49 protein-coding genes, 3 tRNA genes and 1 pseudogene (1 of these 53 only partly in view) are annotated in these 56,973 nt (G+C 66.4%); 15 read left to right on the forward strand and 38 right to left on the reverse strand.

Annotated elements, in window-relative coordinates; all coding sequences use genetic code 11:
• The 3 genes and pseudogenes from AC5RWX_RS14390 to AC5RWX_RS14400 all read right to left on the reverse strand — a co-directional run.
• Positions 1 to 664: pseudogene (locus AC5RWX_RS14390) on the reverse strand (hypothetical protein); the annotation flags it as partial.
• 377 nt (positions 665 to 1,041) lie between these two features.
• Positions 1,042 to 1,380: a P-II family nitrogen regulator gene (locus AC5RWX_RS14395; RefSeq protein WP_414961419.1), complete on the reverse strand. Its 339-nt coding sequence runs from the start codon at positions 1,378 to 1,380 to the stop codon at positions 1,042 to 1,044.
• Complete coding sequence (locus AC5RWX_RS14400) at positions 1,377 to 2,696, reverse strand: ammonium transporter (RefSeq protein ID WP_493956902.1); 1,320 nt, start codon at positions 2,694 to 2,696, stop codon at positions 1,377 to 1,379. The genes AC5RWX_RS14395 and AC5RWX_RS14400 overlap by 4 nt, the downstream gene beginning before the upstream one ends.
• Before the next feature lie 322 nt (positions 2,697 to 3,018).
• Between AC5RWX_RS14400 and AC5RWX_RS14405 the strand changes: the two genes are divergently transcribed.
• Positions 3,019 to 4,284, forward strand: coding sequence for an MFS transporter (locus tag AC5RWX_RS14405; RefSeq protein WP_493943350.1), 1,266 nt, complete (start codon positions 3,019 to 3,021; stop codon positions 4,282 to 4,284).
• Between the two features lie 95 nt (positions 4,285 to 4,379).
• Positions 4,380 to 5,204, forward strand: coding sequence for a hypothetical protein (locus AC5RWX_RS14410; protein ID WP_493943351.1), 825 nt, complete (start codon positions 4,380 to 4,382; stop codon positions 5,202 to 5,204).
• 116 nt (positions 5,205 to 5,320) lie between these two features.
• On the opposite strand, the gene ftsY is transcribed toward AC5RWX_RS14410, so the two are convergent.
• Positions 5,321 to 6,538 carry a signal recognition particle-docking protein FtsY gene (ftsY, locus tag AC5RWX_RS14415; RefSeq protein ID WP_493941249.1) on the reverse strand — a complete coding sequence of 406 codons (1,218 nt, stop codon included), beginning with the start codon at positions 6,536 to 6,538 and terminating at the stop codon, positions 5,321 to 5,323.
• Positions 6,539 to 6,618: 80 nt separating this feature from the next.
• On the opposite strand from ftsY, the gene AC5RWX_RS14420 reads away from it, so the two are divergent.
• The 3 genes from AC5RWX_RS14420 (at position 6,619) to AC5RWX_RS14430 (ending at position 9,129) form a co-directional block, all read left to right on the forward strand.
• On the forward strand, positions 6,619 to 7,722 hold the full coding sequence (locus AC5RWX_RS14420; RefSeq protein WP_493943352.1) for a CHAD domain-containing protein: 1,104 nt from the start codon (positions 6,619 to 6,621) through the stop codon (positions 7,720 to 7,722).
• Between the two features lie 149 nt (positions 7,723 to 7,871).
• Positions 7,872 to 8,606: a glutamine amidotransferase gene (locus AC5RWX_RS14425; RefSeq protein WP_493943353.1), complete on the forward strand. Its 735-nt coding sequence runs from the start codon at positions 7,872 to 7,874 to the stop codon at positions 8,604 to 8,606.
• A gap of 55 nt (positions 8,607 to 8,661) precedes the next feature.
• Positions 8,662 to 9,129 (forward strand): GatB/YqeY domain-containing protein, encoded by a 468-nt coding sequence (locus tag AC5RWX_RS14430; protein ID WP_493943354.1) that lies wholly within the window; start codon positions 8,662 to 8,664, stop codon positions 9,127 to 9,129.
• Positions 9,130 to 9,202: 73 nt separating this feature from the next.
• On the opposite strand, the gene AC5RWX_RS14435 is transcribed toward AC5RWX_RS14430, so the two are convergent.
• The 8 genes from AC5RWX_RS14435 to AC5RWX_RS14470 all read right to left on the reverse strand — a co-directional run bounded on the left by AC5RWX_RS14435 (position 9,203) and on the right by AC5RWX_RS14470 (position 20,135).
• Positions 9,203 to 9,808 carry a flavin reductase family protein gene (locus AC5RWX_RS14435; RefSeq protein WP_493943355.1) on the reverse strand — a complete coding sequence of 202 codons (606 nt, stop codon included), beginning with the start codon at positions 9,806 to 9,808 and terminating at the stop codon, positions 9,203 to 9,205.
• Between the two features lie 129 nt (positions 9,809 to 9,937).
• A complete protein-coding gene (locus tag AC5RWX_RS14440) occupies positions 9,938 to 10,420 on the reverse strand; it encodes a hypothetical protein (RefSeq protein WP_493941243.1) in 483 nt (160 codons plus the stop codon).
• The gene (locus AC5RWX_RS14445) at positions 10,417 to 12,882 is read right to left on the reverse strand and encodes a molybdopterin oxidoreductase family protein (protein WP_493943356.1); all 2,466 of its coding nucleotides are present in this window, start codon (positions 12,880 to 12,882) and stop codon (positions 10,417 to 10,419) included. Before AC5RWX_RS14445 ends, AC5RWX_RS14440 begins: the two co-directional genes overlap by 4 nt.
• Positions 12,883 to 12,922: 40 nt before the next feature.
• Positions 12,923 to 13,705 carry a 5'/3'-nucleotidase SurE gene (gene surE, locus AC5RWX_RS14450; protein ID WP_493943357.1) on the reverse strand — a complete coding sequence of 261 codons (783 nt, stop codon included), beginning with the start codon at positions 13,703 to 13,705 and terminating at the stop codon, positions 12,923 to 12,925.
• Positions 13,702 to 14,685 carry a 1-phosphofructokinase family hexose kinase gene (locus AC5RWX_RS14455; protein WP_493941240.1) on the reverse strand — a complete coding sequence of 328 codons (984 nt, stop codon included), beginning with the start codon at positions 14,683 to 14,685 and terminating at the stop codon, positions 13,702 to 13,704. Before AC5RWX_RS14455 ends, surE begins: the two co-directional genes overlap by 4 nt.
• 206 nt (positions 14,686 to 14,891) lie before the next feature.
• Positions 14,892 to 15,593, reverse strand: coding sequence for an esterase/lipase family protein (locus tag AC5RWX_RS14460; RefSeq protein WP_494097562.1), 702 nt, complete (start codon positions 15,591 to 15,593; stop codon positions 14,892 to 14,894).
• Positions 15,590 to 16,369, reverse strand: a complete 780-nt coding sequence (locus tag AC5RWX_RS14465; protein ID WP_494097563.1) for an alpha/beta fold hydrolase — start codon at positions 16,367 to 16,369, stop codon at positions 15,590 to 15,592. The genes AC5RWX_RS14460 and AC5RWX_RS14465 overlap by 4 nt, the downstream gene beginning before the upstream one ends.
• Before the next feature lie 16 nt (positions 16,370 to 16,385).
• Positions 16,386 to 20,135, reverse strand: a complete 3,750-nt coding sequence (locus AC5RWX_RS14470; RefSeq protein ID WP_494097564.1) for an AAA family ATPase — start codon at positions 20,133 to 20,135, stop codon at positions 16,386 to 16,388.
• Positions 20,136 to 20,562: 427 nt separating this feature from the next.
• Between AC5RWX_RS14470 and AC5RWX_RS14475 the strand changes: the two genes are divergently transcribed.
• From AC5RWX_RS14475 to AC5RWX_RS14490, 4 genes are read left to right on the forward strand one after another with little or no spacing between them, the layout of a single operon-like run.
• A complete protein-coding gene (locus tag AC5RWX_RS14475) occupies positions 20,563 to 21,588 on the forward strand; it encodes a 3-oxoacyl-ACP synthase III (RefSeq protein ID WP_493943362.1) in 1,026 nt (341 codons plus the stop codon).
• The gene (locus AC5RWX_RS14480) at positions 21,582 to 24,362 is read left to right on the forward strand and encodes an alpha/beta fold hydrolase (protein WP_494097565.1); all 2,781 of its coding nucleotides are present in this window, start codon (positions 21,582 to 21,584) and stop codon (positions 24,360 to 24,362) included. The genes AC5RWX_RS14475 and AC5RWX_RS14480 overlap by 7 nt, the downstream gene beginning before the upstream one ends.
• On the forward strand, positions 24,359 to 25,531 hold the full coding sequence (locus AC5RWX_RS14485; protein WP_493956319.1) for an NAD-dependent epimerase/dehydratase family protein: 1,173 nt from the start codon (positions 24,359 to 24,361) through the stop codon (positions 25,529 to 25,531). Before AC5RWX_RS14480 ends, AC5RWX_RS14485 begins: the two co-directional genes overlap by 4 nt.
• Before the next feature lie 8 nt (positions 25,532 to 25,539).
• On the forward strand, positions 25,540 to 26,355 hold the full coding sequence (locus AC5RWX_RS14490) for a serine hydrolase domain-containing protein (RefSeq protein WP_493943365.1): 816 nt from the start codon (positions 25,540 to 25,542) through the stop codon (positions 26,353 to 26,355).
• 24 nt (positions 26,356 to 26,379) lie between these two features.
• Here the strand turns inward: AC5RWX_RS14490 and AC5RWX_RS14495 are convergent, their stop codons facing one another.
• From AC5RWX_RS14495 to coaD, 7 genes are all read right to left on the reverse strand, one after another.
• Positions 26,380 to 27,843 carry an Rv1352/Rv1906c domain-containing protein gene (locus tag AC5RWX_RS14495; protein WP_493942516.1) on the reverse strand — a complete coding sequence of 488 codons (1,464 nt, stop codon included), beginning with the start codon at positions 27,841 to 27,843 and terminating at the stop codon, positions 26,380 to 26,382.
• 289 nt (positions 27,844 to 28,132) lie between these two features.
• Positions 28,133 to 29,125 (reverse strand): bifunctional DNA-formamidopyrimidine glycosylase/DNA-(apurinic or apyrimidinic site) lyase, encoded by a 993-nt coding sequence (mutM, locus tag AC5RWX_RS14500; RefSeq protein ID WP_493956320.1) that lies wholly within the window; start codon positions 29,123 to 29,125, stop codon positions 28,133 to 28,135.
• Positions 29,118 to 29,837, reverse strand: a complete 720-nt coding sequence (gene rnc / locus AC5RWX_RS14505) for a ribonuclease III (protein ID WP_493941584.1) — start codon at positions 29,835 to 29,837, stop codon at positions 29,118 to 29,120. The genes mutM and rnc overlap by 8 nt, the downstream gene beginning before the upstream one ends.
• 11 nt (positions 29,838 to 29,848) lie before the next feature.
• Positions 29,849 to 30,052, reverse strand: a complete 204-nt coding sequence (rpmF, locus tag AC5RWX_RS14510) for a 50S ribosomal protein L32 (RefSeq protein ID WP_127511582.1) — start codon at positions 30,050 to 30,052, stop codon at positions 29,849 to 29,851.
• A gap of 2 nt (positions 30,053 to 30,054) precedes the next feature.
• Positions 30,055 to 30,618 (reverse strand): YceD family protein, encoded by a 564-nt coding sequence (locus tag AC5RWX_RS14515; RefSeq protein ID WP_493941585.1) that lies wholly within the window; start codon positions 30,616 to 30,618, stop codon positions 30,055 to 30,057.
• Between the two features lie 120 nt (positions 30,619 to 30,738).
• Positions 30,739 to 31,671 (reverse strand): UTP--glucose-1-phosphate uridylyltransferase GalU, encoded by a 933-nt coding sequence (gene galU / locus AC5RWX_RS14520; protein ID WP_493941586.1) that lies wholly within the window; start codon positions 31,669 to 31,671, stop codon positions 30,739 to 30,741.
• Between the two features lie 45 nt (positions 31,672 to 31,716).
• Positions 31,717 to 32,217 carry a pantetheine-phosphate adenylyltransferase gene (gene coaD, locus AC5RWX_RS14525; protein ID WP_493956321.1) on the reverse strand — a complete coding sequence of 167 codons (501 nt, stop codon included), beginning with the start codon at positions 32,215 to 32,217 and terminating at the stop codon, positions 31,717 to 31,719.
• Between the two features lie 62 nt (positions 32,218 to 32,279).
• Between coaD and AC5RWX_RS14530 the strand changes: the two genes are divergently transcribed.
• The gene (locus AC5RWX_RS14530; protein WP_493941588.1) at positions 32,280 to 33,521 is read left to right on the forward strand and encodes an aminotransferase class I/II-fold pyridoxal phosphate-dependent enzyme; all 1,242 of its coding nucleotides are present in this window, start codon (positions 32,280 to 32,282) and stop codon (positions 33,519 to 33,521) included.
• Between the two features lie 3 nt (positions 33,522 to 33,524).
• Positions 33,525 to 34,295 carry a spermidine synthase gene (locus tag AC5RWX_RS14535; protein ID WP_493941589.1) on the forward strand — a complete coding sequence of 257 codons (771 nt, stop codon included), beginning with the start codon at positions 33,525 to 33,527 and terminating at the stop codon, positions 34,293 to 34,295.
• Here the strand turns inward: AC5RWX_RS14535 and rsmD are convergent.
• The 4 genes from rsmD to AC5RWX_RS14555 all read right to left on the reverse strand — a co-directional run bounded on the left by rsmD (position 34,278) and on the right by AC5RWX_RS14555 (position 39,176).
• On the reverse strand, positions 34,278 to 34,868 hold the full coding sequence (gene rsmD, locus AC5RWX_RS14540) for a 16S rRNA (guanine(966)-N(2))-methyltransferase RsmD (RefSeq protein WP_493956322.1): 591 nt from the start codon (positions 34,866 to 34,868) through the stop codon (positions 34,278 to 34,280). The two genes, AC5RWX_RS14535 and rsmD, sit on opposite strands and share 18 nt — an antisense overlap.
• A 3-nt stretch (positions 34,869 to 34,871) precedes the next feature.
• Entirely contained in the window at positions 34,872 to 37,061 is a 2,190-nt protein-coding gene (locus AC5RWX_RS14545) for an ATP-dependent DNA helicase RecG (RefSeq protein WP_493956323.1), read from the reverse strand.
• Positions 37,051 to 37,989 carry a DAK2 domain-containing protein gene (locus tag AC5RWX_RS14550; RefSeq protein WP_493941600.1) on the reverse strand — a complete coding sequence of 313 codons (939 nt, stop codon included), beginning with the start codon at positions 37,987 to 37,989 and terminating at the stop codon, positions 37,051 to 37,053. The genes AC5RWX_RS14545 and AC5RWX_RS14550 overlap by 11 nt, the downstream gene beginning before the upstream one ends.
• A 152-nt stretch (positions 37,990 to 38,141) precedes the next feature.
• Positions 38,142 to 39,176: an LCP family protein gene (locus tag AC5RWX_RS14555; RefSeq protein WP_493941592.1), complete on the reverse strand. Its 1,035-nt coding sequence runs from the start codon at positions 39,174 to 39,176 to the stop codon at positions 38,142 to 38,144.
• A 135-nt stretch (positions 39,177 to 39,311) separates the two neighbouring features.
• Here AC5RWX_RS14555 and AC5RWX_RS14560 point away from each other — a divergent pair, with 135 nt between their 5' ends.
• Positions 39,312 to 39,788: a DUF3515 domain-containing protein gene (locus tag AC5RWX_RS14560; protein WP_493941593.1), complete on the forward strand. Its 477-nt coding sequence runs from the start codon at positions 39,312 to 39,314 to the stop codon at positions 39,786 to 39,788.
• A gap of 138 nt (positions 39,789 to 39,926) precedes the next feature.
• Here AC5RWX_RS14560 and AC5RWX_RS14565 read toward each other — a convergent pair whose 3' ends face one another.
• From AC5RWX_RS14565 to leuC, 6 genes are all read right to left on the reverse strand, one after another.
• Entirely contained in the window at positions 39,927 to 41,048 is a 1,122-nt protein-coding gene (locus AC5RWX_RS14565; RefSeq protein ID WP_493956903.1) for a D-alanine--D-alanine ligase family protein, read from the reverse strand.
• Positions 41,049 to 41,074: 26 nt separating this feature from the next.
• Entirely contained in the window at positions 41,075 to 42,109 is a 1,035-nt protein-coding gene (locus AC5RWX_RS14570) for an NAD(P)H-dependent glycerol-3-phosphate dehydrogenase (protein ID WP_493956324.1), read from the reverse strand.
• Positions 42,106 to 42,891, reverse strand: a complete 786-nt coding sequence (locus tag AC5RWX_RS14575) for a lysophospholipid acyltransferase family protein (RefSeq protein ID WP_493941595.1) — start codon at positions 42,889 to 42,891, stop codon at positions 42,106 to 42,108. The genes AC5RWX_RS14570 and AC5RWX_RS14575 overlap by 4 nt, the downstream gene beginning before the upstream one ends.
• A gap of 5 nt (positions 42,892 to 42,896) precedes the next feature.
• Positions 42,897 to 44,213 (reverse strand): UDP-N-acetylglucosamine 1-carboxyvinyltransferase, encoded by a 1,317-nt coding sequence (gene murA / locus AC5RWX_RS14580; RefSeq protein ID WP_493941596.1) that lies wholly within the window; start codon positions 44,211 to 44,213, stop codon positions 42,897 to 42,899.
• 226 nt (positions 44,214 to 44,439) lie between these two features.
• Positions 44,440 to 45,039 carry a 3-isopropylmalate dehydratase small subunit gene (leuD, locus tag AC5RWX_RS14585; RefSeq protein WP_493956325.1) on the reverse strand — a complete coding sequence of 200 codons (600 nt, stop codon included), beginning with the start codon at positions 45,037 to 45,039 and terminating at the stop codon, positions 44,440 to 44,442.
• A 15-nt stretch (positions 45,040 to 45,054) separates the two neighbouring features.
• Positions 45,055 to 46,521, reverse strand: coding sequence for a 3-isopropylmalate dehydratase large subunit (gene leuC, locus AC5RWX_RS14590; RefSeq protein WP_494097566.1), 1,467 nt, complete (start codon positions 46,519 to 46,521; stop codon positions 45,055 to 45,057).
• 147 nt (positions 46,522 to 46,668) lie between these two features.
• On the opposite strand from leuC, the gene AC5RWX_RS14595 reads away from it, so the two are divergent.
• The gene (locus AC5RWX_RS14595; protein ID WP_493941599.1) at positions 46,669 to 47,388 is read left to right on the forward strand and encodes an IclR family transcriptional regulator; all 720 of its coding nucleotides are present in this window, start codon (positions 46,669 to 46,671) and stop codon (positions 47,386 to 47,388) included.
• A 7-nt stretch (positions 47,389 to 47,395) separates the two neighbouring features.
• Here AC5RWX_RS14595 and AC5RWX_RS14600 read toward each other — a convergent pair whose 3' ends face one another.
• From AC5RWX_RS14600 to AC5RWX_RS14640, 9 genes are all read right to left on the reverse strand, one after another.
• Positions 47,396 to 48,403 carry a thiamine-phosphate kinase gene (locus AC5RWX_RS14600; protein ID WP_493956327.1) on the reverse strand — a complete coding sequence of 336 codons (1,008 nt, stop codon included), beginning with the start codon at positions 48,401 to 48,403 and terminating at the stop codon, positions 47,396 to 47,398.
• Between the two features lie 61 nt (positions 48,404 to 48,464).
• Positions 48,465 to 50,075: a GTPase gene (locus tag AC5RWX_RS14605; protein ID WP_493956328.1), complete on the reverse strand. Its 1,611-nt coding sequence runs from the start codon at positions 50,073 to 50,075 to the stop codon at positions 48,465 to 48,467.
• Complete coding sequence (locus AC5RWX_RS14610) at positions 50,072 to 51,844, reverse strand: dynamin family protein (protein ID WP_493956904.1); 1,773 nt, start codon at positions 51,842 to 51,844, stop codon at positions 50,072 to 50,074. The genes AC5RWX_RS14605 and AC5RWX_RS14610 overlap by 4 nt, the downstream gene beginning before the upstream one ends.
• A gap of 123 nt (positions 51,845 to 51,967) precedes the next feature.
• A tRNA-Glu gene (locus AC5RWX_RS14615) sits at positions 51,968 to 52,043 on the reverse strand.
• Positions 52,044 to 52,093: 50 nt separating this feature from the next.
• A tRNA-Glu gene (locus tag AC5RWX_RS14620) sits at positions 52,094 to 52,166 on the reverse strand.
• 62 nt (positions 52,167 to 52,228) lie between these two features.
• Positions 52,229 to 52,300, reverse strand: a tRNA-Gln gene (locus AC5RWX_RS14625).
• Between the two features lie 141 nt (positions 52,301 to 52,441).
• Positions 52,442 to 53,941, reverse strand: coding sequence for a glutamate--tRNA ligase (gltX, locus tag AC5RWX_RS14630; RefSeq protein WP_493942150.1), 1,500 nt, complete (start codon positions 53,939 to 53,941; stop codon positions 52,442 to 52,444).
• Positions 53,942 to 54,201: 260 nt separating this feature from the next.
• Positions 54,202 to 54,975, reverse strand: coding sequence for a fumarylacetoacetate hydrolase family protein (locus tag AC5RWX_RS14635; protein ID WP_493943379.1), 774 nt, complete (start codon positions 54,973 to 54,975; stop codon positions 54,202 to 54,204).
• A gap of 51 nt (positions 54,976 to 55,026) precedes the next feature.
• On the reverse strand, positions 55,027 to 55,809 hold the full coding sequence (locus AC5RWX_RS14640; protein WP_493942542.1) for an MBL fold metallo-hydrolase: 783 nt from the start codon (positions 55,807 to 55,809) through the stop codon (positions 55,027 to 55,029).
• Between the two features lie 220 nt (positions 55,810 to 56,029).
• Here AC5RWX_RS14640 and AC5RWX_RS14645 point away from each other — a divergent pair, with 220 nt between their 5' ends.
• Together AC5RWX_RS14645 and AC5RWX_RS14650 are read left to right on the forward strand one after the other, a co-directional pair.
• A complete protein-coding gene (locus tag AC5RWX_RS14645; protein WP_494097567.1) occupies positions 56,030 to 56,437 on the forward strand; it encodes a DUF7793 family protein in 408 nt (135 codons plus the stop codon).
• A gap of 108 nt (positions 56,438 to 56,545) precedes the next feature.
• A protein-coding gene (locus AC5RWX_RS14650) for a hypothetical protein (protein ID WP_493956329.1) crosses the window boundary here: on the forward strand, positions 56,546 to 56,973 show its 5' portion. Its footprint extends 193 nt past the window's final position; the window shows 428 of its 621 coding nt (coding positions 1–428); its start codon is at positions 56,546 to 56,548; the stop codon falls past the right edge of the window.

A 56,973-nucleotide genomic window follows, 5' to 3' on the forward strand; every position in this document is an offset into this window, starting at 1 on the left:
GGGCGATCGCGGCGGCGCGGGGCAGGTCGATCGCGCCGTCGTCGAGGGCGGCGAGGGTGGCGGGCAGGTGGGTGCCGATCTGGTGCGCGTCGGCCAGGTCCGCGGCCGCCTGCTTGCCGGGCACCGCGAGGACGGGGGCGAGTTCCTGCGCGGCGTGCCGGCTGATCCCGTCCGGTGCGCCGGCATCGGTGCCGGTGGCGGGCCGGAGCACGGCCATCCGGTGGAGGGCGCGGGTGCGGCGGGACTGGGTCCAGGCCTCGTGCTTGCGCACCGCCTTGAGGTATTCGAGCACCGACCAGTCATCCAGGCTGCCGGGGTCGGTGCCGGCGAGCAACCCGGCCAGCTCCGCCGGTTCCAGCTCCCGCCAATCCTCCTCCCACAACTCCCGCGCCGTCGGCGTTTCACTCCCAGCAACATCTTCCTGGCCGGTGGCATTGGCTCCAGCATCAAGTGAAGGCGTCTCCTTTGAGCTGGTGGTGGCGTCGGAGGCGGCAAGCCCGTCAGTGGCGCCATCACTGTGACCGGAAACGCCGGCGGACGACTGCCGGGAGGGCGGTGCACCGGTACCAGGGGCGGCCGGCGTTGCGGAGTCCGGGGACGAGACGTCACTGGCGCCGGAGATGTCCTCCGGCTCCTGTGCCTCGTCCAACGGTTCCGTTGCCATACTTCAACGCTACGCAGCGCAAGTTCGGGGTAGAACGGGTGTTCGGTGAATGTGCATAAACGTCTGCGGCCACGTTCCTGTGGAGGACAAACGACGGTAGGGATGACAAGCCGCGTCCCCTTTGGTGGACAAGCTGATGCGGTGGAGGACGGGTCAGCCTCTGTGTAGGACAAGACCCGCCTGTGTAGGTCGAGTCCTACAGCGAGTCGTCGCGTGTTCTGGCTGGCAACCCCAGCAAGGGGTCCGCCTGGCAGCCTCAAAATGTGTTCTGGCTGGCGACTTCAACAAGCGGGCTGCACACAGCAGAACCCGGCTGCCCGGCCGCCACAGGGGCGGCCAAAGCAACCGGGCTTTGGACCTGGCGGAGAACATGCAGCCTAGAGGGCCGCCTCGCCACGTTCGCCGGTGCGCACCCGCACGGCTTCTTGGACATCGACGAGCCAGACCTTGCCGTCGCCGGCGTGGCCGGTATTGGCCGTGGCAACGAGGACATCAACGATGTCGTCTGCCTGTTCGTCGGAGACCAGGACTTCGATGCGGATCTTGGGCAGCAGGTCCACGGTGTATTCCGCGCCGCGGTAAACCTCAGTGTGGCCGCGCTGCCGGCCGTATCCGCTTGCCTGGCTGATGGTCAGTCCCTGGACGCCATAGCTTTCCAAGCTGTTGCGGATGGCGTCGAGCTTTTGCGGTCGAATGATCGCGGTGACCAGTTTCATGCGTTGACCTCTTCCTTGATGGCGGATCCGATGCCCGCGTTATGGGCGCTGCGGTCGGTCGCCGGGTGCGGGATGAACGTGCCGCCGGTCCCCAGACCGCCGAACTCGTAGGCGGATTCCGCGTGCTGGGTGAGGTCCACGCCGGTGACCTCTTGCTCTTCGGTCACCCGGAAGCCGATGGTCTTGTGGATCGCCAGGCCGATCAAAACGGTGAGCGCCGCGCAGAACACCACGGACACCGCCGCCGCCACGGTCTGTGCCCACAACTGGGCGACGCCGCCGCCGTAGAAGAGGCCGCCGCCCACACCCTCGACCGGCAAGGCAATGAAGCCCAGCGCCAGGGTGCCGACCAGGCCCGCCACCAGGTGGACTCCCACCACATCCAGCGAGTCGTCGTAGCCGAACCGGTACTTCAGCCCGACCGCCAGCGCGGCCAGCACGCCCGCCACCAGGCCCAGCCCGATGGCGCCCAGCGGGGAAACATTGGCGCAGGCGGGAGTGATGGCCACCAAACCTGCAACCACGCCGGATGCTGCGCCCAGGGAAGTGGGGCGGCCGTCGCGGACTCGTTCGATCAGCAGCCAGCCCAGCATCGCGGCGGCCGGAGCGGCCATCGTGTTGATCCAGATCAGGCCGGCTTCCTCGGTCGTTGCAGCCGCACCGCCGTTGAAGCCGAACCAGCCAAACCACAGCAAAGCAGCACCAAGCATCACCAGCGGGATGTTGTGCGGGCGCTGGGCCGGGTCCTTGCCGAAGCCCTTGCGCTTGCCCAGGACCAGGGCAAGGATCAGGCCGGCCATGCCCGCGTTGATGTGCACCACGGTGCCGCCGGCGAAGTCGATCGCCTCTCCGGCCCAGGCTCCAATGGCGCCGTCAGCGCCCAGCAGTCCCCCGCCCCAGACCATGAAGGCCAGCGGGCAGTAAACCAGCGTGACCCAGATCGGTACGAAGACTACCCACGCGCCGAACTTTGCCCGGTCGGCGATGGCCCCGGAGATAAGCGCCACAGTGATAATCGCGAACGTCGCGCCATAACCTGCACGAATCAGGTCTTCGGAGTTGAGCACCGACTCGAGGCCGAAGGCAGCGAACGGATTGCCGAAGAGCTGGGCCACTCCCTCGCCACTGCTCATGGAGTAACCCCACAGCACCCAGACCACAGCCACCAGCGCGATGGCGGAAAAACTCATCATCATCATGTTCAGGGCAGACTTGGCCCGCGTCATGCCGCCATAGAAGAACGCCAGTCCCGGCGTCATGAGCAGCACCAGGGCTGCCGAAATCATTACCCAGACGTGACCTGCTGACAGATCCATCTTCACGTCCTCTCGTCCTTCGGCAGGTAGCTTCCCGCCGCTGGCTCCAGCCTGCCGACGGCGTGTTTCGGCAAGCCGGAAGCTTCATTACTGCCGCGTTACAAGAGACCCGCCCAGGTAAAACCGGCTTGTCGGGCGTGTTTCGGCAGTGTTACGGGGCAGGCAGCGCCCGACGGCGGTGCCCAGTTCCAGCGGCGGCCTGAAGTTAGGGCGCGGCGCCAGCAGCGCCCGACGGCGGTGCCCACCCTCCCGCGCGGGCGTTTGCCCATGTATCCCAGCAACTCCACAAGGACACCGATCACGCCGGGCTAGGCTTAATGACATGCCAGTTTCCCGCCACACGGAGCGCCGTATTCGCCTGCCCGGCCTGCAACGTCAGGACAAGGAGGCGCAGATTCCGCTGCCGCGGGACATCAAGGTCCTGGTTGCGGCGGCTTTCGTGATCGCGCTCGGGTACGGTTTGGTGGCGCCGGTGCTGCCGCAGTTCGCCGCAAGTTTCGACGTCGGTGTGGCGGCTTCCAGCGTGATCGTGAGTGTGTTTGCGCTGGCCCGGTTGGTGTTCGCGCCGGCCGGTGGCGCGCTGGTGGGCCGCTGGGGCGAACGCCGGGTCTACCTCACCGGGCTGCTGATTGTGGCCGCTTCAACCGGCGCGTGCGCGATGGCGCAGGACTACTGGCAGCTGTTGATTTTCCGCGGCCTGGGCGGCTTGGGCTCCACCATGTTCACCGTTTCGGCCATGGCGCTGATCCTGCGGCTGGCCCCGCCGAACGGACGCGGCCGGGTCTCCAGTCTCTACGCGGGCACCTTCCTGATGGGCGGCATCCTGGGACCGGTGGTCGGCGGCCTGCTGGCCGGATTCGGGCTCCGGATGCCCTTCGTGGTCTATGCGCTGGCCCTGCTGGTGGCGGCCGCCGTCGTCGCCGCCTTGCTAAAAAAGCCTGCGCCCAAGACCGCCGACGACGCGCCGGTGCCGGAGGCGATGGACCTGCGCGAGGCGCTGTCGGATCCGGGCTACCGCGCCGCCGTCGTCTCCGCATTCGCCAATGGCTGGGCCACCTTCGGGGTGCGAATGGCGCTGATTCCGCTCTTTGCCGCCGCCGTGCTGGGGGCGGGCGCCGCGACCGCCGGCCTGGCGTTGGCCGTCTTCGCGGTCGGCAACGCGCTGGCGCTGACCTTTTCCGGCCGGCTGGCGGACACCGCCGGCCGCCGCCCCCTAGTAGTCGCCGGACTCACCATTGCCGGACTTGCCATCGCAGCCATCGGCTTCACCGATTCCGTGCCGGTCTTCGTGGCGGCCTCGGTTGTTGCCGGCTTCGGATCCGGGCTGCTGGGCCCGGCACAACAGGCCGCCGTCGGGGACGTCATCGGCAGTGACCGCAGCGGCGGCAAGGTGCTGGCCGTCTTCCAAATGGGCACCGACGCAGGCGCCATCGTCGGCCCGGTCCTTGCCGGCATGCTGGCCGACCGGCTCAACTACGCCTGGGCCTTCGGCGCCACCGGTGCGGTCATGCTAGCCGCCGCGCTGCTCTGGCTGGTGTTCGGCCGCGAAACGCTGACGAAGCCGGTCAAGGAACCCGCGGCGGACTGACCCGTGGAACCGGCGGCGGACTAACCCGCGTAAACTGCGGACTGGCCCGCGCAGCACCGTAGCCAAGGACCATGTCCGCCGCTATTCTCTGAGCCATGACGGTTGGGGGACGTATTTTCGCGGTGCTGGCCGTGCCGTTCTGGGCCGTGCTGCCCGGCTTCGGGCTGATCGATTTGTCCACCATGTTCGTGGAGGATTCCTACTTCGCCGAGGTTCAGGCGATGCAGACCAGCTGGGGCGTCCTCATCACGTTCGCGGTGGCCTTGCCGTTCGGTTGGGCGGCGTTGCGGCCGCAAGACATCCGGCCGGTCCTCGCCCTGCTCTGGCTGACGACGGCGGCGCTCCTCTTGGCAGCCTTGTTCGGCTTGAGCTTCGGGCCGGTGGTGATGGCGGCGGTGCTCGGCATCATGTCCGTGGGCCTGTGGTGGAGCGCCCGGCGCGCCGGCCCGCGGTTCGACGGCCGGCGTGCCGGCACCCGGTGGGAGAGGCCCCGGCTATCAGTGGACTGGCCGTTGCTGGTGCTAGCCGTGCTGGCGCTGCCGTTCTGGGCGGCCTATGCCTGGTACGCCCTCGCTGTCTCCCGCGCCACCGGATCTGCGCCGGAGCACTGGACCATGGGCATCGACCACTGGCCGGTCCAAGGCGCCCTCGGCCTGACGCTGGCAGCGGCGAGTACGCTGCATGCCCTCTGGCCCGAGGCACGTCAACTGCTGCGCACCGTGTTGAGCTTCAGCTATGTTTCGCTCGGCATCAGTTGGCTGCTCGGTCCGGAGACCGACGGCAGCGTCGACGTCCAGTGGCTGGCGATCGCCGCGTTGGTCTGGGGTTTGCTGGTGGCCCTGCGCGCTCCGGACCTGCCGTCCGAACCCGGCGCGCAGTCGATGAAGCGTCGGCCCGATCTGCGCTCCACCGCGGCTTAAACGCTCCCACGGCTTAAACAGGAATCCCTCCTGCCGGATGTCCGGTAGGAGGGATCGCCGTCGTGCAGCGTGCTGTGACTCTAAAAGTGCGGTGCCCTTGGTGGCGCCGCGGCTTATCAGTTCAGCAGCGCGTCCACGAAGTCTTCGGTTTCGAACGGAGCCAGGTCGTCGGCGCCTTCGCCCAGGCCCACCAGCTTCACCGGCACGCCCAGGCTGCGCTGGATCGCGACGACGATGCCGCCCTTGGCGGTGCCGTCAAGCTTGGTCAGCACGATGCCGGTGATGTTCACGACCTCGGCGAAGACCTTGGCCTGGTTCAGCCCGTTCTGGCCGGTGGTGGCGTCCAGCACCAGCAAGACTTCATCGACCGTGGCCTGCTTCTCGATCACGCGCTTGACCTTGCCGAGCTCGTCCATCAGGCCCACCTTGTTCTGCAGGCGGCCGGCGGTGTCCACCATGACCACGTCGACTTCCTGCTCGATGCCGGCCTTGACCGCTTCAAAGGCGACCGAGGCTGGGTCCGCACCATCGACGTCGGACTTCACCGTGGGAACGCCCACGCGCGAGCCCCAGGTGGCCAACTGTTCGGCCGCGGCCGCGCGGAAGGTGTCCGCGGCGCCCAGGATCACGTCCTTGTCCTCGGCCACCAGCACGCGGGCCAGCTTGCCTACCGTGGTGGTCTTGCCGACGCCGTTGACGCCCACCACCATCATCACGGCGGGGCGGTCGGCGTGGCGCATCACGGCCAGTGACCGGTCCATCGACGGATCCACCAGCTTGACCAGCTCCTCGCGCAGCATGGCCTTGACCTGCTCCGGATTCCGGCTGCCCTCCACCTTCACCCGCTCCTTGAGCGCATCCACCAGCTCCAGCGTCGGCTCCGTGCCGAGGTCGGCCAGCAGCAGGGTTTCTTCGATTTCGTCCCAGACGTCGTCGTCGATCTTGTCGCTCGCGAGCAGGGCCAGCAGCCCCTTGCCCAGCGCGTTGTTGGACTTGACCAGCCGGGCGCGCAACCGGGCCAGACGGCCCTGGACCGGCGCCGGCGTCTCCACCGGAATGGTCTCCAGCGCTGCGGCATCCTCGGGGATTTCGACGCCGGCCGGCAGCGGTTCTTCTTCGGTCGGCACGCCGATCGGTGGTGCCGTGGCTGTCGGTTGGGGCGCTTCCAGTGTGTCGGTACCGCCCCCGGCCGGCGGTGTCGCCGGGTCATTGGCGTCCCGGGTGGTGGTGTAGGTGCCCGGCGGAGTCTTGCGCCCGCGCAGCAACAGCGTTGCCACCAGGCCGATCACGGCGATGGCGATGACTACGTAAAGAATGATCAGGGTTGCGTCCACGGGGTCTAGCCTACCGGCCGCCGCCACGCGCCGTGCAGCTGCGCCGGAGGCCCGATTGCGCTCGGCGGTACACTGCGGGCATGCCCACCAACGGCGGCGAGGAACGCGGCCCGACGACCGCGCCGGCCGGTCCGAAGTCTGCAGCGTCCGGTCCGAAGTCCGCAGCGTCCGCTCCCCAGTCCGCGCCGTCCAATCACGAGCGCGGCGCATCGCCTCTGCCGCCGGGCGCGGAGCCTGACCTTAAAGGCCCGGCCGCCGACATGCTGCTGCACGCGGTCCGCGGACATTTTCGCCAGCTCACCGAACTGGCTGAACCCGCACGGCGCAACGCCCCGGATGCTGTGCACCAGATGCGCACCGCGACCCGCCGGATGCGCTCCGTTTTGCAGGCCTACCGCAAACTCCTGGATCCGCCGCCGGACCGGTTGCAGGCCGAGCTGAAGTGGCTCGCCGGCGAGCTGGCTTTCGCCAGGGATGCCGAGGTGCAGACCGAACGCCTGGGGCGGCTGCTGGCTGTTGCCTTAAAGGACCAGCCCCACAGCGAGGCCCAGGGCCGCCTGCTGCCGGGCGCTCCCGGCACTGCTCCGGCCGCCCGCCGCCTGAGCACCGAGCTAGTGGAATGGCTGGACGCTGGACACCGGCAAGTGGTGCTGGCCCTCACCGGCGAGCGCTACCGGCGGCTGGTGGCCGACATCGAGACCTGGCTGGACCACCCGCAGCTGACACCACTCGCCGCAGAACCCGCCCGCCAGGCGGTGCCCCGGCTGGTGGGCCGGCAATTCAAGCGTTTGCGAGCAGCAGCCAACTCCGCCCTCGCCGCCCCGGAAGGCACGGAAGTGGCCGAAGAAGCGCTGCATGAGGCTCGGAAACGGGCCAAACGGCTGCGCTACGCCGCCGAAGCGGCCGCCGTGCTCTCCCCCGTCGACGCCGCTGCCTTGGCCCAGGCGGCGCACGAGATCCAAAGTGTGTTGGGTGAACACCAGGACGCCGTGGTGGCCCGGCAACTGCTGCGCCGGGTGGCGGCCAAGGCGGCCTACGACGGAGTAGATACCTTCCTTTACGGCCGACTTGATGCCCTCGAACAGGCCGCGGCCCAGGAGGCAGTGGCACGCTTCCGCACGCTCTGGCCACATTTTCCCTCGGCCAAACCGAAGAGCTGGGGCAAACCGTGGAAGCCGGCCTGACGGGCAAGCCGATCTGACGGCAGGGGCGGATGCGGGCGGCGGCAGCTACCGCCTGCGGCACAGGGATCCCTGCACCAAGCGCTCCACATCAGGCGTCCCGGGGAAGACCGACGTACCGGCGGGCGGCGCGGCGACTGTACGATCAACGCATGAAGCCGTTCCTGCTGCTGGCCACGCGTGCCGACGACACCGCTGCCGATGAGGAATATGCGGCGTTCGTCCGGTTCGCCGGTCTGGAACCGGACCAACTGCGCCGGATTCGGTTGGAAGCCGCGCCGATGCCGGCCCTCGATCTGGACGACTACAGCGGCATCATCCTGGGCGGCAGCCCGTTCACATCGAGCGACGACGACGCGACCAAGTCGCCCGTCCAGCTGCGGGTGGAAGCCGAGCTGGAGCAGCTGCTGGACACCGTCGTCGCCCGCGATTTTCCGTTCCTCGGAGCCTGCTACGGGGTGGGCACGCTGGGCCGGCACGGCGGTGGAGTGGTGGACCGGCAATACGGCGAGCCGATCGGCGCAGCCCAGATTGTGCTGACCGACGACGGCGCCGCCGATCCCCTGCTCTCCGGCCTGCCGCGGGAATTCGAAGCGTTCGTGGGCCACAAGGAAGCCTGTTCGGTGTTGCCCGCAGGGGCCGTCCACCTGGCCGCATCCGAGCATTGCCCGTATCAAATGTTCCGGCTCCAGGACAACCTCTATGCCACCCAGTTCCACGCAGAACTGGATACCGAAGGCCTGCTGACCCGGATCTGGATTTACCGCGACGCCGGCTACTTTCCGCCGGGTGAAGCGGAGACCGTGATGAAGCAGGTGCGCAGCAAGACGGTGTCGGTCCCGCAGCGAATACTGCGCAACTTCGTCGCCCGGTACGCCACCACCTGATGCCGCCACCTGATTTCCCTCATCTACCACCATTACACCGAAGCGAGGAATTGACGTGAGTTTGAAAGAGCAGCTGCAGGCCGACGTCGTCGTCCATATGAAGGCCGGGAACAAGACCGCGCTGACCACCGTCCGCAACGTGCTGGGCGAGATCGCCACCAAGGAAAAGTCGGGCAAGACCCCGGTGGAGCTCGACGATGCACAGACCACCGCCCTGCTGCAGAAGGAAGCCGCCAAGCGCCGCGATACTGCGCGTATCTACACCGAGGCCGGCGAAGCGGAGCGGGCCGCTGCGGAGAGCGCGGAAGCGGAAATCATCGAGGCCTATCTGCCCAAGCCGTTAAGCGAAGCCGAGGTGGCGGAGATCGTGGACGGCACCATCGCCGGTCTCAGGGCCGACGGCGTGGAACTGTCCATGCGGCAGATGGGAGCGGTGATGAAGCCGGTCACCGAGAAGGTTGCCGGCCGCTACGACGGCAAGGCGGTCAGCGAGATGGTCCGCGCGCGGCTGGCCCAGCAGTAACCGCCGGCAAGGGTAAAGCGCCGCCCTTGCCCTTCAGGCGGGAGGCGCGGCGATGAGGCGGGAGGCGCGGCGATCAGGCGGGATGGCCGGCGTCGAGATCCTTGACGTCGCTGAAGGACAAAAGGTCGGTGATGTCGCCCCCGCGCGTCTGCAGCGGGGACAGCAGGAAACCGGTGTGATCGCCCATATCGACCTTTTTCACCACGCGCCCGACCATGACCCGCGCTGCCTCCGCCAACAGCGGAACGTCCTCCGGGCCCGGCTCCCAGTCGCAGCGGGTGAACTTGTCCACCTCGTCACCGGTGGTTTCGCCGAAGAGTTCTGCGAGCGCCCGCTGGCTGCGCGCCAGCACATGCACCGCAAGCACGTCGGCTTCCAGCGCCACGGGATGAGTGTGGTTCTGCTTCGAGATGCAGACCAGGAACAGTGCAGGCTTCAGGCTGCACTGCGTGGCGAAGCCGATGAGGCAGCCGGAACGCTCGCCGCCGCCCACCGCGGTGATCACGTACATGGGATAGTCGAAGCCCTTCGCGAAGTCGCTCATGGGCTGCTCTGATTGTGCCTGTTTCTGCGCCATGTCCCCATCATGCCGTAAATCACCGAGGCCCTGCCGACCCTCTCGGCGGCGGCGCGGCCACTGGCGGATCGAGGTGAGGACCCGGACGGTGTCGACCTCCACGCCGACGGATTTTGTGGTGAACGCGCAGCTGGATGCGTACGAGCTGGACGAGGACAACGGCAATCCCCCCGCGTCTACTTGCAGAACTGGCAGCGCAGCAGCCCCCGGCAGCTGGCCTGACCCGCCGCTTTAGCTGATCAGGATCTGCGTCGAGGACTCCTTGAGCTTCGCGTTGGCCCAGTGCATCTGGCGCACCGTCTGTGGGTGGCACTTCTGCGCCACCGCCAGCAGATCAGGGTGCTTGATGCCCTGGGCCGCCTGGGCCAGCATCTCCCAGTCGGCGGAGACCCCGGAGGCTTTCAGGTAGACCTCCCGCAGGTCGCGCAGCAACAGCAAGGCGACATCGCCGCGGCGTCCCAGCAGCTCGCTGCCCTTCTCCCGCATCCGTTCGGCCCAGGCGCCCTCGTCCTTGGGTTCCGGGTCCAGGTCCAGCCCGTACTGCCGGCCGATGTCGGCGATCTCCCGTACGTGCTGCTGGGACCAGCGGGCCAGGTCGCGGCCGAGGTGGTAGACCTCATGGTCCACTTTGTGCCGTTCGGAGACCTGCAGGAGCTCATGCGCCAGATCGTTTTCGGACCGGTGCAGCTCTTCCAGTACCAGACCGATCCTCATGACAGTCCTCCCGCTGGCGTTGTTTGCAGCTGTTCGTCGACGCCGGCGCTGGGGCCTCCGGCAGTCTGCCGGCCGATCGGCCGGACCGGGGCGGAGGCGGTGGTGGTCGGCGCCGGCGCAGGCCCCTCACCGGCACCGATTTTCTCCAGCCGGGCAGCGGCGGTCTTGTAAATGGGCTGTTTGGACGCGGCATCCCAGTCGGTGATGGTCAGTTCGTTGGCCGCCCGCCCGGCGCCGTCGGGCTCATGGCCGCCGTCCGTGTCCCAATAGCCATAGTGGAAGGGCAGGAAGAGCACCCCGGCCCTGATGCCGCTGATCCGCACCTGGGCCTGCACGGAGCCCCGCGGCGTCGTCACCTCGGCGCGGTCTCCTTCGGCGATGCCGTAGGCTGCCGCGTCCGCCGGCGACAGTTCCACCCAGACCTCGGGGGCCGCCGCCTGCAGTTGCGGTGCCCGGCCGGTCTTGGTGCGGGTATGGAAGTGGTAGAGCGTCCGTCCGGTAATCAGCTGCAGCGGGAAGTCCGGACTGGGCAGCTCGTGCGGCGGCAGATAGTCGGCGGCTTTGAGCAGCGCCTTGCCGTCCGGGTTCAGCGCCTTGTACTCGTCCGGCTCCAGCGGGGCGCCGGTGAGCAGGTCCCGGCCGTAGCTTTCGCAGTAGTCCGGCGCGCTCCAAAACTTGCCGTCGGCATAGATCCGCTCGGTGCCGTCCGGGTTCTCCTCGTTACACGGCCACTGGATGCCCGAAGCGCCGCGCAGCTTCTGGTAGGTCAGGCCGGTGTAGTCGCACGGCCGGCCACGGGTACACTCCTTCCACGCTTCGAAGGCCGATTCCGCGTCGTGCCATTTCACCAGCGGCCCGCCGTCCTTGTCGCGCAGATCCAGCCGACGCGCGTAGTCCAGGAAGATGTCCAGGTCCGCTTTGGCCTCCCCCGGCGGATCCACTGCCTTCTCCGACAGGTGGACGGTCCGGTCAACGTTGGTGAAGGTGCCCGTCTTCTCGCCCCACGTCGCCGCCGGGAGCACCACGTCGGCCAACTGCGCGGTTTCGGAGAGGAAAATGTCCTGCACCACCAGGAACAACCGTTCCTGTTCCAGGATCGAGCGGATGCGCCGCAGTTCCGGCAGCGAGACGGCCGGATTGGTGCCGCTGACCCAGAGCATCCGGATGGAACCGTCCTCCACGTACCGCATCATCTGCATCACGTGCGTGGGCGGCGACATGTGCGGGATCGCCATCGGCTCCACGTTCCACACCCGGGCCAGGTCCTTGACGTGGGCGTCATTGGACCAGTTGCGGAAGGCCGGGAAGTCGCCGTCGGCGCCGCATTCACGGGTGTTCTGCGCGGTGGGCTGCCCGTTCATCTGCAGGATGCCGCAGCCGGGCTTGCCCAGCATCCCGCGGAGGATGTTGATGTTGTTGACTTGTACGGCCGCGGCGGTGGCCTGGTTGGACTGGTAGAAACCTTGGAGCACCGTGGAGAACAGCCGTCCGGCCCGGCCGATGATCCGGGCGGCCTCTCGGATCTTTTCCACCGGCACGTCGCAGATGTCCGCGGCCAGCTCCGGCGGGTAGTCCTTGACCCGCTGTTCCAGCTCGTCGTAGCCCACCGCATGGGCCTTGACGTACTCGTGGTCCACCCAATCGTTGGCGATGATCTCATGCAGCAGGCCGTTCATCAGCGCCACGTTGGTGCCCGGCCGCGGCGCCAGATGGACGGTCGCGGCCTGCGCCACCGGCGTGGAGCGCGGATCGACGCAGACGATTTTGGGTGGATTGGGCCCGGCCAGCCGGTCCAGCACCCGGGACCAGAGCACCTCCTGGGTCTCCGCCATGTTGTGCCCGTAGAGGGCGATGACGTCCGCATAGTCAATGTCCGTGTAGGAACCGGGCTGGCCGTCGCAGCCAAACGACGCCTTCAGGGCCGCCGCGGCCGTTGCCGTACACAGGCGGGTGTTGCCGTCCACATGGCTGGTGCCCAGCCCGCCGTGGGCCACCAAGCCCAGCGTGTAGTATTCCTCGGCAAACAGCTGGCCCGTGGTGTAGAAGCCGATTGCGCTGGCGCCCTGTTCGTCCAGCAGCTCCTTGGTCCGGCCCACCACCCGGTCCATCGCCGTGTCCCAGTCGGTTTTGACCAGCTTGCCGTTTTCCCGGATGAGCGGTTTGGTCAACCGGTCCGGTGACGAGTTTGCCTGCCAGCCGTAGAGGTCCTTGGGCCCCAGCCGCCCGTGATTGACCCGGTCCGTGGCCCGTCCGCGCACGCCGGCGATCCGGCCATCCTTGACTGCAATGTCCAGCGCGTCTCCGTTCGAGTGCAGGATGGAAGCGGTCTGCACCCACCGGTCCACGTCCTCGGGCTGCAGCCCGTGCTGCAGGTACATGTCCACCCGCACCGGCCAGTCCTGCCCCGCAGCATACGGGGTCCGTGTCCCCCATGGTTCGGCGATTCGGTCTATCCGGCTCATGATGCCTCCGATGCTCCGGGTTTGAGGGAACTGGATTTTTTCAGGAACGACGCCGGTCCGCGACGGCGGAGAGGTCCGGCAAGTGGCTTTCGGTGACCGGCTGGATCCCGGTGACGGTGGCGAAACCGGCCGCCAGCAGTGCGAAGTCGCTCTCCGGCGGGGCCAGCTCCTGGCTGTCTGCGATGGCCAAGCGGAGATGGTCTTCGCCCCGCTCGGCCACCGTGGTTTGGACAATGCCGAACTCGGCCAGGGTGGCGGCCCGGAATTCGGGCAGCGCGGATCCGTCGACGTTCGGCACGTTCAGGTTCAAGACAGTGCCGACCTGCTGGTCCATCAGGTACGGAAGCAACCCGGTGGCCAACCTGGCGGCGGTGTCCCAGTTGAACTGCTCCGGGTCCAGGCCGGTGTCCAGCGAAACCGCCATGCCGCGTCCGCCGTTCACCCCTGCGGTCAGCGCGGCGCCAACGGTGCCCGAGTGCAGGATCACCCGGCCCACATTCGCTCCCCGGTTCACACCGGAGAGCACCAGGTCCGGCCGCTCGCCAAACGCCCCGTGCGTGGCGATCATCGAGATGAAACCCGGGGTGCCGTGCACGGCAAAGGCCGGCACGGACTCCAGCCCTTCCAGCGTGCGCTGCTCAACCCGGATGCGGCCCTCGTCTTCCCAGGCCGTAATGGACGCGCTGCTGCCGCTGGCCTCCGTGACCGGAGCCGCGACGGTCACGTTCAGCCCGGCCTCCAGGGCTCCGGCCGCCAAGGCATGCAGCCCCGGCGAGTCGATGCCGTCGTCGTTGGTAATCAGGACCATCTTCGGCGTGTTCATTGTTTCCACACCATTCGTGCCAGTTCGTCCGGGCTGGCTTGCTGGGCCGCGGTCAGCTCATCGGCACGATAGGCGGAGACCGTCACCAGCTTGGTCAAGTTCCGGATGGCGCCCTCCTCGCCGGTGCCGAGCCCATGGCGGGTGACGTTCAGTGCACCGGCGGCAGTGCCCAGCACCACCGCCTCATGCATGGTCCCGCCGTCCGCCAGCGTGGCAGCAACCCCGGCGGTCAGCGAATCCCCCGCACCGTGGGTGTCCACGCTTTGCATCTCGGGCACGCGGATCTCACTGATCGCGCCTTCATGCAGCATCAGCGACGGCTTATGCGCCCGAGTGACAATCACCGTGCCGGCACCTTCAGCGTGCATGGCGTGCATCGCCTCGACGATCGCCTCCGGCTCGTCCGACGAGGCACGTCCGCTGTCCGTGAGTTCGTCGTCGGCAATCTTTGCCACGGTGACGCCGCCGGCGAGCGCCGCGGTGAGCCGCTCGCCGGTCAAATCCGTAATGACCCGGCAGCCCGCCGTGCGCAGATCGGCAGCGAGTCTCCGGTAAACGTCGGCCGGGACGGCATCTTCACGGACCGCCCCGCTGAGGATGGCGGTGCCAGCTTCCATTCCCGCCTTCAGGGTCTGCCCGAAGAGTTCATCCAGATCATGGCGGGTCAGCTTTTCGCCAGGGTTCTCCGCCACCACTTCCCGGTCGCCGGCCCGCCGGTCGTGGATGTAAGCCCCACTGCTGCCCTGCCCCTCGATAGGAATCACCTCGACGCCTTCGTCCTCGATCAGGTGCCGGATTACGCTGCCGGTTTCACCGGAGAAGACGGCGCACATGGTGACGGAAGCACCAAGCCCGGTCAGCATCCGAGCCTGCCAGACCCCCTGCCCGCCGGCGTGCAGATGAATATCCGGGCGGCCGTCAACATCCTCCACCGTTACGGTCAGTCCGGGCGACGGGGCGAAAATAACTACTGAACCCATTGCGCACCTCGCTCCACGCTGCTTGTCCGGCTCATCGTCATGCCTGCCTCCTTTGCTCGGGCAGTCAGCATGGCAACGCCGCTGCCCGGTATCAACAGTGGTCTTAGTTTCGACACTAACGCGGCTGAGCCAGCCGGACAATGGGCGGTCGGCCCGGATGGTGGCCCAAAAGGCGCCCAGTCCGGCGCCGCCGGCCCGCCGGCACGTTAGGAGGGAGTTGCTCCGGCCAGCACCTGGTCGATGATGTCGTGGAGGCGTTTCTCGGCAATGATCTTGAAGTGCCCAGTGGTTTCCAGCCGGATGTTTACGCCGCCTTCCAGCCGGCAGCCGCCCGGAATGTGCGGGTCGAATGCGCTGTAGACGGACACGATTCGGTGATTGGCGTCCAAGTTCGCCAACAGCTGACGCAGCACCCGGTTCTTCGGCGAAAAGGCGCGCACCATGGGGGTCACCGCGAACGTGGCGTAGCGGGAACCGGAAAACGGGGTCCCGATCGCTACCATCCGCTGCACGCGCCCGGCGGACGCCGCCGTCGTCATCACGAACTTGCCGATCAGGCCGCCCTTGCTGTGCGCAAGAATCGTGACGTTCTCCAGCTCCTGCCGGCGCATGTAGTCGCCCACGATGCCGGCCATGCGTTCGATGCTGCCGACGTTGTAGCCCAGCGGCTCGACCACGTGCACCGGATATCCGCGGCCATGGACGTGTTCAATCAGCGGGCGCATGAACTTCCACGACTCGTAAATGCCCGGAATAACGACGACGGGGCTCGCCTCGTGCGCGGCGTCCTCGCGGTACTGCGCGGGGTCGGCCCGGGCCAGGACTCCGCGAACCTGCTGCCGGGCAATATAGGCGTAGTCCAGCAGCCAGCCCCAAGCCAGCCGTGGCACCCGGAACAACTGGTTCATGACCGGTCGGCGACGGTGGCATCCCCGCGAGGTCCGGACGGTGCCAAGCACAGCTGCGCCACCGGCCCGGGTGAGCGGAACATCATCACGTGCCCCTCGCCGTCGATGTTGTCCACCGTAGTTCCCGGCAGGGCATCGGCCAGCTCCCGGCACCAGTCCAACGGCACAACCGGGTCCCGGCTGCCGCGGACGATCCGCACCGGTACCTGCACGCCGGCGATCCGTTCCTCCGGCTGGTGGCCGAGCATAGCGGGCAGCAGGGTGAGGTACCAGCGCGGACCGCAGCGCAGGTAGTCGGTCACTTCGATCGCGTCCACAGCCAGCGGTTCGCGGAAGCCGTCCTGGAACAGCCGCAGGCCCTGCTTCCAGGCGGTGCGCTCGCGGCGGTTGGCTGTCGGCGCCAGCAGCACCAGTGCGGTGGCGGCTTCAGGGTGCAGCAGGGCCAGCTCCGTGACCACTTGGCAGCCCATCGAGTGGCCCACCAGCACCGCGGGCCCGATCCCCAGCCGGTCCATGACGCCGTGGACCAAGCGGGCCAGGTCCACCAGATCGAGGGCGCGCTTTGGCTTGGGCAGCCCGCCGTGGCCGGGCAGGTCGACCAGATGGACTGTGCCGTGCCGGGCGAGTTCGGCGGCGAGGGGTTCAAAGTAGCGGGCGGAGACGCCGATCCCGTGCACCAGCACGAACACCGCTGGGCCTGAACCGACCGTCCGGACGCGCAGCCGACAGCCGTCGATGGTCATCTGCTGTGATGCTTCTCCCGGGATCTTCACCATCGCGCGTCTCTCTTCCTTAGTCGACCAGGGCTTTGGCGTGCTCCAGCCGCTGCGAGATGACGGTGGTCACGCCGTCGCCGCGCATGGTCACGCCGTAGAGCGCGTCGGCCACTTCCATGGTGCGCTTCTGGTGCGTGATCACAATCAGCTGGCTGGATTCGCGCAGCTCTTCGAAGATGGTGATCAGCCGGCCCAGGTTGGTGTCGTCCAGCGCGGCTTCCACCTCGTCCATCACGTAGAACGGGGACGGCCGGGCCTTGAAGATCGCCACCAGCAGGGCGACCGCGGTCAGCGAGCGCTCACCGCCGGAGAGCAGCGACAGCCGCTTGATTTTCTTGCCGGCCGGTCTGGCCTCCACCTCGATGCCGGTTTTTAGCATGTCCGACGGATCGGTGAGCACCAGCCGACCCTCGCCGCCCGGGAACAAGCGGCCGAACACCCGCTCGAACTGCACGGCGGTGTCATGGTAGGCCTCGGTGAAGACCTGCTCCACCCGCTCGTCGACTTCCTTGATGATGTCCAGCAGGTCCTTGCGCGTGGCCTTGAGGTCCTCCAGCTGGGTGCTGAGGAACTGGTGGCGTTCCTCCAGCGCGGCGAACTCCTCCAGCGCCAGCGGGTTAACCTTGCCCAGTGCGGCAAGATCGCGTTCGGCCTTCTTGAGCCGCTTCTGCTGTTCCTCGCGGACGAACGGAACGCCTTCGACGACGGCGTTGCCTTCGTCGTCTACCGGGGCCCGCAGCGCGGCCCATTTGTCGTTCGACGCCGCGGTGGCGACCGGCACCGGCTGATCCGGCCCGTACTCGGCGATCAGGTGGTCCGGCGTCAGGCCCAGCTCTTCGATGGACTTGGCCTCCAGTGCCTCGATTTTCAGCCGTTGCTGGGCCCGGGCCAGTTCATCGCGGTGCACGGTGTCCGTCAGTTCGCGCAACTCCGCGGCGAGCGCATCGGTGGATGAGCGGACGGTCGACAGTTCGGCCTCCCAGGCAGCGCGCACCTCTTCGGCCTCGTCGCGTTCCCGCTCAGCCAAATCCACCGAGACGTCCAGCCAGGCCAGCGCCTGCTGGGCGCCCTGGGCCACGGCGGCGGCCTTGGCTGCCTGCAGCCGGCGCTTGCGGGCGCGCTCTGCAGCCTGTGCCCGGGCATGGCGTTCGGTCGCGGCTGCCCGTTCCAGCGAGGCCGCCCGGTTGCCGATGGCCGTCAACTGTTCCTCGCCCGAGCGCAGCGCCAGCCGGGCTTCCATTTCCACCTGGCGTGCGTGGGTTGCCGCGGCGGCGAGCGCGTCCCGCTTGTCGGTGGACGGCTCGGCATCATCCGGTTGGTCTTCGGCGGCCTGTGCCGCGCCCAGCCGTTCGGTGATCTCGGCCAGTTTCTGCTGCTCGGTCACGATGTTGGCCTCGGCGGCAGCCACCAGCTTGGCCAGCCGTTCGCTCTCGCCGGTGGCCGACCGCAGCGCGGAGCCGAGCTGTCCCAGCCGTTCGGCGACGGCTGCCAACCGGGCGTCGGATTCGTGCAGCTGTTCCAGCGCCGCGTCGGCCCGCAGCTTGGCTTCGTCCCGGCGCCCGGCCGCGCCGGCAATCGCGAACTTGGCCCGCTCGGCGCGGGCCGTCGCGGCCTCCAGCCGCTGCGCGGTCTCGTCCACGGCGGCCTGAACTTCCAGCAGGCTGGGCCCGCCGGCGGAACCGCCCCGTGCGGAGCAGGACGTGAAGATGTCGCCCTCGCGGGTGACGGCAGTCAGCGTCGGGTCGGCTGCGATGGCGCGGGCGGCGACTGGGAGGTCTTCAACGACGACGACGGAGCCCAACAGCGCGCGAACGGCACCCTCGACCCCCTGCTTGGCTTGGACCAAGCTGTTCGCCCAAACAGTCCCCTCCGGTGATCGACCAAAGGCGCTTGCGCCTGCGCGGAGATCCGCGGTCTCCACGTAGTCGCTGGCGCTCCCTTGGTCGACCACCGATCGGGCGCCGGTGGTCGATGGAGGCGCGCCAGCGCTCCCTTGGTCGACCACCGGGGATCCGGTGGTCGATGGAGGCGCGCCAGCGCCGAGTAGAGACCCCGGCCCGGCGATGAGCAGCTCCACCTGGCCGGCGTCGTCGGCCTTCATCAGTTCCAGCGCCCGGACGGCGGCGTCGGGGTCGGCAACGGCAACGGCTTCCGCCAGCGGCCCCAGGGCTGCGGCAATGGCAGCCTCGTAGCCTGGCTCCACGCTGATCAGGTCCGCCAGCGAGCCGAGCACGCCGTCGGTGCCGGAGGCCAGCAGTGTCTCGCTGCCATCCCGCCGGTTCAACCCGACTTCGAGTGCTTCCTTGCGGGCGGTCAGCGCGTCGCGTTCCCGTTCGGCCTCGCGTTCGTCGGCCCGCAGCTGCTCCAGTTCTGCTTCGATTTCAGCCAGTTCGTCGCTGGCCTCCTCATAGGCGGCGTCCAGGCCTTCTTCGCCTTCTTCCACCCCGGCCGCCTGGGATTCAAGCGCGGTGAACTCGGCCTGGGCGCGGCGGCGGCGCTCCTCGCCTTCGGTGATCGATGTGCGGAGCCGGCCCAGCTCAGCCTCCGCCGCCTCAACCCGGGAACGGGCCGCCCCCACCTGGCCGGCCAGCTTGGCCAATCCTTCGCGGCGGTCGGCAGCGGCCCGCAGAATGCTGGTCAGCCGCTTCTCTTCGTCCTGCGCCGCCCGCTCTGCCGCGGAGCGCGCCTCGATCGCGTCGTCCAACACCTCACGGCGTGCCTCAAGCTCGAACTCCAGCTCGGCTTGCTCCTCGCGGACCTCGGCCGCCTGCTGCTCCAGGATCTCCGGATCCCGTCCGCTGTCCGGTTCCTGGTCGGCGGAGCCGAGCAGCCGCCGTCGTTCATTGGCAAGGCTGGCGAGGGCGCGGAAGCGTTCGCGGGTGGACGAGAGCCGGTACCAGCTGTCCCGCGCGGCGTTGAGTGTGGGCGTGGCCTCGGCCGCCAGCCGTTCCAGTTCGGCCAGCCGGCGGCGGCCTGCACCCAGGGTCTGCTCCACTTCGGCCTGCCGGGACTTCAGCGCAGCCTCGTCGGCCACCTCCTGCTCCAGCGAGGTGCTGAGTTCCACCAGCTCATCCGCCAGCAGCCGGGCGCGGGCATCGCGGACTTCGAACTGCACCTGCTGGGCCCGGCGTGCCACTTCGGCCTGCTTGCCCAGCGGGGTCAACTGGCGGCGGATTTCGCCGGTGAGGTCGGTGAGCCGCTGCAGGTTCGCCTGCATCGACTCCAGCTTGCGCACCGTCTTTTCCTTGCGGCGGCGGTGTTTGAGGATGCCTGCAGCTTCTTCCACGAAGCCGCGGCGGTCCTCCGGGGTGGCGTGCAGGACCTTGTCCAGCTGGCCCTGGCCGACGATCACGTGCATCTCCCGGCCGAGGCCGGAGTCGGAGAGGAGTTCCTGGATGTCCAGCAGCCGGCAGTTGCTGCCGTTGATCGCGTATTCGGAGCCGCCGGTGCGGAACAGCGTGCGGGAAATGGTGACTTCGGAGTATTCGATCGGCAGGGCGCCGTCGCTATTGTCAATGGTCAAGGAGACATGCGCGCGGCCCAGCGGCGGCCGGCCTGCGGTCCCGGCGAAGATGACGTCCTCCATCTTGCCGCCGCGCAGCGTTTTGGCGCCCTGCTCGCCCATCACCCAGGCCAGGGCGTCGACGACATTGGATTTGCCTGACCCGTTCGGACCGACAACAGCGGTGACGCCGGGCTCAAAGTCGAAGGTCGTCGCCGACGCAAAAGACTTAAAGCCCCGCACAGTCAGAGATTTAAGATGCACGTGTGTCTCCCGCGGCGGACGTTTCCTTGGATCAATCTACCGTGTCCACCGCCAATTCCCCGGGACCAGGGCTTGTGCGGGCTGGTGCACTGCCATGGAGAACTACGCTGACGTCCAGCCTTGTCCGGTGAGACTGGCTGGCGTCTTCATTGCAGCGCGGCAGGTGAATAAGAATCCGCCGCGGCGTCTACTTCCTCTGCAGCTGAATCCGGGCGGCCGTCGGGAACGCGTTTCATCGTTACCGCATAATTTCACGGGTCGCTCGCAACACGTCCCGTAGCGTTAGCAGAGACAAATGACACAAACCAATGCCTTTGTCCGTATGTGCGGAACGTTGGCGCGGGGTGCATAGTTAAGACTTCGGGTGCCCATACCGGATGCTCCGTGTACAGGTGACCGTCCCCGAAAGACGAATAAAGGCTGGATATTGATCGGTAACGCGACGTTTCGACATCACAACGCGGCTTTGCTGGCCGTCTCTAGCGTGGAGGCGCCGGTAGCCGTCAGTTCCGCCGAGTTCGATGAGCGCCTCGCTCCCAGCCTGAAGCGCCTCAAGCTCTCCCGGAAACTGCTGGAACGTGTTGCCGGCGTCACCGAGCGCCGCTGGTGGTCACCAGAGACATCCTTCGACGACGCCGCCATCGAAGCCGGCGCCAAGGCTCTTGCTGAAGCCGGCATCGAGCCGGGCCAGATCGGTTTGCTGATCAATACGTCCGTGACGCGCAAGAATCTGGAACCCTCTGTGGCGGTGAAGATCCATCACGGGCTGGGCCTGCCGTCGTCGGCCATGAACTTCGATCTGGCCAACGCCTGCCTGGGCTTCGTCAACGGCATCACGCTGGCGGCCAACATGATCGACGCCGGCCAGATCAAATACGCGTTGATCGTCGCGGGCGAGGATGCCCAGCCCACCCAGGAAACCACCTTCGAGCGCCTGAACCATCCGGATTCCACGCGTGCCGACTACCTGCGCGAGTTCGCCACGCTGACGTTGGGCTCGGGCGCCGCCGCGGCCGTGATCGGCCCCGCTGACGTCCACCCCGAATCACACCGGATCCTCGGCGGCGTCTCCCGGGCCGGCACGGAGCACCACGAACTCTGCGTCGGCGGTCCGGCCGGCATGTTCACGGACACCAAGGGCCTGCTGGAGAACGGGCTGGAACTGGTGGTCAGCGCCTGGCACGAGGCCCACCGCGACGGCTGGAACTGGACCGGAATGGACCGGTACGTCACCCACCAGGTCTCCACCTCGTACACCAACGCGATCATCAAGGCCGTCGACCTGGTCCGCGAACGCGTGCCGATTACCTTCCAGAAGTGGGGCAACGTGGGGCCGGCCTCCCTGCCGATGACGCTGGCCCAGGAGTCGCAGACCCTGAGCAGCGGCGACCGGGTGCTCTGCATGGGAGTGGGCTCCGGCCTGAACACCACCATGATGGAGATTGCGTGGTAGACGCCCCCCTCTGGCCCGGAGTCGACCCGGCCTGGTCCCGCCGCGTCCGCGTCCCCTCCACCGCCGCCGTGGATCCGGCCGGCAGCGCCCACACCTGGCACCTTCTGGACAACGGCCCGCAGTTGGCCGAACGCGGCATCGAGCCGGCCGGCACCTTGCTGTGTGTGCACGGCAACCCGACCTGGTCCTACCTCTGGCGCACCCTGCTGGCCGCAGCCGGCGACGCCGCGGCATCGTGGCGCGTGGTCGCCGTGGACCAGCTGGACATGGGCTTCTCCGAGCGCACCGGGTGTTTCCGCCGGCTTGAAGACCGGATCACGGATCTGGGCGACCTGACCGCCGAACTCGGCATCACCGGTCCGGTCGTCACCGTCGGGCACGACTGGGGCGGCGTGATCTCGCTGGGCTGGGCCACCCGGCACCGCGGCCAGCTCGCCGGCGTCGTGCTGACCAACACCGCCGTCCACCCCGCCGGCTTCGGCCTTCCGGCCCCGCTGAAACTCGCACTGCACCCGGCCGTCCATCAATGGGGAACGACGACGTCGGCCGCCTTCCTGCGCGTCACCCACGCCTTGGCGCATCCTCCTTTGGAAAAGGACGTCAAAGACGCGTTCATGGCACCGTACCGGCACGCCGCCCGGCGCACGGGCGTGGGCAACTTCGTGGCGGACATCCCGGCCGACGAGAGCACGCCCAGCTGGCGCACGCTGAACGAAGTGGCCGAGGGCATCCGCGACCTGGACGTTCCGGCGCTGATTATGTGGGGCCCCAAGGATCCGGTCTTCTCCGACCGCTACCTGCGCGACCTGATGGACCGGCTGCCGCAGGCGGACGTGCACCGCTTCGAAGGTGCCGGCCACCTGCTCCCCGAAGACCGCGACATCGCCACCCCCCTCTTCACCTGGCTGGCGACCGCCCCAGTGGTCGACCAAGCGAGCGCCAGCGAGCGCGTGGAGACCTGCACGGAGTCCGTCCCCGGTGATCGACCAAAGGCCGCCAGGCCTGCGCGGAGATCCGTGGAGACCTTCCGCCCGATGCTCGCCGAACTTCACGAACGCCGCTCCGACAACTCCCCCGCCGTCGTCGACATGGCGCCCCTGGCCGCCTCCGGCGCCGGCCCGCGGACGCTGACCTGGGCCGAGCTCGCCGGACAGGTGGACCTGCTGGCTGACGGACTTGCCGCAATCGGCGTAAAGGCCGGCGACCGGATCAACCTGCTGGTCCCGCCGGGCATCGAACTCACCAGCCTGATCTACGCCTGCCTGAAGCTCGGCGCCGTCATTGTCGTGGCCGACGCCGGACTCGGTCCGGCCGGGCTCAGCCGCGCCATCAAGGGTGCCGGCCCCAAGTTCATTGTCGGCATCGAACGCGCCTTCGTTGCCGCCCGGGTGTTCAACTGGCCAGGCCAACGCATCAGCGTCACCGACATGGGCGAGGCCAAGCGCAAGCTCTACGGAATCGCCCACACCGTGCCCGAGCTGTTGGAAGCCGCCGGGGCCGAGTCAGCCGTCGACCGGTCTCTACTCGGCGCCGGCGCGCCTCCATCGACCACCGACGAGAGCGCCCCAGTGGTCGACCAAGCGAGCGCCAGCGAGCGCGTGGAGACCCACACCGCGACAGCCGCCCCGGATCCCGACGACGACGCCGCCATTCTCTTCACGTCCGGCTCCACCGGTCCGGCCAAGGGCGTGGTCTACACGCACCGCCGGCTGGCCGCCATGCGGGACACGCTGAAGGACACCTACGGACTGGAGGCCGGTACGTCGCTGGTAGCCGGCTTCGCGCCGTTCGCCCTGCTGGGCCCTGCCCTTGGCGCCACATCGGTCACTCCGGACATGGACGTCACCGCACCGAAGACGCTCACCGCGGCCGCCTTGGCCGACGCCGCTGCCGCGGTGCACGCCACTGCTGTGTTCGCCTCGCCGGCCGCGCTGGCCAACGTCCTGGCCACGGCCGACGGCCTGACCGACGAACACCGCGTTGCGCTCTCCAGCGTCGAGCTGCTGCTCTCTGCCGGTGCCCCGATTCCGGAGCCGCTGCTGGCCAAGGTTCAGTCGCTGGTGCCGTCCGCAACGCTGCACACTCCCTACGGGATGACCGAGGCCCTGCCGGTCACGGACATCAGCCTGGACGGCATCCGCGCAGCCGGTTCCGGCAACGGCGTCTGTGTCGGTACCCCGGTATCCGGGGCCAAGGTGGCGATCGCCGCAGTGGCGGCTGACGGCAGCGTTGCCGACCAACCGTCCACCGACCCCGGTGTGACCGGCGAGATCCTGGTCAGCGCCCCGCACGTGAAGGACCGCTACGACCGTCTCTGGATCACCCAGCAGCACAGCTCGTCCGTGCCCGGCTGGCACCGCACCGGTGACGTAGGACATCTCGACGCCGAGGGTCGGCTTTGGGTGGAGGGCCGGCTCGCACACATCATCACCACTGCTTTCGGCGTCGCCACTCCCGTGGCGACCGAGCAAGCGGCGGAAACGCACGACGGCGTCCGGCTGGCTGCCGTCGTCGGCGTCGGTCCGGTGGGCGCCCAAGTGCCGGTTGCGGTTCTGGAAACGCTGCCGCCGGCTGCTAAGCCGGGAACCGCACCGCATGCGCTTGGCGAGGAGGTGCGCACCGCCGTCGCACGTTCAACTGGTTTGGATCTGGCTGCGGTGCTGGTGGTGCCCGAACTCCCCACCGACATCCGGCATAACTCCAAGATTGACCGGGCCAGGCTCGCCGAATGGGCGGCCACGTCGCTGGCCGGCGGAAGGATCCGCAAGCCATGAACAAGAACAAGCCCGTGGGCGACCGGTCTCTACTCGGCGCTGGCGCGCCTCCATCGACCACCGACAAGACCCCGGTGGTCGACCAAGCGAGCGCCAGCGAGCGCGTGGAGACCCCCGCCACCGTAGGCGAGCGGTCTCTACTCGGCGCTGGCGCGCCTTCATCGACCACCGACAAGCGCACCGTCCTGGTCACCGGGGCCAGCGGCATGCTCGGCGGCGCCGTCGCACGGCTGCTGCTGGAGCAGGGCCACCAGGTCCGGACCTTCCAGCGACGTCCGGCCGAGGTCGGCGCCGACGCCCAGACGGTGCTCGGATCGTTGACCGATCCTGACGCCGTCGCCAAAGCCGTACAGGGCGCAGACGCCGTCATCCACTTGGCCGCCAAGGTCTCCTTCACCGGTGAGTGGAGCGAGTTCGTGGCCACCAACATCGAGGGCACCCGCACGCTGCTGGCCGCGGCCAAGTCCGCCGGGGTACGTGATGTGGTGTTCGTGTCCTCCCCGTCCGTGGCGCATTTCGGTGAAGCCATCGCCGGAGCGGGCGCCGGTACCGCTGATCCGGAGCGGGCCCGCGGCCACTACGCCCGGTCCAAGGCCGCCGCCGAACTTCTTGCCCTCGCCGAGGACTCCCCCGGCTTCCGGGTTGCCGCCATCCGGCCGCACATTGTTTGGGGCCCCGGAGATACCCAGCTGGTCGAGCGCGTCGTGGCGCGGGCGCAAGCGGGCCGCCTGCCTCTGCTGGACAACGGCGCAGCCTTGATCGACACCACCTACATCGACAACGCCGCGGCAGCCATCGTCCGGGCGCTCGAACGCATGGACCAGGCGCACGGCCAGGCGTTGGTGGTGACCAACGGCCAGCCCCGCCCGGTCGGCGAGCTGATCGCCGGCATTTGTGGCGCCGCGGGCGTGAAGGCCCCGGGCTGGTCGGTCCCGGGCTGGCTGGCCCGGAGCGCCGGTGCCGCGATCGAACGCGTCTGGACGGCGGCCGGAAAGCGCGGACTGGTCAAGGACGAGCCGCCGATGACCCGTTTCCTGGCCGAGCAGCTGTCCACCGCCCACTGGTTCGACCAGCGCCGCACCCACGAAGTGCTGGACTGGGAACCTCAAGTCAGCATCGACGAAGGGCTGCGCCGGCTGGCAGCCCACTACACCGGAACGAGGAGCTAGGAGCAACTGTGGAGAGCGTGAAGCTGATCGATTCGTGGCCGGTGGACAACGCCGCCACCGCCGTCGTCGGCGCTGATGGCACTGTCCTGGCCGCCCACGGCGACCAGCAGCGCCGCTTCCCGCTGGCCTCGGTCACCAAACTCCTCAGTGCCTATGCCGTGCTGCTGGCGGTCGAAGAAGGCGCGCTGGAACTCGACCAGCCTGCTGGGCCGGAGGGCGCCACAGTACGTCACTTGCTGGCCCACTGCGCCGGTTACGATTTCGGCGACCGCACCATCCGCTTTGCTCCGGGAGACCGGCGGCTCTACTCCAACGCTGGTTTCGAGGTTCTGGGCGAAGCGTTGGAGTCCGCCGCGGGCATGAGCTTCGCCGAGTACCTGCGGGAAGGCGTGCTGGTCCCGCTCGGCATGTTGGACACCGATCTGGACGGCTCCCCCGCCGCCGACGCGACCTCCACGGCAGCCGACCTGTCCCGTTTCGCCGCCGAACTGCAGAAGCCGTCGCTGTTGGCTCCGTCCACCCTCAAGGAAGCGACGCAGGTGGTCTATCCCGGTCTGGCCGGCGTGCTGCCCGGGTTCGGGCGACAGCAGGACAACGATTGGGGCCTCGGCTTCGAAATCCGCGACCACAAGGACCCGCACTGGACCGGTGCGAGCAGCTCGCCGAACACCTTCGGGCACTTCGGCCAGTCCGGCACGTTCCTGTGGGTGGATCCCGACGCCGGCGTCGGCTGCCTCGCACTCACCGACCGCCCCTTCGGCCCGTGGGCAGCGGAGGTCTGGCCGAAGTACACGGACGCGGTTTTGGCGGAGTTGAAGAAATAGGCCTACAAACTTCAAGCCCTCTTGCTACTTCCTGACCAGGGGTTGACTACAACCGAACACATCAACGCCTTTGGCATTGCTCGGGATTTCGTATTCTCCGAATGGATTGTACGAATCACCGAGTGTGTTCCCTCCCCTGAATTCCTTGAGCGTCCAAACGGTACATCCTGGTTCGGGTTTCGCCAGGCGATACGTTCCAGGTACCACGTCGATTCCAACTCGATACGTACCGTTGCCTATGGTCGTCAACTTTTTCCCTGACTTGGGAGCAGGAACCCAGGCTCCACATCCCTGGGTTTCAAAATATTGATCTTTAGACATGATTTGGACGTATGTGTGTGCGCTACCACGGTGAACTTCCTGATCAATTAGTTGAAAGCCGGGAATATCTACAACGGGATAGTCCAAGGTCCACGTGCATTTGTTTCCGGAACCGGTGGCCTTATACAGACCCTTCGGAAACCCCCATAGGTTGTAACTCCCGTTTCCGGGAAATGCCGGCACAAGAACGGGCCTACTTGAGGCGGCCTTGGTGCTGTGGTTACTTCGCTTCGCGGCCACTTTAACCGACAATTGCTTTCCAATGTCTGCCTTGGCAATTCGGTATGCCTTGGATTTGGCTCCCTTAATGGGTTTCCCCTGGCGATACCACTGGTACCCGTAAGAGGTCGGCTTCGATGAGAAGGCGAAGCTGGACGCTGTCACTTTGCTTCCTACCCGCAGCTTGCCAGAGACCGTCGGCACGGATTTGAGCGTGATCGTCGCAGGCGCGATCTTGACTGGCTCCGAAAAGCTTGTCCGCGTCGTATAGCCAGACTTCTTGACCACTGCTCGGACTGCGACCTTGGCTCCGATGAGGCCGCTTGTCAGTTTGAGACTGCTTCCCGAAGCGCCTGGTATTTTCTTTCCGTTCCTGTACCAACTGAATGAAACCTTCGAGCCCACAGCCCACTTTCCGACGGCTTTAAGGGACTTTCCATAATTTGCTGTCCCGAAAATCGACAGCGGCTGGGAAACAGCAATTACACCCTTTCTAACGCGTCCGTCCTTAGTCCACTTGCTAACTGGCGCGAATCCCGCGCTCATAAAGGTTGTCTTGACTTTGACCAGGTGCCCTAGATCCACGGGCCGCAACTTATACTTCTCGCTGTTGGCCTCGGATATGGGCTTGCCGTCGCGATACCACTGATATTTGATCGTTGATGGTACTGGGACCACTTCGCCTGTCATTACATTTATGACCTGACCGACCCTCAACGAACCCACGATCGTCGGACTGGGCAGTTTCGTGAACTTTTTCACGCCAGCGGCATCTTCACCACTCAATTCTGCGCTGATATACCGCGGTATGGTTGGTGACGCTGCCGCGCTTGGACTTACGCTGACCCCGATGAGCAATGCGATGACACCAATGACAGCTGTTGAAACGCTCGCGCCGCGGAACCATTTCCTAGATTTAGCCGTTTCTCTATTCTGTTCTGGCTGCATGCATTTCCCCAACTCATCGATCCTAGTGCGTGGTGACGGCCACGCCCGCCACTGTTATTAATCGACTCAGTGCCGATCACGGTAAGGAGCAGTCCAACAAAAGTAGTAGGGGGTCGTCCCGTCGCTCCGAAACCCCTACAGCTACCGGCGCACGGATTCTAGAATTGCTTGATACCAAGACGGAGGCTGGGATCGGCAAGTGAGACTTTGAGAATGCCAGCGGCTGGTAGCGGCGGAGGATGAGTTCGGAAAGTCGACAACCATCGACGCTCGAAGTTCCGTAAGTCGCTTACCAGCGGCCGTTGCGCGGGCGTGGTTGGCAGACGGGGCAGGTGTAGGACGAGCGGTTCATGAAGGTGTCTCGGCGGATCTTCGTGGACAGGCCTAGCTCGATGCAGCGGTAGCAGGGCTCGTTTTCCCTGCCGTAGGCGTTCAGGTGCCGCTCGAAGTAGCCGGACGCGCCGTTGACGTTCACGTAGAGCGAGTCAAAGCTGGTGCCGCCGGCCGCCAAGGCCTGGGTCATGACATCGCGGCAGGCATCGAGGAGGCGTTCCGCGTCCTTGCGCCGCAGCGTTTCCGTGGGGCGGGCATAGTGAAGCTTCGCGGCCCAGAGTGCCTCGTCCGCGTAGATGTTGCCGATGCCGGAGACCAAGGCTTGGTCCAGGATGGCGCGCTTAATGCCGGTCTTGCGGGCACGGAGGCGCTGGTAGAACGCGTCAAAGGAGAAGGCCGGGTCCAGCGGGTCGCGGGCGATGTGGGCGGCTTCGACGGGGATCAGCGGCAGGCCGGTCTGCGAGATGCCGCCGGCGTGGCCGTCACGAGTGGGGGCCAAGTCTGCCAGGAACATGCCACCAAAGATCCGCTGATCGACGAATCGCAGCTCGGCCGGCATGAGCGAGCCGTCCGCGTCACGGGCCGGGCTAAGCGTCAGCCGCACTTTGAGGTGCTTCTCGTCCGGCTGGGCGCTGTCCTCGACCAGCAGCTGTCCACTCATGCCCAGATGCGCCATCAGGGCGAGCTTGGGCTCATCTCCGGCGTCGCCGTCGGATACGTTTCCCAGACCCGCTGTGGCCGATTCCTGCAGCGGCATCCAGAGGAACTTGCCTCGCCGGACGACGTCGGCGACGTGCGCACCGACCAAGTTTCCGCGGAGGTCTTCGGCGCCGAGTGCATGCCGGCGGATGGAGCGCTCATCAAGGACCTCGACCCCGGTGATGGTCCGGCCGCGGACCCACTGGGCCAGCCCGCGGCGGACCACCTCCACCTCAGGCAGTTCAGGCATCTGATCCGCTGATCTCCGTCACGGGTTCTGAAAAGGAACCGCGCAGGTCGCGCCACGTCGAGGCCGCGGCTTCCTGTTCTGCTTCCTTCTTGGAGTGTCCAGTCCCCTGGCCATGTTCGGCGGTACCGATCAGGAGCGTGGCCACAAACGTCCTCGCGTGGTCCGGGCCTGAGCCCTCCACGCGGTAGGTCACGTTGCCCATTTTCCGGGCTGCAGCCAGTTCTTGAATGCTGGTCTTCCAGTCCGTCCCGGCTCCAAGGGCTTCGGCGTCCGCCAGCAGCGGCCCGATCAGGCGCATCACCAGCTGGCGGGCGGTCTCGATGCCGTGGCACAAGTAGGTGGCGCCGAACAGCGCCTCCATGGTGTCGGCAAGGATGGAGGACTTGTCCGCGCCGTTGGTCAGCTTTTCGCCCTGTCCGAGCAAAACGTGCTGACCCACGTCCAGCGAGCGGGCAATTCCGGCCAGCGCGCGGGTGGACACCACTGCGGACCGACGCTTGGCCAGCTCGCCCTCGGGCAGGTCAGGGTTGTCCCGGTACAGCGCGTCGGTTACGGAGAAACCCAGAATCGAGTCGCCCAGGAACTCCAAGCGCTCGTTTGTGGGCAGGCCGCCGTGCTCGTAGGCGTAAGAACGATGGGTTAAAGCCAGACGGAGCGTCTCGGCGTCGATATCGACACCGAGACGCTCCAAAAGCTCTTCAGATGAAGGCATGCCGGACGTTGTTACGCGTCGGCTACCTTGCGGCCCTTGTACTCAAGGAACAGCGCGGTGCCTGCCGAGTCAGTGACAACCTTGGCCTGGTGCGGCAGGCTGTAGGTGACACGGCCGTTCTCGACGGTCTTGACCAGGTTGGGCGCAGTGGCCTTCCACTGGGACCGGCGGGCGCGCGTATTCGAGCGGGACATCTTCCGCTTGGGAACAGCCACGGCTAACTCTCTTCTCTCTCGTCTGACTCTTTACTTTTCGGCGCCTCGTCGGCGGCCGTGCCGGCCAACCCAGCTAGGGCTGCCCAGCGAGGATCCACAACCTCATGATGGTGACCCGGATCCTCTTCAAGGCGCATCCCGCATTCTGGGCACAAGCCTTGGCAGTCTTCCCGGCACACCGGCTGGAACGGCAGGGCGGTCACCACTGCGTCCCGCAGCGCCGGTTCGAGATCGATCAAATCGCGCTCTACCCGCCGCTGTTCGTCCTGTTCTTCTTCCTCGAGGAGTTCAGCATCCTCGTAGTAGAAGAGTTCTTGCACATTAACGTCAAGGTCGTACGCGATGGGATCCAGGCACCGCCCGCACTCCCCCGTGACAGCCACGGAAACAGTGCCGGACACCAGGATTCCCTCGTGCACGGCCTCAAGCTTCAGGTCCAGCTCCATGTCGGAGCCTTCCTGAACGCCAATGAGTGCTGCCCCGAAATCCTTCGGCGCAGCTATATGTTCTTCAAGAGTCCGCATGCTGCCCGGGCTGCGCCCGAGGTCCTTGACCGCAAGGGTCAAGCGCGAACTTTGATCATGGTTCAAGACCAATGTACTGAAAACTCCTAAAGAACATACGACCGACGTATCATCTTAGCTTGGATCTGGCGCTGGCCCAAACCGGGCCGTCCCGCGCCGGGATCAGCCTTGAACGGCCGCCGTTAAGGGCGACTCTGCCTGGATCTGGTCTGCAAGGTCAACGATCCAGGAACGCAGTTCTGGTCCCAGGTCTTCGCGCTCGGTAGCCAGCGAGATGACTGCCTTGAAATAGCTGAGCTTGTCGCCGGTGTCGTAGCGACGGCCCCGGAAGACCACGGCATAGACGCCGCCGCCGTCTTCCTCGGACTTGGCCAGGGTCTGCAGCGCGTCGGTCAGCTGGATTTCACCGCCGCGCCCCGGCGCGGTCTGCTCCAGGACATCAAAGACGGCTGGATGCAGGACGTAGCGGCCGATCACAGCCAGGTTCGACGGTGCATCGGCGGTGGCCGGCTTCTCCACCAAACCGTGGACCTTCACGTGCTCGGCACCGTCAACCGCGCTGACGTCCGCGCAGCCATAGGCGCTGATCTGTTCCGGGTCGACTTCCATCAGGGCGATGACGGAACCGCCGGTCGCCTGCTGCACCGCGATCATCTCGGAGAGCAGCTCGTCGCGCTCGTCAATGAGGTCATCGCCCAGCAGGACAGCAAAGGGCTCGTTGCCTACGTGCTGCTTGGCGCGAAGAACCGCGTGCCCCAGCCCCATGGGATCGCCCTGGCGAACGTAATGGATGTCCGCCAGTTCGGAGGATTCACGGACGGCGGCCAGCTTCGCCTCGTCGCCCTTGGCCTCCAGCGTCTCCTCGACAAACGGCACGCGGTCGAAGTGGTCCTCCAGCGACCGCTTATTGCGCCCGGTGATCATCAGGACGTCGGTCAGGCCGGCACGCGCCGCTTCCTCGACGACGTACTGGATGGCCGGTTTGTCGACGACCGGAAGCATTTCCTTGGGCATGGCTTTGGTCGCGGGCAGGAACCTGGTTCCCAAGCCCGCGGCTGGGACAACGGCTTTGCGTACTTGTGGAGCATGAGACATGGGTACGAGATTAGCCCACGCAACCACTCAGCCGTAATCGGCGGGTCATCCCCCGGACGCGGATATCGGGGCTGCTCCCCCGGTCTGGAAGCGGGTGAGAACCGCCTTGGGGACAAACTCTGAAATGTCTCCGCCCAGCGAAGCAACTTCTTTAATCAGCGTTGAAGACACATGCGTATAGCTGTTGTCTGCGGCGAGAAACACGGTCTCGATGCCGGCTAGGTGCCGGTTCATCTGTGCCATCGGCAGTTCGTAGTGGTAGTCCTGCGACGAGCGCAAACCTTTGACGATGACACCGGCGCCGTGGCTGCGGCAGTATTCGGCGAGCAGGCCGTCGCCCATGGGTTCAACGCTCACACCGCGAAGGTAGGACAGCGTTTCGCGGGCCATGGTGAGCCTCTCCTCGAGCTTGAAACGGTACTTCTTCGCGTAGTTGGTCGAGACGGCGACGATAACCTCGTCGTACATGCTCGCGGCACGGGCAATGATCTCCACGTGGCCTTTGTGGAGCGGGTCGTAGGATCCTGGGCAGACAGCACGGCGCATAGAGTCGAATCTAGCCGATCCGGCAGGCCGCGCACCACGCTTCAGTGGTAATACTGGGACTCATGAGCACAGCAATGAGGCAACTCGTCCATGGCCGCCGAGACGATGTTGCAGCACCATGGCAGCGGACCGCGGCAGGGTCGAACCTGCTTGCCGACGACGGCGGGCTCGGCGTCACCATCTTCGAAGAGATGACCACCCTGGCCGCCCGGACCGGTGCCATCAATCTGGGACAAGGCTTCCCCGACGAAGACGGTCCCGCCGAAATCGCTGCTGCCGCGATGGAAGCCATCCGCAACGGCGCCAACCAGTACGCGCCGGGAAAAGGGACGCTCACGCTGCGCACCGCCGTCGCGCATCATCAGGAACGGTTCTACGGACTGACCCCCGACCCGGAAACTGAAATCATTATCACCACCGGAGCTACGGAGGCTCTGGCAGCCACCCTGCTGGCACTGACCGGACCGGGCGACGAAGTTTTGACCTTCGAACCCTTTTATGACTCCTACGGCGCGGTCATTGGATTGAGCGGAGCCCGGCACACAACGGCGCCGCTGTTGGCTCCCGACTTTCAGCCGGACCTCGACGCACTGGAAGCAGCCTTCTCGGCACGTACCCGCATGGTGGTGGTCAACAACCCGCATAATCCCATGGGCAGCGTCTTCTCCCGTGAAACGCTGGCCCGGATCGTCGAACTGGCGGAGCGCTACGATGCCCTGATCGTGACCGACGAGGTTTACGAACACCTCACCTTCGATGTCCCGCACATCCCGATCGCGACGCTGCCGGGCGCGGCCGAGCGGACACTCACCATTTCGTCGGCCGGCAAGACGTTCTCCTTCACCGGTTGGAAGGTCGGCTGGCTCTCCGGCCCGGCGGACCTGGTGGCAGCGGTGCGGACGGTTAAACAGTTCCTCACCTACAGCTCGGGCGCGCCGTTCCAGGATGCCGTGGCACTGGGACTCGGGCTGCCGGACTCCTTCTACAGCGGCGTCGCCTCGGAGCTGAAGGCCAAGCGGGACCTGCTCAGCGCCGGCCTGCGGCAAGCGGGCTTCGACGTCTTCACCCCGCAGGGTACCTACTTCGTCAATGTGGACACGGCCCCGCTGGGCTTTGCCGACTCGCTGGAGCTGGCCCGGCGGATGCCGGAGCAGATCGGTGTGGCGGCCATCCCGGTGCCGGTGTTCTGCCACCCGGACGGCGCTCGGCGGACCCGTTCGCTGCTGCGCTTCGCTTTCTGCAAAAAGACCGAGGTCCTGCAGGACGCCGCACAGCGCCTGGCCTCCCTGCAGAAAGGCGCCTGAGCCGTGGCAGAACGCTATCTCGGCGGCAGCGGCGTCCACGCCAGCATCGAGAAGGACGACCGCGTTCCCGGGTCCTACGTCCTCAGCATCGGCGGCGCGGAGCAATCACACGTCAATCTGCGGCATCCCGACGACGTGTTCTATGAATACCTGCGCAGGATTGCCAACGTCGTCGACCTCGCCGGCCCACCGGGTGTCCCGCTGCGGTTCCTCCATCTGGGAGCCGGCGCCCTCACCCTGGCCCGGTACGTGCAGGCCACCCGCCCCGGTTCGGAGCAGGTGACCGTGGAATTGGAGCGGGAACTGCTGGACTTCGTCCTCGAGCACCTGCCGATGCCCGACGGAACCGATCTCACCATCCACTTTGGCGATGCGCGGCATGAACTGGCTTTCGGCGATATTGAGGGAGCGTTCGACGTCATCGTGCTGGATGTCTTTGCCGGCGACGACGCCCCGGAACACCTCGCGGCCTCCGGCTTTTACGAGGAGTTGCTGGACGTGCTGGAACCGGACGGTGTGCTGCTGGTCAACGTGGGCGATGATCCCCCGCTGGCGTTCGCTAAACGGCAGACTCGGGAACTGGCATCGGCCGCCGGGTCCGTGGCTGCCCTCGCCGAGACCGGCATGTTCACCAGCACCAGGGCCGGCAACATCGTGCTCGCCGCGCGCCGCGGTGGCTGGCCGGCCGAGTGGTCCGACGCGCTGCTGGCCGCAGGTCCGCACCCCGCGGCCGTTCTCACCGGTGCCGAGCTGGAGTCATTCGCCTGGGGCTGACTGCTCCATGACGGGCTCGGCGAACCACAGTTGGGTCTCGCCGTACTTCTTGACCGCAAACCGCTCAAGCCCTTCCGGCCACGCAGGTTCGGGAGAACGCGACGAGCGCTCGACGACGACGACCGCGCCGTCGGCCAGATAAGCGGACACAGCCCCAAGGACCCCGCTCAGCGCGTCCTCGCCCATTGGGTAGGGCGGATCCATCAGCACCAGGTCCCAATGTTGTCCGGCCGGCAGGTCGTCGAGAAAACGTTCTGCTTTCATGCGGTGCACTGTGGCCGTCTTCCGGCCCAGCTTCTGGTTGACCAGGTCGGCGTTGCGCCGGCACACCGCCGCGGCCTTGTCTGCCGCTTCGACCAAATCGACTGTCGCGGCGCCACGGCTGGCGGTTTCCACTCCGAGTGCGCCGGAGCCGGCGAAGAGGTCCAGCACGCGCGCACCGGCCAGGACGTCGTAGGACTCCAGCCGGGAGAACAGCGCTTCCTTGACCCGGTCCGTCGTCGGCCTCGTGTTGTCGCCCGGGACGCTGGCCAGGGTCAATCCGCCGGCCACGCCGGCCACGATCCGGCTCACCGGCTACCCGCGCTCAAGGAAGGCCTCGCGTTCGGGGTTCAGGTACAGCTCTATGGCCTCTGCCAGCTCCGGGTACTGGGACAGCGTGGAGTCGCGCTGCAGGATGGCGGTGGCGTCTTCCCGGGCGCGGGCGATGACCGCCTCGTCCTTGATTACCCGCAGCAGCTTCAGCGTCGATTTGCCTCCCGACTGCGAGGCACCGAGGATGTCCCCCTCACGGCGCAGCTGCAGGTCGGCCTGGGACAGTTCGAACCCGTCGGTGGTAGCGGCGACGGCCTGCAGCCGCTCCCGGCTGGGGTGGCCCGGTTCCAGCTGCGTCACCAACAGACAGGTACCGGGTAGACCGCCGCGGCCCACCCGGCCCCGAAGCTGGTGGAGTTGCGAAATCCCGAACCGGTCAGCGTCCAGGATCACCATCATGGTGGCATTGTGCACGTCGACGCCGACTTCGATCACTGTGGTCGATACCAGGATGTCCAGCGTGCCGTCATTGAACTCCGCCATCGCGGCGGCCTTCTGCTCGGACTCCATCCGCCCATGCAGCATGCCGATCCGCACGCCGGACAGGACCGGCAGGTTGCTGATGTGCTCGAGAATGCCGGCCACCGAAGCCATCGGCCGTTGTTGTTCCTGCTCCAGATCGTCCGGCGGATCGGCGTCCTCGAGTTCGTCGTCGCCGATCTTGGGGCAGACAACGTAGACCTGCCGGCCGGCGTCGACCTCTTCGCGGGCGCGCTGCCAGATCCGGTCCTCCCAGGCAGGATGCTCCTGCAGCGCCACCAGGTGAGTGCTGATCGGCGCCCGCCCGGCCGGCAGCTCGGTCAACACCGATGTCTCCAGGTCCCCGAAGACGGTCATTGCCACGGTCCGCGGAATGGGCGTGGCAGTCATGACCAGCAGGTGCGGCGGCGTGTCGGCCCGGCTGCGCAGTTTGTCGCGCTGCTCCACGCCAAACCGGTGCTGCTCGTCCACCACCACCAGTCCCAAATCCAGGAACTGCACGGTGTCGGACAGCAGCGCATGGGTGCCGACGACGATGCCCGCTTCTCCTGTCGCTACGTCCAGCAGTGCCCTGCGCTTGGCGGTCCCGGTCATCGATCCGGTCAGCAGCACCACCTTGGTGCCGTCGGCGTCGCCGCCGAGCATGCCGCCCTGTGCCAGCGGCCCGAGCGTGCGGCTGATCGACTCGTAGTGCTGGCTGGCCAGGACTTCGGTTGGCGCGAGCAGCGCCGCCTGGCCACCGGAATCGACCACTTGAAGCATCGCCCGGAGGGCGACCAGGGTCTTTCCGGAACCGACCTCTCCCTGCAGCAACCGGTTCATCGGTGCGTGGCCGGCCAATTCGGCGGCGACGGTCTGACCGATGTCGCGCTGGCCCTTGGTCAGTTCGAAGGGCAACCGGGCGTCGAACTTGTCCGCAATTCCGCCGGTCCGTCCCGGGCGCGCGGTGGCCTGTTCTGCCGCCGCAATGGCCCGCTTCCGCCCCAGCGCCGCCTGCAGGACCAGCGCTTCCTGGTACCGGAAGCGGTCCCGGGCTGCGCTGGCGGCCTCCATCGTCGTGGGCCGGTGGATCTGCTCATAGGCCTCGGCCAGGGAGAGCAGACGATCGCGGATGGCGATGTCCGCCGGGATGGGGTCTCCCACGCGGCTGAAGTCCACGACGTCCAACAACGCATCCACTGCGGCCTTGATCCGCCAGCTGCCAAGTTTTGCCGTGGCCGGGTACATCGGCACCGGACGCAGGGCTTCCTCCGCGTCGAAGTCGAAAGCGTCCTCGAGCAGTTGATAGTCCGGGTTGGTCAGCGTGAGGCCGCCCCGGTAGGAGGTCACCTTGCCGGAGAACATGGCAAGGGTCCCGGGTTTCAGCTCGCGTTCGGCCTGATAGCCGTTAAAGAAGGTGAGGCTGATGTCCGAGGAATTATCGGTCACAACAACTTCGGTCAGCGAGCCGCGGCGGGCACGCATCCGGCGCGACGTGCACTTCAGGACCCGGGCCACCAGGCTGGCGTCCTCATCAAAGGGCAGCTCGGCGATCATGGTCAGTTCGCCGCGCTTCAGGTACCGGCGTGGAAAGTAATTGAGCAATTCCCCGGTCTTGGTGAGGCCCAGGTGCTTCTCGAGCGCGGTGGCCGAACGCTTGCCCAGCCGCCGCTCCAGCGGAACACTCAGCTCATCGGGCAGTTCAACCGCCATGGGTGTGCTCCGGCGGGCCGGCCAGCTCCGTCATGGTGACATTCATGGGCTCGCCCAGTTCGCGGATGAGTTTCAGGGCTGCATCGCCGTCCGGCACGTGCGCGTGGACGCGCCAGCGGTATCCGCCTTCGACCTCGGTCACCGCACTCATGATGACCGAATCGCCCAACTCGTCGAGCTTCAAGCGCAGCGTTGCGGCATCCAAGGGACTGAGGTTGATGGTGCACATCACCTCGACGCCTTCATCGATGTGGTCCAGATGCAGATGCGGATCCTGCACATTGAATCCGTGCAGGCCGTCCAGCAGTTCAGGCTGCAATTCCTCGCCCAGGGCGCTGGCACGCAAGGTGTCCATGATGAGCAGGAAGCCCACCGCCCCGGCGTCGACAATGTGGGCCGATTCGAGGGCACCGAGCTGGGCCTCGGTCCTGACAACTGCCGCTAGGGCCTCCTCCACGACGGCTTCCAGCGTCGCCGCCAGGCCATGGTTGCTGTCATCGCCATGCTGGGCGCCGTGCGCGGCCGAAGCAGCCCGGGAAACCGCAGCGATGACGGAGAGCATCGTTCCCTCGACCGGCTCGCTCAACGCAGACCAGCAGCGGATCTCGGCACGCTGCAGGGCCGCGGCCAGCAGCGGACCGGTTAACCGGGTGGTCCCGCGCAACGGTTCTGCCATCGCGGCCAGGAAAACGGACAGCAAGGTGCCCGAGTTTCCGCGCGCTTCCTCCATGGCGGCCTGGCCGGCGCCGGCCAGGAGCTCACCGACGTCGGTCGTGGGATTTGCCGAAGCGGACTGAGCCGCCGCCCGGATGGTCAGGTAGAGGTTGGTCCCGGTGTCCCCGTCGGCCACCGGGAAGATGTTGATCGCGTTGAGGCGGTCGCTGTGGTTCCCGAGGACCACTTCGGCTTTGGACAGCCAGCGGCGCAGCGCTTCGGCATTGGCAGCAATCTTCGTCTGCAACATGATCCCATCTGCATGCGCCGGCGATGCCCGCCAACGATCGTCCTCAGTTCTCCGGCGTTAACTGAGCCTACCGCAGCCTGCCCGGCTCATCGGCAAGCCGCGGCGGCGTTGTGGAACTACTGAAGATCCGCGGTGCTGAGGTAGTCGCCGAGGCCGTCGTTCTGCAGGGCGTCTGCGATCTCGGCGATGGCGGCCTCATCCGGCACCACGATCGACTGGCCGTCCGCGGACGTGCCGGTGCCGAGCGTGGGAAGGGTGAACATCTGCACGTCGTTTGAACGCACGTCCCGGAGCGACACGCCCAGGGAGCCGGCCTTCATCGCATCCAGTTCATTGTCCACACTAAGGAACGGCGAGAATTCCGAGACGACCTCGTTAATGCGCACCGGGTTCGTCAGCGTTTCCGCCGTCAGGAACTTGGACATCAAAGCCTTCACGAACAGCTGCTGGTTGCGGACCCTCGAATAGTCCCCGTCGCTGAAGGCCTTGCGCTCCCGCACGAAGGACAGGGCCGATTCCCCGCTCAGCGTCTGGGTTCCGGCCGGGAAAAACTCGCCTGTTGAACCGTTCGCCGAGAAGGCCTCCGGATTATTGATTTCTACCCCGCCCAGGGCATCCGTGAGTTCCTTGAACCCTGCGAAGTCGATGATCGCCACGTGATCGACGCGGGTCTCGAACATGCCTTCAATGGTTTCCACCACAAGCGGCACACCCCCGAACGCCATGGCGGCGTTGATCTTGTGCTCGCCCTGACCCGGGATGTCCACCCAGGTGTCACGCATGATCGACATGACGTAGACGTTCTCCCGGTTTTCCGGGATGTGCATCAGCATCATGGTGTCCGACCGGCTGCCATCCGAGGTCTCGGTGAGGTTCTTGCCTGAGGCATCGCGGCTGTCCGAACCCATGAGCAAAATGTTGACCGACTTGTCGTTGGGGTCCTTCGTCGCACGGTTGTTCGGAAAGGCCGACTCAATCGTCTGCGATTTGCTGTTGAAAGAGTTGGCAAGGTTGAAAATGTAGCCACCTCCCACAATCGCGGCCACAACAACAATGCCCAGCAGCGCGAAGAAGACCGTTCGAATGGGGTCTTTCTTGCGCTGGCGGCGCTGCCGCCGTGGGCGGTACTCGTTGTCATGTTCAGCAGTCAATGAGGTCTCTTCCTAGGGAGGGGCTAAGTAAAAGGATAAAGCCCGCGGCACACTTGCCCTTGCAGGATGCCCACTGGGCGTGGCCGGGGTCACGGCCGCCCAGGGGGTCTGCAAGGACCGGGATACGCTAGCAGTATGACCCGCGTTTCCCCCAATCGCCGCCGTGCCGTCCTGTTGTCGCTTGGATTGCTGGGAAGCCTCACGGCGTGCTCGCCGGTGGTCACGGTGGACGCTGCACCGGACGCTGCCAATCCCGGCTGCGCTCCGATGATGGTGATCCTGCCCCAGTACGTGGCCGATTTCCCGCGCCGCGAGACAAGCAGCCAGGCCACGGCCGCCTGGGGGGACCCGTCCCAGGTGATCCTGCGCTGCGGAGTGCCGGTGCCGGGTCCGACGACGGATCAGTGCGTTTCCGTCAATGACGTGGATTGGGTGCTGCGCGAGGGCGAGAACGGCTACTGGACGGCGACGACGTACGGGCGCACGCCGGCCACGGAACTTATTTTCAAGCCCGACGACGTGGCGGAGAGTTCCGTACTGATGGATCTGTCCGCGGCGGCCTCGGAGATTCCGCAGGAACGCAAGTGTGTGAGCATCTCGGATACGTTGTAGGGGTCTGAGGGGTCTCCACGGGTCTCCATCGGGTCTCCACGCAGGCGCAAGCGCCTTTGGTCGACCACCGAGGCTGCTTCTGCCGGTGGTCGATGGAGGCGCGCCAGCGCCGAGTAGAGACCGGCCGGCCGACAGGGGTTAGCGCAGGCCGGTCTTGCGGTTGAGTGCCAGGTACAGCAATTCGTCGATCAGTTCGGTGTACGGCAGTCCGGACTTGGCCCACATCTGCGGGTACATGCTGATGGGCGTGAAGCCGGGCATGGTGTTGATTTCGTTGATGATCAGTTCGCCGTCGGGCGTGTAGAAGAAGTCCACGCGCGAGAGGCCCTCTCCCCCGAGAGCGTCAAACGCCAGGGCTGCAAGCTCCCGAACCTTTTCGGTGGCGTCCGCCGGGAGATCTGCCGGACAGCTCAGCGCGGCAGCCGCACCATCGATGTACTTTGCTTCAAAGTCGTAGAACTGGTGCTCCCCGGGCTGAACCGCGATCTCGCCGGGCAGGCTGGCGCGGGTCGGTTCGGTGCCGCGGCCCTGAAGCACAGCGACTTCGATTTCCCGGCCGCTGATGCCGGCCTCCACCACCACTTTGGGGTCGTGTTCGCGGGCCGCTTCAATAGCGGACCGCAGCCCGGATGGTTCGGTCACACGGGTAATGCCCATCGAGGACCCGGCGCGGGCGGGCTTCACGAAGACCGGGAACTGGAGCGAGGCCGCCCGCTCGAGTGAAGCCTCGGCGTCCTGCTGCCATTGGCGGTCGGTGATGACCACGTAGGGGCCCACGGAGAGTCCCGCCGATTCGAAGACCACCTTCATGAAGTGTTTGTCCATGCCCACCGCCGAGGCCAGCACGCCGGCTCCGACATAGCGCACGTCTGCCATCTCCAGCAGCCCTTGCAGAGTGCCGTCTTCACCGAACGGTCCGTGCAGCAGCGGCAGCACCACGTCCACGTTGCCCAGGCTTTGCGGAACCTGCGCGGCCGGCGCCACCACCAGCTCCGGAGCGGTGTCGCGGCTGGCCAACATGACCGGTTCTGCAGACGCGGTGATCTCCGGCATCGCTCCCGAGGCCAGCGACCATTGGGCCGGATCCTCGGCGACCTGCACCCACTGGCCGTTGCGCGCAATCCCGATGGGAACGACGTCGTACTTGTCCTTGTCGATGGCTCCCAGGACACCAGCAGCGGTGACGCAGCTGACCGAATGTTCGCTGGAGCGCCCGCCGAACAGCACCGCGACGCGGGGCTTGCGGCCGGCTGTTGGCACCGGCGCGGCCGGGGTGGATTCGTCGTTCACTGCAGCTCACCTTCGGACTTGAGTTCACGGGTCAAGAGACGTGGGGCCAGTTCCTCAACGGCAATCTGTCCCTCGAGGACGGCCACGACAGCCTCGGTAATCGGCATGTCCACACCGAGCTTAGTGGCCAGGTCCAGCACCGCACGGCCTGACTTGATGCCTTCGGCGGTTTGGGTCATCTGTACAGACACTTCATCGAGCGTCAGGCCACCGCCCAACAACCGGCCGGCAGTATGGTTTCGAGACAGCGGCGACGAGCAGGTGGCAACGAGGTCGCCGAGTCCGGCCAGCCCGGCCATGGTCTGCACGTCTCCGCCCAAGGCGAGGGTGAGCCGGGTGGTCTCCGCCAGTCCGCGCGTGATGACCGTGGCTTTAGTGTTGTCACCCATGCCCTTGCCGTCGCATATCCCGACGCACAAGGCAATGACGTTTTTAACGATTCCGCCGATCTCGACGCCGGTGACGTCGGGATTCGTATACGGGCGGAAATAAGGTGCGGTGCAGAGTCTGGCGATCCACTGCGCCACATCTTCATCCGTGCAGGCCACCACAGACGCAGTGGGTTCCTTGCGCGCGATTTCCATCGCCAGATTGGGACCGGAGATGACTGCTACCCGGTCGTCGGACAGCCCCAGCTCTTCCTTGATCACTTCGCTCATGCGGGCATCGCTGCCACGTTCCAGCCCCTTCATGAGCGAAACGACTACCGCCTCCGGATCCAGCAATGGTTTCCAGGCAGCCAACTGCGGCCGAAGGGTCTGCGCCGGCACGGCCAGCACTACCAGCGGTGCATCGATAAGGACATCTGCCACCTCCGCGGACGCAACGACGTTGTCTGGCAGGACGATGTCCTTCAGGTACTTTGCGTTCCGGTGTTGGGTGTTGATCTCCTCCGCCACCTCGGGACGCCGCGCCCACAGCCGAACCTGGACCTCGGGGTGGGCGTCAGCAACTACCTTGGCGAAGGTAGTGCCCCAGCTTCCTGCTCCGAGAACCGCGATGGTTGCGGGCAGATCGGGGCGTCCGGTCACAACTTCTCCTCTGGCGGTAATTTTTCCGTGTGCACCGCTGGGCCGGCACCGAAGTCCCGGCCGGTCGATTTTTGCCCGTGCGCAGAAGGATCCCAGCGGACAGCAGGGGGCTGTTCGCCGCGCACCTCGGCAAGCAGGGCAGTGATGCTGTCCATAATCCTATTCGTTGCGGCTTCCAGCACCGTCTTGGTGATCGGCATGCCGCTGAATTCCGACAGGTCGACCGGGGCGCCGGCCACCACGTGGGCTGTCTTGCGCGGGAAAAGGCTCGGTTTCTTCGCATAGCGGGGCAGCAAGTCATTGGCTCCCCAATGTGCCACCGGAATAACAGGGGCGCCGGTCTGCAGCGCGAGCCGGGCGGCCCCCGTGTGCCCGCGCATCGGCCACAAACCCGGATCACGCGTCAGCGTGCCTTCCGGATAAATGATGACGGCGCCGCCTTCATCCAGTACGTCGCGGGAGACTTCCAAGGAGCGGTTGGCCCCGGAGCTGCTCCGTTCGACGGGAATCTGGCGGGCCGCGGTCAGCAGTTGCCCCACCACCGGGATCTTGAACAGCGAGGCCTTGGCCAGAAAATGCGGGAGAAGCCCTTGGTTGTAGACATAGTGGCCGACAACCAGCGGATCAATCTCCGTGTTGTGGTTTGGACAGACAATGACGCCCTGGTCTTTGGGGAAATTCTCGGTGCCTGCCCAGTTGCGCCGCAAGACCAGATTTAGGACAGGCCGGACAGCGCCGGCCAGGATACCGATGACCACGCGCTCTTTGGAATGTGCTGGCATGGCTGCTAGTCGACGTCGAAGTCCGCGCCGAGGCCTTCCAGTTTTGACTGGAAGTGCTCGTAGCCACGATTGATCAGCTCGATGCCGGTGACCCGGGACGTTCCAGCCGCAGCCAGTGCGGCAATCAAGTGGCTGAACCCGCCGCGCAGGTCCGGAATGTCGATCTCCGCCCCCGAGAGCTGTGTGGGTCCCGAGATCACGGCAGAATGCAGGAAGTTCCGTTGCCCGAAACGGCACGGAATGCTGCCGAGGCATTCGCGGTGCACCTGGATGTTGGCTCCCATCCGGATCAGGGCTTCGGTAAAGCCGAACCGGTTCTCGTACACCGTCTCGTGCACAATCGAGACGCCGTCCGCCTGGGTCAGGGCCACCACCAGCGGCTGCTGCCAGTCCGTCATAAAGCCGGGATGCACATCGGTCTCGAGTACCAGCGGCGACAGGCTCCCACCCGGGTGGTAGAACCGGATGCCGTCGTCGTCGATATCAAAGGCCCCACCGATCTTGCGGTAGGTGTTCAGGAACGCAGTGAGGTCGCCTTGGTTGGCGCCCTCGACGTAGATGTCGCCTTGCGTAACCAGCGCCGCCGACGCCCAGGAAGCCGCCTCGTTGCGGTCGGGCAACGCACGGTGGTTGAAACCAATCAGTTCCGGCACGCCCTCGATGCGGATGACGCGGTCCGTCTGAACGGAGATGATGGCGCCCATCTTCTGCAGCACAGCGATCAGGTCCATGATCTCCGGCTCGATGGCGGCCCCGCTCAGCTCCGTGATGCCCTCGGCCCGGGTTGCGGTCAAGAGCACCTGTTCGGTGGCCCCAACGCTGGGATAGGGCAGCGTCAGCTTCGCGCCCGTCAATCCCCGGGGTGCAGAGATGGAAATGCCACCGGGCCGTTTGTCCACGATGGCACCGAACTGACGCAGCACGTCGAGGTGGTAGTCGATGGGACGGTCGCCGATGCGGCAGCCGCCCAGATCGGGGATAAAAGCTTCGCCGATGGCGTGGATCAGGGGGCCACAGAACAAGATCGGAATGCGGGAATCACCGGCGTGCGCGTCGATGTCCTTCATCTGGGCGGTCTTGACGTTCGTGGGATCAAGCGTGAGGTCACCGGTCACCGGGTCTTTGGTGACCTCGACGCCGTGCAGGCGCAGCAGGCTGGTGACGATCTCCACGTCCCTGATCTCGGGCACATTCCGGAGGACCGAGGCATCGCTGCCGAGCAAGGACGCGACCATCGCTTTGGGAACCAGGTTCTTGGCACCACGGACGGGCACCTTTCCCGTCAGGGGTACGCCACCACGAATGGTCAGAACACTTGCCATGAATACCTGTTTCCTCAAGCTAGTTTAACGCCGAACTGGGCCTAGGGCTCAGCTAAGCATATTGGCAATCTGTGACCATCCCGAAATAAACAGACCGCGCGTCCTGTGTCCTTCGACGCGCTGGCCGTTGACTTGCATAATGAGGGCCCTACAGGCAAATCGGCGCCTTCGAGGGAACCGTGAAAAGTCCCTCAAAGGCGCCGATCCGGTGCAGGAATGCCTGCGGTCAGACCTTCGCGGGCAGCGTTGTCGGCTTCCACGATGGCCGGGTGGCTTCGTAGGAGGTGATTTCTGCCTCATGGTGAAGCGTCAGGCCGATATCGTCCAGCCCTTCGAGCAACCGCCAGCGGGTGTAGTCGTCAATCTCGAACGGAGCGGTGATGGTTCCACAGATGACCGTCTTGGCTTCCAAGTCAACCGTGATTTCGGTGCCCGGATGGTTCTCGAGTTCCTTCCAGATCAGCTCGATGTCATCCTGGGCCACTTCGGCGGCCAGCAGGCCCTGCTTGCCGGAGTTTCCGCGGAAGATATCGGCGAACCGGGACGAGAGCACGACGCGGAACCCGTAGTCCTTCAGAGCCCAGACAGCGTGTTCGCGCGAGGAGCCGGTGCCGAAGTCAGGACCGGCGACCAGGACGGATCCGCGGCTGAACGGCTCCTGGTTCAGGATGAAATCCTCATGCTTGCGCCAGCCGGCGAACAGGGCATCTTCGAAGCCGGTGCGGGTGATGCGCTTGAGGTACACCGCAGGGATGATCTGGTCGGTGTCCACGTTGGACTGCCGCAGGGGAACGCCGATGCCGGTATGGGTGGTGAACTTCTCCATGGTGCTTCAGGCTCCTTAGGCAGCAGACCGCGTGGCGGCGTCGTTAGTGACTGGATCCAGATCCGAGGGCGAGCTCAGGGTGCCGCGCACCGCAGTGGCGGCAGCCACGACCGGCGACACCAGGTGCGTCCGGCCGCCCTTGCCCTGCCGCCCTTCGAAGTTGCGGTTGGAGGTGGAAGCGCAGCGCTCCCCCGGAGCCAGCTGGTCGGGGTTCATGCCCAGGCACATGGAGCAACCGGCGAACCGCCACTCCGCACCGAACTCTTTGAAGACCTGGTCCAGCCCTTCGGCTTCGGCTTCGAGCCGGACGCGCGCTGAGCCGGGAACCACCATCATGCGCACGTTCGGCGCCTTCTGCCGGCCGCGGATAATGTCTGCGGCAATGCGCAGGTCCTCGATCCGGCTGTTAGTGCAGGAGCCCAGGAAGACGGTGTCCACCGGGATGTCCTTCATGGGAGTGCCGGCTTCGAGCCCCATGTAGGCCAGGGCACGTTCCGCCGCAGCCTTGGCGTTCTCGTCGGCGAAGTCGTCTGGGGACGGCACCGCCTCGGACAGGGAAACGCCTTGCCCGGGGTTGGTGCCCCAGGTCACGAAAGGCTCGAGGGTGTTTGCGTCCAGGAAGACTTCGGCGTCAAATTCGGCGTCGTCGTCGGTGCGCAGCGTCTGCCAGTAGTCGACGGCGGCGTCCCAGTCGGCACCTTCCGGCGCGTGCGGACGGCCCTTGAGGTAGTCGAAGGTGGTCTGGTCCGGGGCCACCATGCCGGCCCGGGCGCCCGCTTCGATGGACATGTTGCAGATGGTCATCCGCGCTTCCATGCTCAGCGCACGAATGGCGGACCCGCGGTATTCCAGCACGTAGCCCTGCCCGCCGCCGGTGCCGATCTTGGCGATGACGGCCAGGATAATGTCCTTGGCGGTGACCCCAGGACGCAGCGTGCCCTCGACGTTGACGGCCATCGTCTTGAACGGCTTCAGTGAAAGCGTCTGGGTTGCCATGACGTGCTCGACCTCGGACGTTCCGATGCCGAAGGCCAGCGCGCCGAACGCGCCGTGCGTGGAGGTATGGGAGTCACCGCATACCACCGTCATGCCCGGCTGGGTGAGTCCAAGCTGGGGACCTACCACGTGCACAATCCCCTGCTCGGCATCCCCGAGCGAGTGCAGACGGACGCCGAATTCCCGGCAGTTGGCGCGCAGTGTCTCGATTTGGGTCCGGCTGGTCAGGTCGGCAATGGGCTTGTCGATGTCCAGTGTGGGAGTGTTGTGGTCCTCGGTGGCGATGGTCAGATCCGGACGACGCAGCTTCCGCCCCGCCAACCGCAGCCCCTCGAAGGCCTGCGGGGACGTGACTTCGTGCACCAAGTGAAGGTCGATGAAAAGGAGGTCCGGCTGGCGGGCTGCGCCTTCTCCGTCACCGCGGCGCACCACGTGCGCCTCCCAGACCTTTTCAGCGAGCGTCATGCCCGCAGTGTTACCGGCCATGGCCAGATCCCTCCATCATTACCAACGCAGGTGTGCCTCCCAACGGGAGACCTGCTTCAAGTGTGTGATTCAACTCTTCCAGCACCGGCTCGAATCCCGCCAGCGAATCGACTTGCATCTCAAATAGTGAGATGACAATATCATTCTATGGACAATCCTAGTGGTGTTGGTGTCATCGACAAAGCGGCCATGGTGCTCGATACGCTCGAGGCCGGCCCTACCTCGCTGGCCCAATTAGTAGCCGCGACCGGCCTGGCCCGGCCCACCGCGCACCGGCTTGCCCTGGCCTTGGTGCACCATCGGCTGGTCAGCCGGGACATGCAGGGCCGGTTCGTGTTGGGCAGCCGACTGGTGGAACTTGCCGCCGCGGCCGGGGAAGACCGCCTGATTGCGGCGGCGGGCCCGGTCCTGATGAACCTACGCGATGCCACCGGCGAAAGCGCACAGGTCTTCCGCCGGCAAGGCGACTCACGGGTCTGCGTCGCCTCGGCCGAGCGGCCCATTGGTTTGCGGGACACCATTCCGGTGGGGACGCAGCTCTCCATGAAAGCCGGCTCTGCCGCCCAGGTCCTGCTGGCCTGGGAAGACCACGAACGGCTGCTCGAAGGTCTGCATGGCGCCCGATTCACCCCGACAGTCCTCGCCGGAGTGCGCCGCCGCGGCTGGGGCCAAAGCCTTGGCGAACGCGAGCCGGGAGTGGCGTCGGTCTCGGCGCCGGTCCGCGGTCCCTCGGGACGGGTCATCGCCGCCGTTTCCATTTCAGGCCCGATTGAGCGGCTCACCCGGCAACCGGGACGGCTGCATGCCGAGGTGGTCTGCAACGCAGCCGCACAACTCACCGAGGCCCTGCGCAAGACCAACGACTAGCAACTGTTCAGCCACCGAAGTGGTCCCAACCCCTGGCGTGAACGGCCGCACCGTCCAGCGTCGCGGGAGCCGATCCGTTTCCACGAACCGCTCCGACGGCGACGAAACCGTCCGGTAGGGCAGCCGCTGCCGGGAACGTGCACAGCAGTCCGTGGTCCTCGCCGCCGCCGAGCACCCATTCCATCGGGTCGGCTCCCACCAGGTCCGCTGCCACGCGTAGCGGTTCAACAAAGTCCTGCAGCGCTGCCGCGAACAAATCCACGGAAGCGGAGCTGGCGCGGGCCAGCCGGGCAGCGTCGCGGAGCAGGCCGTCCGAAACGTCCATCATGGCGGTGGCGCCTGCCTTTGCGGCGGCCGGGCCTGCCTGCAGCGGAGGCTCAGGCCGGGACTGGAGGCCGGCCAGTGCCTGCAGCGAAGCCCGGACTTCGCCGCTAAAGTGCGGGCTGTCGAGCAGGCACAATCCGGCCGCCGCCTTCCCCAGCGTCCCGGCCACGGCCACCACGTCGCCGGGGCGCGCACCGCTGCGCAGCACCGGGCGGCGGCCTTCCAGATCGCCGGTGACCGCCGCTGTGACAACCAGCGCATCGCCCCGGCCCAGATCGCCGCCGACGACGGAGCACCGGTCCGCGCCCAGTTTCCGGATCGCCTCGGCCACGCCGTCGGCCAGGTCCTCAACCCAAGCCACCGGCGTCGACCCGGGCAGAGTGAGGCTGATGACCAAGGACGTGGGCACTGCCCCCATCGCGTTGATGTCCGAGAGGTTCTGTGCCACGGACTTCCAACCGACGTCGAATCCGGTGCTCCGGTATCCCGACGGCCACTCGAGCCGGAAATCCTGATCCTGGACCAGCGTGTCGATCGAAATGACGGTCCGTGCGTCCGGTGCGTCGATCACGGCAGCATCGTCGCCGGGACCGACCGGGACGTCGGCCGGGCCAAGCCGCGGAAAGATCCTGTCCAGCAGCGATCCCTCATCCAAGTCGTTGATCATCAGTTCATCGGTCAATCTGTGCATTCTCCCTTGTCATCGCGCCCGCAGCCGTACTCCGCACGGTCGCGCAGGCTTCCCGACGGCGTCATTCTCCGGCCGCCTTGGCAACCGCCCGCCGGAACTCCCGGTACAGGGCGACCGCATTCTCCACCGGCTGGACAATCCGCTCTTCCGCCACCTGCGCCACGGAGGCACGCAGCCGCCGTCGTGCCTTTGCTGCCCTGGATCTGGCGACGAGGCGCGATATCAGGCCCGATGCCAGCGCCAACAGCACCCCGAGGAGGAGCCCGGCGGCCAGCAACAAGGTGGGCACGGGGAAGCCCTCGACCCTGGGTGTTTCAGGCACCGGGAATTGGAAGTATCCCAGCGCCGCGATGCCCAGAAGCCAGAACGCCCCGGCCAGGGCGGCCGCCACGGCGCACCACTGGATCGCCCCGAAGACGGGCCACCACCAGGACGCCCGGTCAGACCGCAGGTCGGTGCCCGCGAGGGCTTGGTCCAAGTCGTCAGGGAGCGTGTCCTCTGCGGACCGTGCCGCCCGGCGGATGGCCGCGCGCCACGGAGCGCTGGCCCCTTCACCGGCACGGTCGGCGAATTGCCGGACCGCCTTGTCGGACTGAGCCTGTTGCGCCGGGCCCGGCGCCGGCATCGACGAGCGATTCAGCATCGGGCTGACGTCTTTCCGGTCCAGATTAAGCCGTTTGAGCGGGTCCCGGCGCAGCTTCCCGAGCCAACGGACCAGCGGCCATCCCGTCCGCGCATGTGACTGGCGGCGGTAGGACGTTGCAACGGCGTCGCAAATCGCATCGACGCCGGCGGCCTGCGCGAGCTGTTCGGCCAGTTGCGTACGGGCTGGCTTGCTGACGCCTGCCGGTTCCGCGCCAAGGTCCCGGTTTAGCGCGTCGGCGGCGTTGCGGACATCGGCGATGAGTCGGTTTGTTGCGGCCTGCCGCTGGTCGGCGAACGCGGTAATAGCCGCCTTGAGCTCGTCGACGCCGGCGCCCGTCCGGGCGGAGACAGGATAGATGGCTGTCCGGCCCAGGCCGTCCTGGACCAGGATGTCCTTGAGCGAGGCCAGGACCGGTTGCAGCTGGTTCTCCGCCAGCCGGTCCACCTGGTTCAGCACGACCAGCGTCACCGCCCCGTGGGATGCCAGCGGCCGCAGGAATCCGTGGTGCACTGCCGCATCGGCGTACTTCTGCGGATCCAGGACCCAGACCAAGACGTCCACTTGCCCTGCGAGCCGTTGCACAATCTCGCGGTGCTCGACGGCGGTGGAATCGAAGTCGGGCAGGTCCAGCAGGATCAGGCCGCCATGTCCGGCCAGCGACTCATCAGCGATGAAATGCCGGTGGGCTACCTGCAGCCAATCCAACAGCGGTTCGCTGCCGGCTGTTCCCCAGATGCCGGCCAGAGTTTCGGAGGTGGTCGGCCGACGTGCAGCCACCGTGGCGTGATCGGTGCCGGACACCGCATTGAACAGCGAGGACTTGCCGCTGCCCGTGGCTCCGAAGAACCCGACCACGGTATGTTCAGCAGACAAGGAGCGACGCGCGCTGGCACGTTCCAACACGTCGTTGATGGACGCAAAGTCGGCCTTGGGCAGTACGCCATCGGCCAGTTCAGCAGCGGCGTTGAGGGCCTCCAGCCGCCCCTCCAATACGGACGCCTCGGGCTTTCCCCGGTGCCGGCTCATTCCGGTGCCCCCGAGTCCGTTTTCGCCCCGACCGCGTGAAGTCGTTCTGCCAGTGAGCGCAGGGCCTCAGCGTGCTTCCCCTGTTGCGGGACTCTGGACAGAAAGCGCTCCGCTTCGGCCTGCATCATCCGGCACGTGCGCTCCTCGAGTTGGGAACGGGCCTTGCGGGCCAGCCGGCGTACGGCGTCCTCGCCGAAGACCGCTTCGAGCAGCTTCTGGCCCACCACGGCCGTTCCGCCTGCAACGCCGATCTCCAAACCTGTCAGGCCGCCGGTGGCCGCGAAAATCACCACCATCAGGGCCACCCCGAGCCCGTTGACTCCAAAGGAGAGCATGCGGGCAGTGAACCGCTTGTCCTCGCCCTCGCTGCGGATTAGTTCCAACAGATCCGCCTGCCAGGCCCGGATCTCCCTTGCCACCTCATCCGAGAACCCGGCGCTGGGTGTGGACAGGTCGTCACTGCCGAGCAATCCCTCCCCTGCCGGATCCACCCGCCATCCGGTCTCGGTGTGCTCCGCCGCTTTAGCCGCCGCCTCCACAATGACGGCCTGCAACCCGGACTCGATGGCTTCCTCGACCACCACCGAGGGCGCTGGTTTGCCGGAAAAGAACGCACCGATCCGGTCCCGGAGCCGGCCGATGCCGTTCTCGATGCCGCGGAAGAATTCTCCGGTACCGACAAAGTCCTGCCACCGGGCCAATACCTCGCCGCGCAGAAGCGTTCCGTCCTGGGTCGCCTCGAGCGCTTGAATGGTGGCTGCTTCATAGGCTCGATCGACGATCTTGCGCAGTCGCTGGCCGGCGGCGTGCTGATCGTCTGCGGCGACGGCGCCAGTTTGGACGGTGTGGGCCAACGAGCGAACGGCGCCACCCAGCGTGCGGCGGGCAATATCGGCACGGCTGGACGCGTCAGCGGCAAGCTGCTCTAGCCAGGCGCGGATCGGGTCCACGGCACCAGCCGGCAGCATGCCTTGTCCGTCCAGCGTGGACTCAAGGACGACGAACAGTTTGGCGGCAGCGAGCCCCTGCCGCTGCAGCAGTCCGGCCAAATCGGTGCGCACCTCCGCCTCCACGTCCTCCGGCACCCGGTCCAGGACGACGGCGACTTCAATGTCCCGCTGTGCGGCGTCGAGGAGCAACGCCCACGGCACTGCATCCGCATAGCGGTTGGCCGTGGTGACGAAAATCCACAAGTCGGCGGCCGCCAGCAGTTGTCCGGCCAAACGTCGGTTTTCATCGGAAATCGAATCGATATCCGGTGCGTCGAGCAGGGCAATGCCGGCAGGGATGTTGCGGTCCGCCAACAACACGAGCGAGGTTCCGGCAGGCTCGGCTGCCGGTTCTGCCCCACCGGGGTGGGCCTCGGTTGCGTCGTGTGCCGGTGTTCCGGTGATCCGGCTGAGACCGGGCAGAATCCGCCGGTCCGTAAACCAGGTTCGGTCGCTGGGATGGTGCAGCAGTACGGGCTGCCGGGTCGTTGGCCGAATGGCGCCCGTGCGCGTTGCCGGATACCCGGCCAGCGCGTTCACCAGGGTTGACTTCCCGGCGCCGGTGGAGCCTCCCACCACAGCCAGCAGCGGCGCTTCCAGGGTGCGGTAGCGGGGCAGAATATAGTCGTCCAACTGGGCCACCGCGGCGCGGATGGCGCCGCGTGCCTCGGCGGCGCCCGGCACGTCCAGCGGCAAGTCCACGGCATCAAGCGTGCTGCGGCTCTCTTCCAGGAGCGCGACGGCGTCTGCCGCTCCCCCGTCTTGGCCCTCGGGCAACATGCTGGTCACGTTCCCCATCATGCCAGCAGGAGCGGTCAACCATGCGAACCGCGGCCGCAGCGAGATACACGTCACCCGGCAGACAAAAACCGGCCCCGGACATGATGTCCGGGACCGGTTTGTTGGTGACCCCAGCGGGATTCGAACCCGCGTTACCGCCGTGAGAGGGCGGCGTACTAGGCCGCTATACGATGGGGCCGCATAGCTTGCACTGTTGAAGGCCGGTGCTGCCTTGTCCTGTTCGGACAGTGACCCCAGCGGGATTCGAACCCGCGTTACCGCCGTGAGAGGGCGGCGTACTAGGCCGCTATACGATGGGGCCGTAGGTTTGTTTGGAGTTTGCCTCCGCACAATCCAGCCCCCGCGGAAGCGGAGGCTGTAGCGCTGGGATACCAGGACTCGAACCTAGAATGACGGTACCAGAAACCGTTGTGTTGCCAATTACACCATATCCCAATGGCACTTTCGGAGCCGGTGGAGACGGGCTCTTACCCATTCCCTAGCGCCTCAGCACGAGTAATTACTCTACCGGATGCCTGCGCGAAAGTGCAAAACGAGCAGCAAACCGCCGGCCGGGCGGCGCGCTGCTCGGCCGGCTCAGCCGCGGAAGGACTTCAACCGTGCCAGCGAGGATTCCTTACCGAGGATCACCATCGATTCGAACAACGGCGGAGAGATGCGCCGACCCGACACGGCTGTCCGGACCGGCCCGAAGGCAAGTCTGGGTTTGAGGCCCAGGCCATCGACCAAGGCCGAACGCAGCGCCGCCTGGATATTCTCCGCGGTCCACTCCTGCACCGGCTCCAGCGCCGCCAACGCGGCATCCAGCGCCTCGGTGAGGTTCTCCGGCAGCCCCTTGCGGGCGTCTTGTGCGACGTCGATCTCGTCGTCGTTCTTGAACAGGAAAGCGAGCATCTCCGGCGCTTCGCCCAGCAACGTGATGCGCTCCTGGACCAGCGGGGCCGCATCGGCCAAAATCATCTGCTCGCGTTCGGTCAGCCTCTCGCCGACCAGGCCGGCGTGCTGCAGGTAGGGAACCAGTCGGAGCTTGAAGTCACCCGGTTCCAGCAGCCGGACGTGCGTTCCGTTGATGGCTTCGGCCTTCTTCAGGTCGAACCGGGCAGGATTGGCCAACACGTCGTGGATATCGAAGTTCGCCACCAACTGGTCAACGGTGAAGATGTCCTCGTCAGCGGACAGCGACCAGCCCAACAGGGACAGGTAGTTCAGCAGCCCCTCGCGGATGAAGCCGCGTTCGCGGTGCAGGAAGAGGTTGGATTGCGGATCACGCTTGGAAAGCTTTTTGTTGCCTTCACCCATCACGTAGGGCAAGTGGCCGAACAGCGGCATGTAGCGCGCGACCCCGATCTCGCCCAGCGCCCGGTAGAGCGCGATCTGGCGCGGGGTGGAAGACAGCAGGTCTTCGCCGCGGAGGACGTGGGTGATGCCCATCAGTGCGTCGTCCACCGGGTTGACCAGCGTATAAAGGGGCTTGCCGTTCGCCCGTACCACCACGAAGTCCGGCACGCTGCCGGCCTTGAAGGTGATGTCACCGCGGACCAGGTCGGTGAAGGTAATGTCTTCGTCCGGCATCCGCACCCGCAGCACCGGCTCGCGGCCCTCTGCCTTGAAGGCAGCGACCTGCTCCGGCGTCAGGTCCCGGTCGAAGTTGTCGTAGCCGAGCTTGATATCGCGGCCTGCGGCACGGTGCCGCTCCTCGACCTCCTCCGGAGTGGAGTAGGACTCGTAGACGTGCCCGCCCTCTTTGAGCTTGGCGATCACGTCTTGGTAGATGTCCCCGCGCTGGGACTGCCGGTAGGGCTGGTGCGGGCCCCCGACTTCCACACCCTCATCCCAGTCAATGCCCAGCCACTTCATGGCCTCGAGCAACTGCTCGTAGCTTTCCTCACTGTCGCGGGCAGCATCGGTGTCCTCGATCCGGAACACCATGGTGCCACCGGTGTGCCGGGCATAGGCCCAGTTAAACAGCGCGGTACGGATCAGGCCCACATGCGGGGTGCCCGTGGGAGACGGGCAGAAGCGCACGCGGACAGGAGTTTCGTCGTCGACAGTGGGAATGGCAGCAGCATTAGTCATGATGGCTCCCAGTTTAGTCTGCCGGGCCAGTCCCCCGTTCCGGTCGAGGGCCTGCTACTTCGGGTCCCTGCTGCGACCCAGCCACGACCTGAGGTACCGGTACAGGTAAAACAGCGCCAACAGGATTCCGACGGCGAGGAAGGTTGCCGTGAGCCATGCGGGGCCGCCCAGGTAGTGCGTGGCACGGGCCGCCACAGAAAACGTGGCTATGGACCCGAGCGCAAAGACTGCGAACGATCGACGGCTGGAACGCACGAGGATCAGCGGCGCGCCGTATTCGAGAGCGTGCCGATGCCCTCGATCTCCACCTCGTAACGCTGGCCGGCTTCGATGGTGCCGACGCCGGAGGGGGTGCCGGTCATGATCACGTCGCCGGGCAGCAGGGTGAAGGCCTGCGAGGCGTAGGAGACCAGCTCCTTGACGCCCCAGATCATCTGCGCCGTGTTGCCGTCCTGCTTCAGTTCGCCGTCGAGCCGGCCGCGGATGGCCAGGTCTTCGGTGTCCAGTTCGGTCTCGATCCACGGGCCGAGCGGGGCCGAGCCGTCGAAGCCCTTGGCGCGGGCCCACTGGTTGTCGGTGCGCTGCGCGTCCCGTGCGGTGAGGTCGTTGCCGCAGGTGTAGCCGAAGATGACATCGTCCACGCGCTCCACCGGGACGTCCTTGCAGATCCGCCCGATGATGACGCAGAGTTCGGCCTCGTAGGAGACTTCGTCGGAGAACTCCGGCAGCACCAAGGGCTCGTTCGGACCGATCACCGAAGTGTTGGGCTTGAGGAACATCAGCGGCGCGGCCGGGGTCTCGTTGCCCATTTCCTTGATGTGCTCGGCGTAGTTGCGGCCGATGCCGATCACCTTGCTGCGCGGGATGATCGGGGCGAGCAGGCGGACGTCCTCCAGCTTGTGCCGGGCTCCGGTGGGCTGGATGCCGTTAAAGAACGGGTCGCCGGCGATGACGGTGACTTGCTCGCTGCCCTCCTCGCCTTCGACGATGCCGTACTGGGGGTCGGAATCAAGGACAAACCGGGCTATACGCATAGGTTTAGCCTACTGGTTGCCGGTGCCTGGGTTCCAAGCCGACTGAGGCGGTCAGCCGCGCAGGTACTCCAGCTGGGCGGCGACAGAGGCTTCGGCGGCGAGCCGGACCGCGGCGTCGATGTCGGTGTAGACGTGGTCGGTCACGTCGTCGACGCTGGCGTCGGCGCCCAGCTGCTCGAGGGCGGCGCGGACCTGGTCCAGTCTGAGCTGGCGGTGGCTGGCGTACTCGCGGCAGATGGCGGACAGGTCCGGCAGGGTGCCGCCGTGGGCCGGCAACACGTGGGCCGGGCCGAGGATCTCCAGCCGGGCCAGTGAGTCCAGGTACGGGCCGAGCCGGCCGTCGGGGTAGGCAATGATGGTGGTCCCGCGCCCCAAGATGGTGTCGCCGGTGAGGACCGAGCCGTGCGGGCTGTCGGCGGGCAGGTGGAAACTGACCGAATCGGCCGTGTGGCCCGGGGTGGCGAGAACGTGGATGTCGACGCCGGCGGCCCTGATTACTTCACCGTCACTGAGCGGTTCCCCGCCGAAGCACAGCGCCGGGTCCAGCGCGCGCACGGGGGCACCGGTGAGGCCGTGGAAACGCTCGCTGGCCTCGGTGTGGTCAATGTGGTGGTGGGTGATCAGGACCAGTTCCACCTCACCGGCTGCTGCCAGTTCGGCCAGATGGACCTCGTCCAGCGGCCCCGGATCCACCACGACCACTCCGCTGCTCTCCGGCGCCGCAATCAGGTACGACTGCGTGCCGTCCAGGCTCATCGGCCCCGGGTTGGGTGCCAAGCGGTAGCGGGTCAGGTCGCTGCTGCGGACGAAGGCGGGATTCTGTTCAGCGGTCACAGAGCCATCCTCGCATCTCCCCCATCGTCGCAGAACTGCTGAGCGGAAGGCCTCCGCCGCCGTCGTCATATTTCCGCCATATGAAGGGACCGGTTCATATTCGCCCGGACCGTGCGCAAATGTGACGTCGGTCGCATAAGCTAAGGGCCTGCACGGGCCGCTGACGGCGGCACGACGATGGCCGGACGATGCACGCATCACCGGCGGACGGGGGGGATCAGTGCTGGAGGAAGTGCACTCAACATTCGATGTGCAACTGGACGACGACGGACTGCTGGTGCTGACGCTCCGTCGCGGCCTGAGCATCGGCGCCGAACTGGCGCACCAGGTGGTTAACCGCCTCTTCGACGTGGTGGGCGAGCGGCGGGTGGTGGTGCTGCTGCGGATCGCCGGCGTGCGCTGGGCAACCTCGGAGGTGCAGCTGATCGCCCAGTCCTTCACGCCCTCCGTGGCGCTGGCGGTGCTCGGCAACGGGCCGGTGGACCGCGTGCTGGCGAACTTCTTTCTGCGGATCTTCGAGGATGAGGATTTTGCCCGGTACTTCGACGACGAGGCGGAAGCGCGGATTTGGCTGGCAGCCCACACCGAACGCCTGGCGACGCTGGAGGTCGACAAGACCGCCGTGTAGCAGCCGGCACCGGGCCGGCCGGGTCCGGCTTTTCACCGCGGAATAAGTCCGTGCGGCAGCGGGGTTGCCCTGATGAACCCATTGCTGCTGCACGATAGGAAAAACTCCATGGCGGAAACACAGAACACCACGTCCCTGGCAGAGCTGCTGGCCGACTACGACGTGGCCGAGCACGACCACGCGGCGGCAGATCGCAATAGCGGGATGCAGCACATCCACAACCACGCCAACGGGGACATTGTCTGGTTCCCCACCTGGCAGAAGAACCGTGAGACGGCCGACTGGGAAACCGCGGTCAAGGAATTCACCGCCGAGCTTGAGGCTGCGGCGACAGACGGTGCGGATGTCTCCGACGCGGCATCGAGCCTGCTGGCGGCACGCCTGCAGACCTTGCTGGAGCAGGCTGCGGACGCCCCGGACGCCAATGTCTTCATTCGCGACAACCTGGCCCGCTACCTGTCGGAGACCTGGGCGCTCGGCGACGCCTACGCGCTGATGAGCGGAAAGGAGCTTCCGGGCGCGGCCTCGCCGGCCGG

The organism is Arthrobacter sp. SPT-J7 (assembly GCF_059089965.1).

What these genes read in the sequence shown, in the direction of transcription:
- AC5RWX_RS14395 (WP_414961419.1), bottom strand. Translation starts at nt 1,380, where the DNA reads ATGAAACTGGTCACCGCGATCATTCGACCGCAAAAGCTCGACGCCATC.
- AC5RWX_RS14400 (WP_493956902.1), bottom strand. Translation starts at nt 2,696, where the DNA reads ATGGATCTGTCAGCAGGTCACGTCTGGGTAATGATTTCGGCAGCCCTG.
- AC5RWX_RS14405 (WP_493943350.1), top strand. Translation starts at nt 3,019, where the DNA reads ATGCCAGTTTCCCGCCACACGGAGCGCCGTATTCGCCTGCCCGGCCTG.
- AC5RWX_RS14410 (WP_493943351.1), top strand. Translation starts at nt 4,380, where the DNA reads ATGACGGTTGGGGGACGTATTTTCGCGGTGCTGGCCGTGCCGTTCTGG.
- AC5RWX_RS14420 (WP_493943352.1), top strand. Translation starts at nt 6,619, where the DNA reads ATGCCCACCAACGGCGGCGAGGAACGCGGCCCGACGACCGCGCCGGCC.
- AC5RWX_RS14425 (WP_493943353.1), top strand. Translation starts at nt 7,872, where the DNA reads ATGAAGCCGTTCCTGCTGCTGGCCACGCGTGCCGACGACACCGCTGCC.
- AC5RWX_RS14440 (WP_493941243.1), bottom strand. Translation starts at nt 10,420, where the DNA reads ATGAGGATCGGTCTGGTACTGGAAGAGCTGCACCGGTCCGAAAACGAT.
- AC5RWX_RS14445 (WP_493943356.1), bottom strand. Translation starts at nt 12,882, where the DNA reads ATGAGCCGGATAGACCGAATCGCCGAACCATGGGGGACACGGACCCCG.
- surE (WP_493943357.1), bottom strand. Translation starts at nt 13,705, where the DNA reads ATGAACACGCCGAAGATGGTCCTGATTACCAACGACGACGGCATCGAC.
- AC5RWX_RS14455 (WP_493941240.1), bottom strand. Translation starts at nt 14,685, where the DNA reads ATGGGTTCAGTAGTTATTTTCGCCCCGTCGCCCGGACTGACCGTAACG.
- AC5RWX_RS14460 (WP_494097562.1), bottom strand. Translation starts at nt 15,593, where the DNA reads ATGAACCAGTTGTTCCGGGTGCCACGGCTGGCTTGGGGCTGGCTGCTG.
- AC5RWX_RS14465 (WP_494097563.1), bottom strand. Translation starts at nt 16,369, where the DNA reads ATGGTGAAGATCCCGGGAGAAGCATCACAGCAGATGACCATCGACGGC.
- AC5RWX_RS14485 (WP_493956319.1), top strand. Translation starts at nt 24,359, where the DNA reads ATGAACAAGAACAAGCCCGTGGGCGACCGGTCTCTACTCGGCGCTGGC.
- AC5RWX_RS14495 (WP_493942516.1), bottom strand. Translation starts at nt 27,843, where the DNA reads ATGCAGCCAGAACAGAATAGAGAAACGGCTAAATCTAGGAAATGGTTC.
- mutM (WP_493956320.1), bottom strand. Translation starts at nt 29,125, where the DNA reads ATGCCTGAACTGCCTGAGGTGGAGGTGGTCCGCCGCGGGCTGGCCCAG.
- rnc (WP_493941584.1), bottom strand. Translation starts at nt 29,837, where the DNA reads ATGCCTTCATCTGAAGAGCTTTTGGAGCGTCTCGGTGTCGATATCGAC.
- galU (WP_493941586.1), bottom strand. Translation starts at nt 31,671, where the DNA reads ATGTCTCATGCTCCACAAGTACGCAAAGCCGTTGTCCCAGCCGCGGGC.
- coaD (WP_493956321.1), bottom strand. Translation starts at nt 32,217, where the DNA reads ATGCGCCGTGCTGTCTGCCCAGGATCCTACGACCCGCTCCACAAAGGC.
- AC5RWX_RS14530 (WP_493941588.1), top strand. Translation starts at nt 32,280, where the DNA reads ATGAGCACAGCAATGAGGCAACTCGTCCATGGCCGCCGAGACGATGTT.
- AC5RWX_RS14545 (WP_493956323.1), bottom strand. Translation starts at nt 37,061, where the DNA reads ATGGCGGTTGAACTGCCCGATGAGCTGAGTGTTCCGCTGGAGCGGCGG.
- AC5RWX_RS14560 (WP_493941593.1), top strand. Translation starts at nt 39,312, where the DNA reads ATGACCCGCGTTTCCCCCAATCGCCGCCGTGCCGTCCTGTTGTCGCTT.
- AC5RWX_RS14575 (WP_493941595.1), bottom strand. Translation starts at nt 42,891, where the DNA reads ATGCCAGCACATTCCAAAGAGCGCGTGGTCATCGGTATCCTGGCCGGC.
- murA (WP_493941596.1), bottom strand. Translation starts at nt 44,213, where the DNA reads ATGGCAAGTGTTCTGACCATTCGTGGTGGCGTACCCCTGACGGGAAAG.
- leuD (WP_493956325.1), bottom strand. Translation starts at nt 45,039, where the DNA reads ATGGAGAAGTTCACCACCCATACCGGCATCGGCGTTCCCCTGCGGCAG.
- leuC (WP_494097566.1), bottom strand. Translation starts at nt 46,521, where the DNA reads ATGGCCGGTAACACTGCGGGCATGACGCTCGCTGAAAAGGTCTGGGAG.
- AC5RWX_RS14595 (WP_493941599.1), top strand. Translation starts at nt 46,669, where the DNA reads ATGGACAATCCTAGTGGTGTTGGTGTCATCGACAAAGCGGCCATGGTG.
- AC5RWX_RS14600 (WP_493956327.1), bottom strand. Translation starts at nt 48,403, where the DNA reads ATGCACAGATTGACCGATGAACTGATGATCAACGACTTGGATGAGGGA.
- AC5RWX_RS14605 (WP_493956328.1), bottom strand. Translation starts at nt 50,075, where the DNA reads ATGAGCCGGCACCGGGGAAAGCCCGAGGCGTCCGTATTGGAGGGGCGG.
- AC5RWX_RS14610 (WP_493956904.1), bottom strand. Translation starts at nt 51,844, where the DNA reads ATGTTGCCCGAGGGCCAAGACGGGGGAGCGGCAGACGCCGTCGCGCTC.
- gltX (WP_493942150.1), bottom strand. Translation starts at nt 53,941, where the DNA reads ATGACTAATGCTGCTGCCATTCCCACTGTCGACGACGAAACTCCTGTC.
- AC5RWX_RS14635 (WP_493943379.1), bottom strand. Translation starts at nt 54,975, where the DNA reads ATGCGTATAGCCCGGTTTGTCCTTGATTCCGACCCCCAGTACGGCATC.